This is a genomic window from Tenacibaculum sp. TC6 (assembly GCF_050606265.1).
Classification (GTDB): Bacteria; Bacteroidota; Bacteroidia; order Flavobacteriales; family Flavobacteriaceae; genus Polaribacter.
In genome coordinates this window covers 1-57,671 of sequence record NZ_JBOCUK010000022.1, presented here as the reverse complement: position 1 = coordinate 57,671, position 57,671 = coordinate 1, and the positions used below count along the sequence as shown (strand labels likewise).

General features: G+C 30.8%; 60 protein-coding genes and 2 pseudogenes (1 of these 62 running past the window's edge). 36 read left to right on the top strand and 26 right to left on the bottom strand.

Features of this window, described 5'->3' with window-relative positions; all coding sequences use genetic code 11:
- Positions 1 to 702, bottom strand: the beginning of a protein-coding gene (locus ACQY1Q_RS12230; RefSeq protein WP_431005604.1) for a TonB-dependent receptor. Its footprint begins 1,665 nt before the window's first position; only the first 702 of its 2,367 coding nucleotides appear in the window; it begins with the start codon at positions 700 to 702; its stop codon lies off the left edge, out of view.
- 580 nt (positions 703 to 1,282) lie between these two features.
- On the opposite strand from ACQY1Q_RS12230, the gene ACQY1Q_RS12225 reads away from it, so the two are divergent.
- The 6 genes from ACQY1Q_RS12225 to ACQY1Q_RS12200 all read left to right on the top strand — a co-directional run bounded on the left by ACQY1Q_RS12225 (position 1,283) and on the right by ACQY1Q_RS12200 (position 6,207).
- Positions 1,283 to 1,768: a biotin/lipoyl-containing protein gene (locus ACQY1Q_RS12225; RefSeq protein WP_431005603.1), complete on the top strand. Its 486-nt coding sequence runs from the start codon at positions 1,283 to 1,285 to the stop codon at positions 1,766 to 1,768.
- Between the two features lies 1 nt (position 1,769).
- Complete coding sequence (gene accC / locus ACQY1Q_RS12220; protein ID WP_431005602.1) at positions 1,770 to 3,206, top strand: acetyl-CoA carboxylase biotin carboxylase subunit; 1,437 nt, start codon at positions 1,770 to 1,772, stop codon at positions 3,204 to 3,206.
- 75 nt (positions 3,207 to 3,281) lie between these two features.
- The gene (locus tag ACQY1Q_RS12215) at positions 3,282 to 3,773 is read left to right on the top strand and encodes a DUF7000 family protein (protein ID WP_431005601.1); all 492 of its coding nucleotides are present in this window, start codon (positions 3,282 to 3,284) and stop codon (positions 3,771 to 3,773) included.
- Between the two features lie 115 nt (positions 3,774 to 3,888).
- Entirely contained in the window at positions 3,889 to 5,430 is a 1,542-nt protein-coding gene (locus ACQY1Q_RS12210; protein ID WP_431005600.1) for an acyl-CoA carboxylase subunit beta, read from the top strand.
- Between the two features lie 14 nt (positions 5,431 to 5,444).
- Positions 5,445 to 5,996 (top strand): DUF6934 family protein, encoded by a 552-nt coding sequence (locus tag ACQY1Q_RS12205; RefSeq protein ID WP_330488558.1) that lies wholly within the window; start codon positions 5,445 to 5,447, stop codon positions 5,994 to 5,996.
- A gap of 22 nt (positions 5,997 to 6,018) precedes the next feature.
- Positions 6,019 to 6,207 carry a hypothetical protein gene (locus ACQY1Q_RS12200; RefSeq protein ID WP_330488557.1) on the top strand — a complete coding sequence of 63 codons (189 nt, stop codon included), beginning with the start codon at positions 6,019 to 6,021 and terminating at the stop codon, positions 6,205 to 6,207.
- A 453-nt stretch (positions 6,208 to 6,660) separates the two neighbouring features.
- Here the strand turns inward: ACQY1Q_RS12200 and ACQY1Q_RS12195 are convergent, their stop codons facing one another.
- Both ACQY1Q_RS12195 and ACQY1Q_RS12190 read right to left on the bottom strand, forming a co-directional pair.
- Entirely contained in the window at positions 6,661 to 7,632 is a 972-nt protein-coding gene (locus ACQY1Q_RS12195; protein WP_431005599.1) for a hypothetical protein, read from the bottom strand.
- A gap of 987 nt (positions 7,633 to 8,619) precedes the next feature.
- On the bottom strand, positions 8,620 to 9,828 hold the full coding sequence (locus ACQY1Q_RS12190; protein ID WP_431005607.1) for an IS256 family transposase: 1,209 nt from the start codon (positions 9,826 to 9,828) through the stop codon (positions 8,620 to 8,622).
- A gap of 262 nt (positions 9,829 to 10,090) precedes the next feature.
- On the opposite strand from ACQY1Q_RS12190, the gene ACQY1Q_RS12185 reads away from it, so the two are divergent.
- The 6 genes from ACQY1Q_RS12185 to ACQY1Q_RS12160 all read left to right on the top strand — a co-directional run bounded on the left by ACQY1Q_RS12185 (position 10,091) and on the right by ACQY1Q_RS12160 (position 13,758).
- Positions 10,091 to 10,330 carry a hypothetical protein gene (locus ACQY1Q_RS12185; protein WP_431005598.1) on the top strand — a complete coding sequence of 80 codons (240 nt, stop codon included), beginning with the start codon at positions 10,091 to 10,093 and terminating at the stop codon, positions 10,328 to 10,330.
- A 138-nt stretch (positions 10,331 to 10,468) separates the two neighbouring features.
- Entirely contained in the window at positions 10,469 to 11,350 is an 882-nt protein-coding gene (locus tag ACQY1Q_RS12180; RefSeq protein WP_431005597.1) for a DUF488 family protein, read from the top strand.
- A 3-nt stretch (positions 11,351 to 11,353) separates the two neighbouring features.
- Positions 11,354 to 12,175 carry a hypothetical protein gene (locus ACQY1Q_RS12175; RefSeq protein ID WP_408028424.1) on the top strand — a complete coding sequence of 274 codons (822 nt, stop codon included), beginning with the start codon at positions 11,354 to 11,356 and terminating at the stop codon, positions 12,173 to 12,175.
- Between the two features lie 137 nt (positions 12,176 to 12,312).
- Positions 12,313 to 13,056, top strand: a complete 744-nt coding sequence (locus ACQY1Q_RS12170; RefSeq protein ID WP_431005596.1) for a cyclodeaminase/cyclohydrolase family protein — start codon at positions 12,313 to 12,315, stop codon at positions 13,054 to 13,056.
- A 182-nt stretch (positions 13,057 to 13,238) separates the two neighbouring features.
- Entirely contained in the window at positions 13,239 to 13,478 is a 240-nt protein-coding gene (locus tag ACQY1Q_RS12165; protein WP_431005595.1) for a ribbon-helix-helix domain-containing protein, read from the top strand.
- Positions 13,471 to 13,758, top strand: a complete 288-nt coding sequence (locus ACQY1Q_RS12160; protein WP_431005594.1) for a type II toxin-antitoxin system RelE/ParE family toxin — start codon at positions 13,471 to 13,473, stop codon at positions 13,756 to 13,758. Before ACQY1Q_RS12165 ends, ACQY1Q_RS12160 begins: the two co-directional genes overlap by 8 nt.
- 27 nt (positions 13,759 to 13,785) lie before the next feature.
- Here the strand turns inward: ACQY1Q_RS12160 and arfB are convergent, their stop codons facing one another.
- From arfB to ACQY1Q_RS12130, 6 genes are all read right to left on the bottom strand, one after another.
- Complete coding sequence (gene arfB, locus ACQY1Q_RS12155) at positions 13,786 to 14,187, bottom strand: alternative ribosome rescue aminoacyl-tRNA hydrolase ArfB (RefSeq protein ID WP_431005593.1); 402 nt, start codon at positions 14,185 to 14,187, stop codon at positions 13,786 to 13,788.
- Positions 14,188 to 14,774: 587 nt separating this feature from the next.
- The gene (locus tag ACQY1Q_RS12150) at positions 14,775 to 15,428 is read right to left on the bottom strand and encodes an AAA family ATPase (protein WP_431005592.1); all 654 of its coding nucleotides are present in this window, start codon (positions 15,426 to 15,428) and stop codon (positions 14,775 to 14,777) included.
- A complete protein-coding gene (pnuC, locus tag ACQY1Q_RS12145) occupies positions 15,389 to 16,021 on the bottom strand; it encodes a nicotinamide riboside transporter PnuC (protein WP_431005591.1) in 633 nt (210 codons plus the stop codon). The genes ACQY1Q_RS12150 and pnuC overlap by 40 nt, the downstream gene beginning before the upstream one ends.
- The gene (locus ACQY1Q_RS12140; RefSeq protein ID WP_431005590.1) at positions 16,005 to 16,265 is read right to left on the bottom strand and encodes a hypothetical protein; all 261 of its coding nucleotides are present in this window, start codon (positions 16,263 to 16,265) and stop codon (positions 16,005 to 16,007) included. Before ACQY1Q_RS12140 ends, pnuC begins: the two co-directional genes overlap by 17 nt.
- Positions 16,266 to 16,302: 37 nt before the next feature.
- Positions 16,303 to 16,878, bottom strand: coding sequence for a hypothetical protein (locus ACQY1Q_RS12135; RefSeq protein ID WP_431005589.1), 576 nt, complete (start codon positions 16,876 to 16,878; stop codon positions 16,303 to 16,305).
- Between the two features lie 94 nt (positions 16,879 to 16,972).
- Positions 16,973 to 17,599, bottom strand: coding sequence for a 4'-phosphopantetheinyl transferase family protein (locus ACQY1Q_RS12130; protein WP_431005588.1), 627 nt, complete (start codon positions 17,597 to 17,599; stop codon positions 16,973 to 16,975).
- 63 nt (positions 17,600 to 17,662) lie between these two features.
- Between ACQY1Q_RS12130 and ahcY the strand changes: the two genes are divergently transcribed.
- Entirely contained in the window at positions 17,663 to 18,979 is a 1,317-nt protein-coding gene (gene ahcY, locus ACQY1Q_RS12125) for an adenosylhomocysteinase (RefSeq protein WP_431005587.1), read from the top strand.
- Positions 18,980 to 19,054: 75 nt separating this feature from the next.
- Here ahcY and ACQY1Q_RS12120 read toward each other — a convergent pair whose 3' ends face one another.
- The 5 genes and pseudogenes from ACQY1Q_RS12120 to ACQY1Q_RS12100 all read right to left on the bottom strand — a co-directional run.
- Positions 19,055 to 22,867: a T9SS type B sorting domain-containing protein gene (locus ACQY1Q_RS12120; RefSeq protein WP_431005586.1), complete on the bottom strand. Its 3,813-nt coding sequence runs from the start codon at positions 22,865 to 22,867 to the stop codon at positions 19,055 to 19,057.
- Between the two features lie 158 nt (positions 22,868 to 23,025).
- Positions 23,026 to 23,532, bottom strand: coding sequence for a ferritin (locus ACQY1Q_RS12115; RefSeq protein WP_431005585.1), 507 nt, complete (start codon positions 23,530 to 23,532; stop codon positions 23,026 to 23,028).
- 101 nt (positions 23,533 to 23,633) lie between these two features.
- Positions 23,634 to 23,936 (bottom strand): hypothetical protein, encoded by a 303-nt coding sequence (locus tag ACQY1Q_RS12110; RefSeq protein ID WP_431005584.1) that lies wholly within the window; start codon positions 23,934 to 23,936, stop codon positions 23,634 to 23,636.
- 105 nt (positions 23,937 to 24,041) lie between these two features.
- Positions 24,042 to 25,055: a TlpA family protein disulfide reductase gene (locus tag ACQY1Q_RS12105; protein ID WP_431005583.1), complete on the bottom strand. Its 1,014-nt coding sequence runs from the start codon at positions 25,053 to 25,055 to the stop codon at positions 24,042 to 24,044.
- Positions 25,056 to 25,179: 124 nt separating this feature from the next.
- Positions 25,180 to 25,863: pseudogene (locus ACQY1Q_RS12100) on the bottom strand (YifB family Mg chelatase-like AAA ATPase); the annotation flags it as partial.
- 18 nt (positions 25,864 to 25,881) lie between these two features.
- On the opposite strand from ACQY1Q_RS12100, the gene ACQY1Q_RS12095 reads away from it, so the two are divergent.
- Genes ACQY1Q_RS12095 through ACQY1Q_RS12080 form a run of 4 tightly spaced genes read left to right on the top strand, consistent with a single transcriptional unit; the run spans position 25,882 to position 30,298 of the window.
- A complete protein-coding gene (locus tag ACQY1Q_RS12095; RefSeq protein ID WP_431005582.1) occupies positions 25,882 to 26,631 on the top strand; it encodes a TnsA endonuclease N-terminal domain-containing protein in 750 nt (249 codons plus the stop codon).
- A 3-nt stretch (positions 26,632 to 26,634) separates the two neighbouring features.
- Positions 26,635 to 28,464, top strand: a complete 1,830-nt coding sequence (locus ACQY1Q_RS12090; protein ID WP_431005581.1) for a Mu transposase C-terminal domain-containing protein — start codon at positions 26,635 to 26,637, stop codon at positions 28,462 to 28,464.
- A 6-nt stretch (positions 28,465 to 28,470) separates the two neighbouring features.
- A complete protein-coding gene (locus tag ACQY1Q_RS12085) occupies positions 28,471 to 29,316 on the top strand; it encodes a TniB family NTP-binding protein (protein ID WP_431005580.1) in 846 nt (281 codons plus the stop codon).
- A 4-nt stretch (positions 29,317 to 29,320) separates the two neighbouring features.
- Positions 29,321 to 30,298: a TniQ family protein gene (locus ACQY1Q_RS12080; protein WP_431005579.1), complete on the top strand. Its 978-nt coding sequence runs from the start codon at positions 29,321 to 29,323 to the stop codon at positions 30,296 to 30,298.
- On the opposite strand, the gene ACQY1Q_RS12075 is transcribed toward ACQY1Q_RS12080, so the two are convergent.
- The 7 genes from ACQY1Q_RS12075 to ACQY1Q_RS12045 all read right to left on the bottom strand — a co-directional run bounded on the left by ACQY1Q_RS12075 (position 30,288) and on the right by ACQY1Q_RS12045 (position 35,393).
- Positions 30,288 to 32,000 carry a hypothetical protein gene (locus tag ACQY1Q_RS12075; protein ID WP_431005578.1) on the bottom strand — a complete coding sequence of 571 codons (1,713 nt, stop codon included), beginning with the start codon at positions 31,998 to 32,000 and terminating at the stop codon, positions 30,288 to 30,290. The genes ACQY1Q_RS12080 and ACQY1Q_RS12075 overlap by 11 nt on opposite strands.
- A 291-nt stretch (positions 32,001 to 32,291) precedes the next feature.
- Positions 32,292 to 32,432, bottom strand: coding sequence for a hypothetical protein (locus ACQY1Q_RS12070; protein ID WP_431005577.1), 141 nt, complete (start codon positions 32,430 to 32,432; stop codon positions 32,292 to 32,294).
- 12 nt (positions 32,433 to 32,444) lie between these two features.
- On the bottom strand, positions 32,445 to 32,885 hold the full coding sequence (locus ACQY1Q_RS12065) for a DUF4231 domain-containing protein (RefSeq protein WP_431005576.1): 441 nt from the start codon (positions 32,883 to 32,885) through the stop codon (positions 32,445 to 32,447).
- Positions 32,886 to 32,892: 7 nt separating this feature from the next.
- The gene (locus ACQY1Q_RS12060) at positions 32,893 to 33,402 is read right to left on the bottom strand and encodes a TIR domain-containing protein (RefSeq protein WP_431005575.1); all 510 of its coding nucleotides are present in this window, start codon (positions 33,400 to 33,402) and stop codon (positions 32,893 to 32,895) included.
- Between the two features lie 2 nt (positions 33,403 to 33,404).
- On the bottom strand, positions 33,405 to 34,385 hold the full coding sequence (locus tag ACQY1Q_RS12055) for a caspase family protein (protein WP_431005574.1): 981 nt from the start codon (positions 34,383 to 34,385) through the stop codon (positions 33,405 to 33,407).
- Positions 34,382 to 34,978 carry a toll/interleukin-1 receptor domain-containing protein gene (locus ACQY1Q_RS12050; protein ID WP_431005573.1) on the bottom strand — a complete coding sequence of 199 codons (597 nt, stop codon included), beginning with the start codon at positions 34,976 to 34,978 and terminating at the stop codon, positions 34,382 to 34,384. Before ACQY1Q_RS12050 ends, ACQY1Q_RS12055 begins: the two co-directional genes overlap by 4 nt.
- Positions 34,979 to 34,982: 4 nt before the next feature.
- Positions 34,983 to 35,393 (bottom strand): TIR domain-containing protein, encoded by a 411-nt coding sequence (locus ACQY1Q_RS12045; RefSeq protein WP_431005572.1) that lies wholly within the window; start codon positions 35,391 to 35,393, stop codon positions 34,983 to 34,985.
- A 207-nt stretch (positions 35,394 to 35,600) separates the two neighbouring features.
- Here ACQY1Q_RS12045 and ACQY1Q_RS12040 point away from each other — a divergent pair, with 207 nt between their 5' ends.
- The 3 genes from ACQY1Q_RS12040 (at position 35,601) to ACQY1Q_RS12030 (ending at position 38,247) form a co-directional block, all read left to right on the top strand.
- Positions 35,601 to 36,068 (top strand): hypothetical protein, encoded by a 468-nt coding sequence (locus tag ACQY1Q_RS12040; RefSeq protein WP_431005571.1) that lies wholly within the window; start codon positions 35,601 to 35,603, stop codon positions 36,066 to 36,068.
- Positions 36,069 to 36,760: 692 nt separating this feature from the next.
- A complete protein-coding gene (locus tag ACQY1Q_RS12035) occupies positions 36,761 to 37,546 on the top strand; it encodes a sensor histidine kinase (RefSeq protein ID WP_431005570.1) in 786 nt (261 codons plus the stop codon).
- Positions 37,547 to 37,563: 17 nt separating this feature from the next.
- Complete coding sequence (locus ACQY1Q_RS12030; RefSeq protein ID WP_431005569.1) at positions 37,564 to 38,247, top strand: response regulator; 684 nt, start codon at positions 37,564 to 37,566, stop codon at positions 38,245 to 38,247.
- Positions 38,248 to 38,328: 81 nt separating this feature from the next.
- On the opposite strand, the pseudogene ACQY1Q_RS12025 reads toward ACQY1Q_RS12030, so the two are convergent.
- Positions 38,329 to 39,051 (bottom strand): annotated as a pseudogene (locus tag ACQY1Q_RS12025) (magnesium chelatase domain-containing protein); the annotation flags it as partial.
- Positions 39,052 to 39,325: 274 nt separating this feature from the next.
- On the opposite strand from ACQY1Q_RS12025, the gene ACQY1Q_RS12020 reads away from it, so the two are divergent.
- The 12 genes from ACQY1Q_RS12020 (at position 39,326) to ACQY1Q_RS11965 (ending at position 48,321) form a co-directional block, all read left to right on the top strand.
- On the top strand, positions 39,326 to 40,009 hold the full coding sequence (locus ACQY1Q_RS12020) for a DNA-binding response regulator (protein WP_431005568.1): 684 nt from the start codon (positions 39,326 to 39,328) through the stop codon (positions 40,007 to 40,009).
- Between the two features lie 117 nt (positions 40,010 to 40,126).
- Entirely contained in the window at positions 40,127 to 41,719 is a 1,593-nt protein-coding gene (locus tag ACQY1Q_RS12015) for a vitamin K epoxide reductase family protein (protein ID WP_431005567.1), read from the top strand.
- A gap of 290 nt (positions 41,720 to 42,009) precedes the next feature.
- Positions 42,010 to 42,225, top strand: a complete 216-nt coding sequence (locus ACQY1Q_RS12010; protein WP_431005566.1) for a hypothetical protein — start codon at positions 42,010 to 42,012, stop codon at positions 42,223 to 42,225.
- A gap of 16 nt (positions 42,226 to 42,241) precedes the next feature.
- Positions 42,242 to 42,475, top strand: coding sequence for a hypothetical protein (locus ACQY1Q_RS12005; RefSeq protein WP_431005565.1), 234 nt, complete (start codon positions 42,242 to 42,244; stop codon positions 42,473 to 42,475).
- A 23-nt stretch (positions 42,476 to 42,498) separates the two neighbouring features.
- Positions 42,499 to 42,660, top strand: coding sequence for a hypothetical protein (locus ACQY1Q_RS12000; protein ID WP_431005564.1), 162 nt, complete (start codon positions 42,499 to 42,501; stop codon positions 42,658 to 42,660).
- A gap of 239 nt (positions 42,661 to 42,899) precedes the next feature.
- Entirely contained in the window at positions 42,900 to 45,086 is a 2,187-nt protein-coding gene (locus ACQY1Q_RS11995; RefSeq protein ID WP_431005563.1) for a peptidase domain-containing ABC transporter, read from the top strand.
- Positions 45,087 to 45,189: 103 nt separating this feature from the next.
- On the top strand, positions 45,190 to 45,411 hold the full coding sequence (locus tag ACQY1Q_RS11990; RefSeq protein WP_431005562.1) for a hypothetical protein: 222 nt from the start codon (positions 45,190 to 45,192) through the stop codon (positions 45,409 to 45,411).
- Positions 45,412 to 45,486: 75 nt separating this feature from the next.
- Positions 45,487 to 46,776, top strand: a complete 1,290-nt coding sequence (locus ACQY1Q_RS11985; protein ID WP_431005561.1) for an HlyD family secretion protein — start codon at positions 45,487 to 45,489, stop codon at positions 46,774 to 46,776.
- 83 nt (positions 46,777 to 46,859) lie between these two features.
- Positions 46,860 to 47,033, top strand: coding sequence for a hypothetical protein (locus ACQY1Q_RS11980; protein ID WP_431005560.1), 174 nt, complete (start codon positions 46,860 to 46,862; stop codon positions 47,031 to 47,033).
- Positions 47,034 to 47,668: 635 nt separating this feature from the next.
- Complete coding sequence (locus tag ACQY1Q_RS11975) at positions 47,669 to 47,860, top strand: hypothetical protein (protein WP_431005559.1); 192 nt, start codon at positions 47,669 to 47,671, stop codon at positions 47,858 to 47,860.
- Positions 47,861 to 47,937: 77 nt separating this feature from the next.
- Positions 47,938 to 48,114, top strand: a complete 177-nt coding sequence (locus ACQY1Q_RS11970) for a hypothetical protein (RefSeq protein WP_431005558.1) — start codon at positions 47,938 to 47,940, stop codon at positions 48,112 to 48,114.
- Positions 48,115 to 48,162: 48 nt separating this feature from the next.
- On the top strand, positions 48,163 to 48,321 hold the full coding sequence (locus ACQY1Q_RS11965) for a hypothetical protein (protein ID WP_431005557.1): 159 nt from the start codon (positions 48,163 to 48,165) through the stop codon (positions 48,319 to 48,321).
- Positions 48,322 to 48,374: 53 nt separating this feature from the next.
- On the opposite strand, the gene ACQY1Q_RS11960 is transcribed toward ACQY1Q_RS11965, so the two are convergent.
- The 4 genes from ACQY1Q_RS11960 to ACQY1Q_RS11945 form a co-directional block, all read right to left on the bottom strand.
- Complete coding sequence (locus tag ACQY1Q_RS11960; protein WP_431005556.1) at positions 48,375 to 50,348, bottom strand: cytochrome c biogenesis protein CcdA; 1,974 nt, start codon at positions 50,346 to 50,348, stop codon at positions 48,375 to 48,377.
- 11 nt (positions 50,349 to 50,359) lie between these two features.
- Positions 50,360 to 51,685, bottom strand: coding sequence for a tRNA lysidine(34) synthetase TilS (gene tilS, locus ACQY1Q_RS11955; protein WP_431005555.1), 1,326 nt, complete (start codon positions 51,683 to 51,685; stop codon positions 50,360 to 50,362).
- 12 nt (positions 51,686 to 51,697) lie between these two features.
- Entirely contained in the window at positions 51,698 to 52,519 is an 822-nt protein-coding gene (locus tag ACQY1Q_RS11950) for a lysophospholipase (protein ID WP_431005554.1), read from the bottom strand.
- Positions 52,520 to 52,613: 94 nt separating this feature from the next.
- Positions 52,614 to 53,930, bottom strand: coding sequence for an anthranilate synthase component I family protein (locus ACQY1Q_RS11945; protein ID WP_431005553.1), 1,317 nt, complete (start codon positions 53,928 to 53,930; stop codon positions 52,614 to 52,616).
- Between the two features lie 105 nt (positions 53,931 to 54,035).
- Between ACQY1Q_RS11945 and ACQY1Q_RS11940 the strand changes: the two genes are divergently transcribed.
- Genes ACQY1Q_RS11940 through ACQY1Q_RS11925 form a run of 4 tightly spaced genes read left to right on the top strand, consistent with a single transcriptional unit; the run spans position 54,036 to position 57,555 of the window.
- Complete coding sequence (locus ACQY1Q_RS11940) at positions 54,036 to 55,262, top strand: Nramp family divalent metal transporter (protein ID WP_431005552.1); 1,227 nt, start codon at positions 54,036 to 54,038, stop codon at positions 55,260 to 55,262.
- Between the two features lie 2 nt (positions 55,263 to 55,264).
- Positions 55,265 to 55,996 (top strand): 5-oxoprolinase subunit PxpA, encoded by a 732-nt coding sequence (gene pxpA / locus ACQY1Q_RS11935; protein WP_431005551.1) that lies wholly within the window; start codon positions 55,265 to 55,267, stop codon positions 55,994 to 55,996.
- Positions 55,989 to 56,720, top strand: a complete 732-nt coding sequence (gene pxpB / locus ACQY1Q_RS11930; RefSeq protein ID WP_431005550.1) for a 5-oxoprolinase subunit PxpB — start codon at positions 55,989 to 55,991, stop codon at positions 56,718 to 56,720. Before pxpA ends, pxpB begins: the two co-directional genes overlap by 8 nt.
- Positions 56,713 to 57,555, top strand: a complete 843-nt coding sequence (locus tag ACQY1Q_RS11925) for a biotin-dependent carboxyltransferase family protein (RefSeq protein WP_431005549.1) — start codon at positions 56,713 to 56,715, stop codon at positions 57,553 to 57,555. Before pxpB ends, ACQY1Q_RS11925 begins: the two co-directional genes overlap by 8 nt.
- The last annotated feature ends 116 nt before the right edge of the window (positions 57,556 to 57,671 follow it).

The window sequence follows — 57,671 nt, the reverse complement described above, 5'->3', positions numbered from 1 at the left end:
ATTTAAACTAGCACCAAAAGCACCAGCACCATTAGTAGAAGTACCTACACCACGTTGTAATTGAATACTTTGTGTAGAAGAAGAAAAATCGGGCATATTTACCCAAAAAGTTCCTTGACTTTCACTATCGTTATATGGAATACCGTTGATGGTAACATTTACGCGAGTAGCATCCGAACCACGTACACGAATCCCTGTATACCCTATGCCTGCACCAGCATCGGAAGTAGTAACGACAGAAGGAAGGTAGTTCATCAAGATAGGAATATCCTGTCCTAAATTACGTTTTTCAATTTCCTTTTTGGTAAGATTTGAGTGTGTTACAGGAGCATCAGCTTTTACACGAACAGCAGATACTAACACTTCGTCTAACACGGTTTCATCAGAAATTAATTGAATGTTAACTTGTTGGTTGCTTGTAAGGTTTACTTCTTGTGAAGTAGTTTTAAAACCAACATGTGAAACTTCAATAACATAGGTGTCTTTAGTAAGTTGTAATTGAAATTCACCATTAGCATTGGTGGCAGTCCCTTGGTTTTTAGTAACAGTTACAGTAGCTCCCATTAAAGGTTTTTGGTTGCTGTCAATTACCTTACCCGATAGCGTAAATGTTTGAGCATTTGCAGTTAAGGTTGCGAATAAAACGAGTAAAAAAAATATAGTTTTTACTTGTGTAAATTGTAAGTGTTGTTTGAAAGACATCGGTCTCATTTTATAAAAAACAAAATCGAATAAAAAGAGGTAATTATTCTTTAATTAAACATTGAATAATTATTAGCGTAAAGCATAGCTTTACTTTTTGCACTCGCTAAAAAGGTCTATCAGACCTTTTATATACGCTCGCTTCCCTAAACAGCATTACCTGTTCCAGGTTCAATGGGTATGATCTCAGCCTACTTTTAATCATAAATGATTAATTACAAATTATTTTAATAATTCAAATTCGTAATTCCATAATTCGTAATTCAAAAAAGGCACCCCTTTATGAGAACGGGGCAAAATTAGAATAGATTTTTAAATTGACAATGTTATATGCTGTTTTAATGCGAATTTTACTTTAAAAAGTTGAAAAACAAAAGTGTTTTTGTCTTTTTGGCAATCAAACAAACTAATTCTATGTTTTTTCTTCGTTAGATTTACTGTAATTTTAATATTTTAGTGGAGATAATATAGCTTATGTATCATCATTTCTTACGAAACGATTTTAGGTAATTAAGATTAAGGTGTTTAAACATTTAAAATTCGTAATTGAAAATCCATAATTGTATAATACCAGTTGTTTATGAGTAAAACATTTAAGACCAAGGTAAATGAAACTTATCAATTTGACTTTGGCGTTGAAGAAATTCAAAAATTAGATATTGTTCCTAAAACGTTACAACAATATCATGTACTAGAAAACAATCAATCTTATAAAGCCACCATTTTAAAGTCTGATTTTAATCAAAAGAAATATACCGTTCAGGTAAATGGAAACTCGTATGAAGTTGCTATTGCTGATGCATTGGATATGCTTATTAATGCGTTAGGTTTAGAAGTAGCTGCTGTAAAAAAAGAGAACGATATTAAGGCACCGATGCCCGGATTGATTGTTTCTGTAAATGTTGAGGTAGGACAGGAAGTAAGGGAAGGCGACGGAATATTAGTGCTAGAAGCCATGAAAATGGAAAACACTTTACAAGCGCCAAGAGACGGAGTAGTAAAATCGGTAGCCGTGCAATCAGGAGATAAAGTAGAAAAGAACACCGTATTAATAGAAATGGAATAAGATGCAGAAGATATTAGTAGCAAACAGAGGAGAAATTGCGTTGCGTGTAATGCGTACCGCCAAAAAAATGGGAATTAAAACCGTAGCGGTATTTTCTGAAGCCGATAGAAACTCACCACACGTAACTTTTGCTGATGAAGCCGTGTGTATTGGTCCAGCACCATCTAACCAATCCTATTTATTAGGAGATAAAATTATTGAAGTAGCGAAGGAGTTAGGAGTAGACGGAATTCACCCGGGATACGGATTTTTAAGTGAAAATGCAGCCTTTGGAGAAGCCGTAGCGAAAGCTGGAATTGTGTTTATAGGACCAAAAACCCATGCGATTGAAGTAATGGGAAGCAAATTGGCCGCTAAAGAGGCCGTGAAAGCCTATGATATTCCCATGGTTCCTGGAATTGATGAAGCGGTAACCGATGTAGAATATGCCTCGAAAGTAGCGAAGGAGATAGGGTATCCGATTTTAATCAAAGCCTCAGCAGGTGGTGGTGGAAAAGGAATGCGTGTGGTGGAAAAAGAAGCCGATATTAAAGAACAAATGCAGCGTGCCATTTCAGAGGCGGAATCTGCTTTTGGAGATGGTTCTGTATTTATAGAAAAATATGTAGGCTCACCACGCCATATTGAAATTCAGGTATTGGCAGATGCTCATGGGAATGTAGTACACTTATTCGAACGTGAATGTTCGGTACAACGTCGCCATCAAAAAGTAGTAGAAGAAGCGCCGTCGAGTGTATTGACTCCTGAAATTAGAAAAGCGATGGGAGCCGCAGCGGTAAGAGTAGCGAAAGCTTGTGATTATTTAGGGGCAGGAACGGTGGAGTTTTTACTGGATGAAAACAAGAACTTCTACTTTTTAGAAATGAATACACGCTTGCAAGTAGAGCACCCAGTTACCGAACTCATTACAGGAATAGATTTGGTAGAGCAGCAGATAAAAATAGCCAGAGGAGAGGAGTTGTCGTTTACTCAAGAGGATTTACAAATTAACGGACATGCGCTAGAATTACGGGTATATGCCGAAGATCCGTTAGACAATTTTGCACCCAGTATTGGCGTGTTGGAAGTGTATCAACATCCACAAGGAGCAAATATTCGTGTAGATGATGGTTTTGAAGAAGGCATGGAAATTCCTATTTATTACGATCCGATGATAGCGAAACTCATTACCTATGGAAATACACGTGAAGAAGCCATTGAAGTGATGAAACAAGCCATTAGTGGCTATAAAGTAAAAGGAATAGAAACTACGTTGCCGTTTGGAAAGTTTGTTTGCGAACATGAAGCCTTTACCTCAGGAAATTTTGATACCCATTTTGTAAAAAAATACTATACCCCTGAGTTGTTAGAAGCAGGATATGAAAAGGAAGCAAAGATTGCTGCACAAGTTGCCTTACAGCAGTATTTAAAAGAGCAACGTATATTAAAAACCTGTTAAGTGGTCGTATTATAGGTTTTTGAAAATTGATAATTCGTAATTTAAAAATGTATAATCTGTGTTAGATAGTTAAATATGAAGAGTTTAAATGAGTATGTTGCAGTGTATAAAGAGCAACTTCATAAAGGAGATATATTAATTGCCTATAATGAATTGGTGAAATTTGTTATGAAATTAAGAACAGACTTTATGAAGAGTCTTTCTGATCAATACTCTTTTACCGGAATTCTTCATGGATATATGGACTATACCTACTTTTATTATTCCAACGATTTTTTAAAAAGCAAAAAGCTAAAATTTGGACTGGTATTAAACCACGTAGAAATGAGGTTTGAAGTGTGGCTTTTAGGAAATACCCTTCCTATTCAAAAGGAGTATTGGGAATTGTTAAGGTCTGCCAAATGGAATAAAGACAGAAAGGAAATGCCTAAATATTCTATTATAGAGGCGGTTTTAGTTGCCAATCCTGATTTTAACAATCTGAATATATTAACAGAACAAATAGAAACAGAAATGATTCAGGTTTCTGATGAAATAGTAACATATTTAAAAAACAATTTGCGTTAGGGATTGAAGCGGCATCCTTTTGTTGTCAGTTCGAGTTTGCGGAGCAAGTATCGAGAACCAATAAAAGATATAGCGTAAAGCCCGACCCGAAGGGGAACGCCCAAAAAGAATAAAAATGAAAGCTAAAATAGCAACATTACAAGATAAAATAGCAGAAGCCAAACTAGGAGGCGGACAAAAACGTATTGATAAACACCATCAAAAGGGAAAATTAACCGCCCGTGAACGTATTGATTATTTCTTAGATGAAGGGTCTTTTGAAGAAGTTGGGATTCTGGTAACGCATAGAACGACCGATTTTGGCATGGAGAATCAGAAATTTTACGGAGACGGAGTGGTTACCGGATACGGAACGGTAAACGGACGCTTAGTGTACGTATTTGCACAAGATTTTACTGTGTTTGGAGGTTCGTTATCGGAAACCCATGCCGAAAAAATCTGTAAGATTATGGATTTAGCGGTAAAGGTAGGCGCGCCTTTAATCGGGTTGAATGATTCTGGTGGAGCGCGTATTCAGGAAGGCGTACGTTCCTTAGGAGGCTATGCCGATATTTTTTATCGTAATGTACAAGCATCGGGTGTGATTCCACAAATTTCTGCGATTATGGGACCTTGTGCGGGAGGTGCGGTATATTCACCAGCCATGACCGATTTTACCATCATGGTAGAGAATTCGAGTTATATGTTTGTTACGGGACCTAACGTGGTAAAAACAGTAACCAATGAAGAGGTTACCTCTGAAGAGTTAGGAGGTGCAAGTACCCATGCAACCAAATCGGGAGTAACGCATTTAACGGCGGCAAACGATGTACAATGTTTGGAAGATATCAAAACCTTGTTGAGTTACATGCCACAGAACAATCAAGAAACTACAGCAAAATTACCGTTTGAATTAGGGGATGAATTCCGTGAAGAGTTAGCGAATATTGTTCCTGATAATGCTAACAAGCCCTACGATATGCGAGCGGTGATTGATGGTATTGCCGATGCAGATTCGTTTTTTGAAATCCATAAAGAGTATGCCGATAATATGGTGGTTGGATTTGCACGTTTAGGAGGAAGAAGTGTTGGAATTGTTGCCAACCAACCCATGAGTTTAGCTGGATGTTTGGATGTAAACAGTTCTAAAAAAGCAGCACGATTTACGCGTTTTTGCGATTGCTTTAATATTCCGTTATTGGTATTGGTAGATGTACCGGGCTTTTTACCGGGAACTGACCAAGAATGGAACGCCATTATTACCAACGGAGCAAAATTATTATATGCGTTAAGTGAAGCTACCGTGCCAAGAGTCAGTGTAATTACCCGTAAAGCCTATGGTGGTGCCTATGACGTAATGAACTCAAAACATATTGGCGCCGATATGAACTTTGCATGGCCTAGTGCAGAAATTGCGGTAATGGGAGCGAAAGGAGCGAGTGAGATTATCTTTAAAAAGGAAATTGCGGAAGCAGACGATCATGAAGCAAAACTAGCCGAAAAAGAAGCCGAGTATGCTGATAAGTTTGCAAATCCGTACCGAGCTGCAGCACGTGGCTTTATAGATGAGGTAATTTTACCAGAAGAAACCCGTAGAAAACTCATCAAAGCCTTTGCGATGTTAGAAGGAAAAAAGGTAGAACGACCTAATAGAAAACATGGGAATATTCCTCTATAAATTAAAATAAATCTATGATTAAAATTGATTTAGACGATACATTTGATGCTAATTCAGCTAGTGAAGATTTAAGTAGGTTTACATTTAATTCTGAGTTGAAAAATGAAGCCATAGTGGAACTACACGTTTTAATTAGTAAACATCCTGATCCATTATTACCAGATGTATATAATCTAGCGTTTGGGCCTTTAGGAGATGATAATGAAATTGATGATGAAATTATTTTATCTCATCGAAATGTTAATAAAGTATTTTCAACAGTGCTTTTATTTGCAATTACATTTTTAGAAAATAATAGGGATGAAAATTATTTTATAGGAATAGATGGTTCTAATGAAATTAGAGCGAACTTATATCATAGAATGTTTAGGTATAATTATAATAGTCTTTCTGATACGATTGTTACTGTAGGAGTTGATTGGTATGTTAAACTTTTAAGAAATGGCACAGATATTGAAAGGGATAGTGACGGAATACCCTTATTTAAACCAAGACCTGAACCTTTTGATTTAAATAGAAGCCCAAAAGATTTATATAGGTATTACATGTTTTCTTTAAATAATTAAAATATATTATTATCTTTGTGATATGAGACAAACAGTTCAAAATAAGATTACTAACCTTAAAGCTTTAGCTAAAGGTAGTACTTCTAATTCTATTGCTAAAAGCTCTTCTAGAATGGTTAATGATAATTTATCTAAAGCTATTCGTAGTGAAAGGGATGCAAAAGTATTTAGAAAAGAACTTACTATTGCTTTTAAATTAGCAAAAGAATAAGAACAAAACAAAAAATGTATTAATAAATATAAGTAAAGCCTACTTTTTTAAGTGGGTTTTTTTATTGTTTGATGTTACTAAAAATATTAACTAGTGTTTTTAGTAAAAGCAATAAAATGACTCGATACAATCGAAACTTTTTTCGAAGTGTTGCTTTTTTAGGTTTGGTAACTATACGTGCTTTCGATATTAACAAAACTTGTGCTAAGAAGTTGAAAAAGTGGCCTTTATTTTGGTTCGATTTCTTTGCTTGTCCAAAGAAATCGAAGGTTCATGAACTCCTATTAAAAATACATAAAGTGCGTAAACTAAAATGAATGTACATAATCACACAAAAAAACGTCATTACGAATGAAATGAAGTAATCTTTACGTTTATAGTTCAAAATAAACAGATTACTCCAGTCGTGCCTTCTTTGTAATGACGTTCGTTTCTTTTTATAGAAAATCATTCTTACACATCCGTACTTACCCAATAACTTCCTGTTGAGGTGGTCGACGGATTGTACACCAAAATATTCACTTTGGTACCGTTGGTAACATCCGCTAGTAACCATTCCATAGGCTGATTGTTAATAGCACCACTTTCCAGTTCCACCATATTTCCTTCCAGTGTAACCTCGTCGGTACTAATATCAAACTGTAAAATTGTTTCCCCTCTGTTTTCAAAACCGATAAAATGATCTTTGTTGTAGGAGATAGAGGTAATCACCTTGGTTTCATTAGGCGCTACTTGCCCTACAAAATCGGTAACCGTAGTACTGCTTGTGGTAGGACGATAGGTATACTGTGCTCTTTTTGCAGGCTCGTTGGCAAAAACCAACTGCGCTATATTACAAATTTGCACAAGCGTTGCATAACAATCATTTAAAGCGTTGATACGATCTTGAGTAATTACCAAACGCTGTTTTTTGTACACTTCCTGTTGTGTATTGGCACCTTTTAACGTTTCCTTTATTGTTGCCAGTTCTGCAGCAATAGCCGCAGGCATACCACCTTTGGTTACGTCGGTTAAATCATCCAAATAATTAGTAACTACCTTTTCTAAGGTTTCTAAAAACACCAACATTTTAGGCTGATTCTTACTCGCACCTCTATACCCTGTAGTAAACTCCTTTAACACCGCCGGGTTATTAGGAAAAGCCCACGCGGCATGGCTTTTAATACGGTTATATACACGACTTGCTTCTTGCATGCCTATCAACACTTTTTGCGTTTCCACTCCCTGTTTAGCCAAAGTGCTTACATCGGTTACTACGGTATCTGCCGCATCAATCTGACTTAAAAACGTAGCCGCATACTCCGGTGTAAACCGCGCATTAAATGCAGTAAATTGAGGCAAATCTTGCAAAAATAACTGGTAAATTGTTCGTGCACTTTCCGCTAAAAAAGCATCAGATCCTTTGAATTTTCTTACTGTTTCCATGTTCATTTTATTTTAGTTATACATATTGTTTTAAGGGGGCATAAAAACCACTCCTTAGCTAAGAATCAGAAACAATAAGTGTATGGTAGCAAGATAATTTCTGTACCAAATAAGCTTATAAAAATTGAGATGAATTTAGCAATACAACCATAGCATTTTGTTGTTTTCTTTTTCTTAACAGGTTCTAAACTATGCTATTAGAAGTTAAAAAACAAATACGATGGTTAATTTTTGCTTTTTTTTAACAAGCAGACTCTCAGGAGAATGTTTTTTTCTTGTGTTTTTAGTTCAAGACAATAGACAAAAAAAAGATAAGTAAATGTGATGTGAACAATAGAGTTATGAAAAGACAAATTATTTTGATTGACGAGACTCTAAAAAGCATCCTGTCATAAGCATACAAGCCAAAAATAACACCGCAAGAACCGTTAAAATTAAAATCTGTTTGAGCGGTAGCGAGTTATTTTAATTTAGGTTCGAGGATGATTATTTTTGAGCGCAGGTTGGTTAAGACTAGATTTTTTGTTTCTTTTTCATCAAAGGAAAAAGAAAAATGGCTTGGAAAATATTATATAGTTGCTGCCAAGAGTTGTACCGCTAATATAGGTAACAAGAGTAGTGTATAGCATTTACCCTGAGTTAAGAATACCCCAATAACCATAGCTAGTAACGATTAGAATTTTGTTAGCATACGCACTGCCGTGGTATCAAAGTCCTGTGCCGTGATGTTAACGGAGCATGCCGTGGTCTCAAAGTCCTGCGCCGTGATGTTAACGGAGCGTGCCGTGGTATCAAAGTCCCGTGCCGTGGTGTTAAGGGAGCGTGCCGTGGTATCAAAGTCCTTCGCCGTGATGTTAAAGGAGCATGCCGAGGTATCAAAGTCCCGTGCCGTGGTGTTAAGGGAGCGTGCCGTGATATCAAAGTCCTGTGCCGTACTATTAGCGACCCATATTTGGGGAGTATTCAATAAAGTGTGTCAATTTTTTTTTATTCTTCGATAAACCTATCTCCAAATTTAATAATTAATTCTTGTTTTATTCTATTCCAATAGTTGGTTGGATTTACCCATTTTTTAGTAATATCATTTTGAGTTAGATACACCAATTTCATCAAAGCCATTTGATTGGTAAAAACACCTTTAGTTTTAGTTGTTTTTCTAATTTGTCTATTAAACCCTTCTACAATATTAGTAGTATACATTAACTTTCTTATGTATTTAGAATATTCAAAGAAATGGGTTAGTTCACTCCAATTTTTTCTCCATGATTTTACAGCTAACGGATATTTTTTATTCCATTTTTTATCAAAATCATCTAAAGCTACCTGAGCTTCTGTAAGATTTACAGCTTTATAGATAGCTTTTAAATCCTCATTAAATTTTGTTCTATCTTTTCGGGCTAAAAAGCGCTTAGAATTACGTATTTGATGAATAATACACTTCTGAATGTTTGTCTTGGGAAATACTGTTTCAATAGCCTCTGAAAAGCCTTTAAGGTTATCAGTACAGGTAATTAAAATATCTTCAACTCCTCTGCTTTGTATATCTGAGAGAACTTCTAACCAAAAACCAGCCCCTTCCTGGTCTGAAATATATAAACCTAAAAGTTCTTTTACTCCTTGAGTATTTAAAGCTAAAACTACATAAACAGCTTTACTGCTTACTCGATGATCCTCTCTTACCTTAAAATGAATAGCATCCAACCAAACTATGGGATAAAAAGTATGTAAACGTTTGCTCTCCCATTGTTTTAATTTAGGGATAATAGTATCAGTTATAGCCGTTAGTTTTCCTACTGAAATATCCAAACCATAGAGTTCTAACAAATGTTCTTGAATTTGACTATAACTAGAGCCTTTAGCATATAAAGACAAGATTTTATTCTCTAATGCTTCTCCTAGAACAGTTTCCCTTTTTCCTATTAGCTTTGGTGTAAAACTACCATCTCTATCTCTTGGAGTAATAATCTCCACAGCACCATAGGAGGTCTTCACCCGTTTCTTCCCCTTACCATTGCGGCGATTTTTTGAAGTGTTTTTTGATAAGTGAGAAGTAAGTTCTCCTTCTAAAGCGCTCTCTAAAAAATCCTTTAGGAGAGGCTGTAAAACACCATCTAATCCACTTAACTCTTTACCAGATTGTAAGTCTGCTATAGCTCTTGCTTTAAAACTCTCGTAATCAAATCTTTTGTCTTGCATATCCATAAATCTATTATTTTTTTAGGATTTATGACACACTTCATTGAATAGTCTCCATATTTGTGATATAAGAAATCATTAATGATTGATAAATTAACTTTTGTGGTTAAAATAGAGGAGGTTACGGGATTCCGTAAGAATATATGAGATTGTTTTTTTAGGTTTACGGGGATTATAGAAAATGATTGAACTTTTAGTATAAAATAACTAGATAGAATTGATGGTAGTTTGGAGATGAAGGTTCTAACTAAATTAAATAAATATGGATGCATATACTTTAAAGGAGAAAAAAAACACTAAGGAATTACATATCTTCAAAGGAATAATGACCTCTGAAGGTTGTACCTCGAATAGCACTTCTATTTGTGGAAAAATGCAAAAAACTCAAAGCCAAGGAAACATTTTTACCTGTAATGATGAAGTTGAAGCTAGAATTAAAAGTGCAAAAAAAGGTAGAAAAGTTTGTGGGACTTGTGTCAGTCATTTATATTCAAACTATTAAAAGAAATTTTAAAATAACAAGACTTTTATTATTCAGATAATTAGGTAAAATGAAAATTTATTAAGATTTAACGAGTTGGTAGTGATATAAAAAACTAGATTAATTCAATAGACATTTTTTAAATAGTAACTTTGCAGAATGTTTTATAGAAGAAAAATAATATTATCATTACTACAGCTTTGTAACGGAAGTATTGAAAAAACTAAATTACAAAAGTTACTCTTTTTATATAGTCAAAGGAAACAAAAACCTGAGTACGAATTTGTTCCATATAAATATGGATGTTACTCTTTTTCAGCTGGTGCTGATTTAGTAACTATGATAAAAAAGGAATACTTGTCTGAATCAGAAAAGGGTTACACAAAAGTTGACTTAAAAGATTATTTATCAATGCTCAAGTCTAAAGATAGAGTACTATTAACTGAAACTATTGAAAGATATGGTAATATGGAAAATGAAAATTTAGTAAGGCACACCTACATTAATTTTCCATATTATGCAATTAATAGTACAATAGCTGAAAGAATTTTGAATGATGAATATTATAATAGAGTTTTAAATAGTATTCCAAATGAGAATAAAAAATCAGTTTTTACAATTGGTTATGAAGGAATAAGTTTAGAAAAATATTTTAATAAACTATTGAAAAATAATATCAAACTTTTGGTTGATGTTAGAAAAAATCCATTGAGTATGAAATATGGATTTAGTAAAACTCTCTTAAAAAGATTTTGTGAGAGTTTAGGTATTAAATATATACACATTCCAGAAGTTGGAATAAATTCAAATCAAAGACAAGCTCTTGAAAAGCAAGAAGATTATGATATCCTTTTTGAGAGTTATAAAAATACAACGTTAAAAGAGACATCAACCCAACAACAAGAAATCATAAGTCTATTAAATGAATATAATAGAATAGCACTTACTTGCTTTGAATCAAATATTTGTCAATGCCATAGGTTGCCATTAGCAGAATCATTAAAATCAATAGAGCCTGATTTAGTTGTTGAACATATATAATTTATGGCAAAAACAAAGGTTCTTATAACAGTTAAAACGTATCCAGCAATTTCAGGAAAATATGATGAGTTAGTTTGTACAGCAGGATTTACAGAAGATGGTAAATGGATTCGTATTTATCCAGTTCCATTTCGAAAAAAAGACTATTCACAACAATACCGAAAATATGAGTGGATTGAAATAGATTTGGTCAAAAATACAAGTGATTTTAGACCAGAAAGCTATAGACCATATTCAATGGATAGTGAAATAAAAATTATTGAATATATAGATACTACTGGAAATTGGTATTTGCGAAAAAAAGCTGTTCTTAATAAAGTATATAGAAACCTTACTGAATTAATTGCCGAAGCAAAAAATAAAAAAATTTGCACTTCATTGGCTGTTTTTAAACCTACAAAAATTAAAGATTTTATAGCTAAAGAAGTTGATAGAAATTGGGATAAAAAGAAAATCGAAAAATTGAAAGCTCAAAGAGAACAAGGGAACTTATTTGAGCATCCTGAAGATCCATTTGAAGTAGTAAATAAGTTGCCATATAAGTTTACGTATGTTATAGAAGATGATGAAGGTAAAGAAAGTCGAATGATGATTGAAGATTGGGAAATTGGAGCTTTGTATTGGCGGCAATTAGCAAAGTATGAAGGGAATGAATTGAAAGCAGTTGACGATGTAAGAAAAAAGTACTTTGATGATTTAGCTATGACAAAAGACTTGTATTTATTTTTGGGAACTTCACAGGTACATCACTATGTATCTCATAATCCATTTATGATTATTGGAACTTTTCATCCTAAAATTGAGCATCAAACAAAATTATTCTGATTAAAAATTAGATGTAGACAATATGTGTTATTCATTGTTGCTATATACATAATTAGTAAAAAATTAGTTTCTTAAACCCTGCAACTAAAATCTTACACAAAAATGTTGCTTATTAAAAGAGAATAGTAGAATTTAATATGAAATCACAAACAAAAAAAGAGCTGTTTAATGATGAAGAAGAAAAACTTTTAGCAAGACCCGCTAATCAATTATTAAATGATTTTGGAGCTGGGAAAGCTTCTCCTGGTTCTGGAAGTGCTGCAGCTTTACTTGCATTACTATCTTCTAAAATGATATATACGGTTTGTTCTATAAGTTTAACTAAGCAAGAATGTTCTGTGCATCATGTGCAATTTAAATTTATCTGCAAACAAGTTGAAGAAAATATAGTTCCAAAATTAAAAGAGCTTTTTGAAAAGGATGCCAGAGATTTTGAACAAGTAGTAAGGTTAAGAGTTTCAAGAGACAATGCAAGTGATAAAAAAGAGAAATCAAATTACTCCAGAAAATCGTTAGATCTTTTACAAACTGCGACAGATTATACATTTGAAGTTGCTAATTCTGCATTGACTTTAATGGAATACGGAATTGGAATTTTTAATAATGGCTGGCACGCTATAAGAGGTGATTCAGGCGTCGCTATTAGTGCTGCTATGTCAGCAGTAATGTCTTCAATTTTTATTATTAATTTGAATTTGAAAACACTTAAGAGGCGTAAGTATGCAAGAGAAAATTTAAAAAGAGTTCAGGAATTACAAAAAAAACTTGAAGAGTTACAAACTAGAGCTTTCTCGTGTGTAAGTTCATTAAGTCAAGAGTCTTTAGCCTCAATACAATTAGAATTAAAAAACGAAAACAGAACTAAAGAAAACACAGATTAAATATGTGTTTGGCTTACTACTTCTTAAGTGTAAAAACAGAGATATATCCTAAAACCGAAACTTTTTTCGGTTTTCTTTTTTCGGCCTGTTGTTTTTTGGCATCCAATCGTTTGGCAACCGCTGCTTTCGAATAATTTTGAAGTGATTCGTTTTTGGTGTATATTTACATCAAAATAAAAATTATGGCAAGGCAAAGTATTTCCTTAACGGAACCGAATGACGAATGGCTAAAAGCCCAAGTAGATACCAAAGAGTACGCAAGTAAAAGTGAATTGGTAAATGATTTGATCCGACAAGCTCGAAAGCAACAAATCGAAATAGACTGGATTCGCGCTAAACTTGAAAAAGCCGAAAATAGCGGGTTTACCAGCGACAGTAAAGCAACCATTTTAGCACAATCGAAGTCTTTGTTACATGGCTAATTACCGATTAAGTAATGAGGCTAAAAACGACCTAATTAGAATTCACCATTACGGAGTCAAAAAATTTGGGGTAGCCCAAGCAGATACTTATTTCAATTCGTTTTTTAACTATTTTGATGTTATTGCCAAACAACCCTTTTCTTTCGAGTCGGTTGACTATATAAAAAAAGGCTACAGGCGTTGCGTTTGCGGAGTTGACAGTATTTACTATAAAATGAATGGACACATTGTTGAGATTATGGCAATTGTAGGAAAGCAAGATGTGAATGAAAAACTGTAGTAACATCTTGCAAAATTAAGAGCTATCCTAAAACCGAAACTTTTTTCGGTTTTCTTTTTTTTCGGCCTGTTGTTTTTTGGTGTCCAACCGTTTGGCAACGGCTGCTTTTTTAGGTTTGGTAGCTTTGCGTACTTTAGGAACTACCAAGGCTTCTTCCAAAAGGTTAAAAAAGCGTTCAATAACCAGTTCTTTATTGCGGTGTTGAGAGCGACTTTCTTGAGAGCTTAGGGTTAATAAATTGTCTTTAGAAAGTCGGGAGTTAAGGCTTTTAAGTAACAATTGTTTTTCCTCATCCGTGAGTCCTTCAGAGTTTTCAATGGCAAAGGTCAATTCTACTTTAGAAGAAACCTTGTTTACATGCTGTCCGCCCGCACCCGAGCTTCGTACGGCTTTAAAGTTGAGTTCTTTTAATAGTTGTTCTTTGTTCATGACTTTGAATGAATGTCTCAAATATAGGGAATCTATTACTGTTTGTAAAGGGGGCTTAATAACCGTCATTACGAAGGAGGTTACGACTGAGAAACCGCAAGGTTCAGCGGAGCTAAATCTCAGAGTTAGGTGTTGGATACTCTAAAAAATAGTATCAAGCCTCCCTTGATGAGATTTCTCCCTCCGGTCGAAATGACGTTTGTTTTGTTTTATTATAATAATTAATAACTGTCATTTCGAAGGAGGTTACGACTGAGAAATCTTTTAGTTGAGAACTCATAATTTGAAGATTGCTTCGTTTCACTCGCAATGACGTTAACTATAGTTGTAGTGACGGTATGTTTTTAGGTTCGTCATAACGACGTGGTTATTGAGCGGAGTCGAAATAAACGACGTGGTTATCTTTTGCTCGATAAACAGATTGCTTCTCCCGACATATCGGGATCGCAATGACGTAACTTATCATTTCGAACTGTAGTGAAATGTAAGTGAGAAATCTCAAGGTTTAACGGAGCTAAATCTTAATAATGGTAGTTACTCCTTTTAATGAGATTCCTCACTTTGTTCGGAATGACGTTTAGTTATTCTTACAAATCGTAGTTAGGAGCGTCTGGTGATTGATGCATAAAATGCATGTCAATATCGGTAAGGGTGTCAGAAAAAGAATATAGGTTTTCTTTTTTAGCTAACAATTCGTCAATTACAGCTACTGCTTTTTTTAAGCGGGTTTCTTTGTCTCCTTTTAACAACACATACGGACGGTTGTATTTTTTTAGCGCCTTTTCAAACGCTTGGAACATTTCTAAACGCTGTTCGGGTCTGTCACGTAAATCGTCTTCTTCCCAAGGCGTGTCTATATAGGTTAAAAAATACATGTCGTAGTTGTTTGCAATGGCAGCCTCATCTAACTTCGCATCCACAAAACCACCGTAATACTCTTCAGAATACACTTTGGTTTCTAATAAATCGGTATCGCAAATCAGGAGTTTATCGGCTTTTTTAGCCAACTCATTTTCCAAGCGTATTTGTCCCTCTGCAATCGGAATCAAATCTTCAGACTCACAGGTTTTACGCTCATTGTTCCATTTATCCTGTAAATATTCACGAGCATATTCCGGTGTCCAAACCGTATTGTAATACCGTGCCAGTTGTCTTGAAAGCGTTGTTTTTCCCGTGCTTTCCGGTCCGAATAAAACCACCTTTACGAGGTTGATAGGTCGTTGTGTAAGTGTTTTTTCCATGCTAAATATCCTGCAATGGCTATAAAGGTAAATATTAAATATTGAAAACTGGTAAAGGTAAATCCTTTATAAAAGTATAGGGGAACAGAAATAATATCGCCGATAATCCAATAGACCCAGTTTTCTATCTTTCGTTTTGCCATGAGCCACATCCCTACAAAAAATACGGCGGTGGTAACGGTATCTACATAAGCTGTCCAGCTTGTCCATTTGTCGAAACCAGTGTACACGGCATACACAAAAAACAACGTAGCTATAAAAATAAGGGCGCTTAATTTTTTCTCTTTAGGCGTGGTTCTGGAAATAGGCGTTACATGCGTGGCATCTACCTTACGTGTCCAAATATACCAACCGTACACACTCATGATAAAATAGTAACCGTTAATCATCATGTCGCCCAACAATTCCCACTTTAACAAAAGGTACACAAAAATAGCGGTACTAATCATTCCGGTAGGGAACACCCAAATTTTATTCTGTTTAGAATACCAAACGGATAAAAACCCAAAAATAACGGCAATAATCTCTAACCAAACATCTATGGGATTATAGTCGGCATACTGACCGAAAAGAAAATCAAAAGTTTGGCTCATAGTCGCTACGGTCCGTTTTTATAATCTTCATAAATAACAACCCGTTATCTATCAATTCAAAGGTGTTTTTTAATTCAGTAGTCACCAAATTCATAACGGTATCGTAATCGCCATACACCTGAGTGCTTAGCGGATTTTCTAATACGGTTAATCCGGAAGCACGTAGTTTTTTAATAAAATTGATAATAGGTGCTTCAAATTCGTTTTGAAGCGGACTTAAGGTAAGTTCTACGGAGATTTTCATTGTTCTTTTTTATTGAAAAGAAACAAAGTTACGAAGATTAAGAAATCCAACTGCTTTGAATCTTATCAAATATCCACTTTTCTTTTTCTTTTTTAAATACTAAAATATAACCACCTCCACTTAAATAAACAGTTTTTGGATGTTTGTTACTCACAATCCAAGTATTGTTAATTTTAACAGTAGCTATGTCTTTTTCAATTTTAATAAATTCAAAAGAAAGGTGTAAAAAATCTTCCCAAGTTTTATTAGCTATATTTTGCAATTCTTCTTTTGATTTTAAACAGAAGCTGACATTTTCAATTTTATTTGGAACTTCATTTTCTTGGAGCATTTTAGCATTTTTTTCCCAATCTGATGTTGTTGGGTAATGTTTTTCTTCTGTATGATATTCACTAGATAGATAAATCCGATGTTTTTTCCATAGTAATCGATAATCAGGAATATCTTTCTGTATAACTGCAGCTCGTTTTAAAGATAAATACACTAATTCTTTTAAGTCAGAGTCAATTATAAATTCTATTTCAGAAGAATTAAAGTACTTGTCTTTTATGTACAAAGGTCTTGAACAACTTGAAATTATAATGGCTAAAAATAATAGGCAGAATCTTTTCATAGTAATTGTTTTGATGTTTTTTAATCTAAACTTATACCAAAATTTTCAGGTCTTAGCTCTTTCTTTTTTCTTCTGTCTCTTTTCCTTTTTCTATTTAAAAAGCATACACACAAGTAAATCCTTCCATTTCTAAGAAATGGATATCATAGTCAGAAGTTTCACCTTCGTATAAAATTTTACCAGTAGTTTCATTGGTTTCAAAAGAAAAATCTTCAATATAAATATTTTCCAAGAACAGTAATTTTTTCTTTCCGTATATTTTGTATAAACTTTCTTTAGCTCCCCAAACAATGGTTAATTTACTTACTAAAGCATCGTGATTGGCAATAGATTTATATTCTTCTATAGGGGTAAACTTGTGCGCTATTTTTACAATTTTATCTCGGCGTTTTTCAATGTCAATTCCTACAGGAGCTTCTTCAGAAATAATAATAGCGGTAAAGGTAAAGGAGTGCGTAATAGAAATATGTTTTCCGTCTTGCAAATGAGGTTTACCAAAGGCATCATACACTAAATCATCGTCTGAATAGCCAACTTCTTTTAGCAAATGACGAATGCTTAAAAAACCTCTTTGATGCAAATCAGACTTCATACCATCAACACGAGATTGGCTATTATCGGTTAAGATAATTCCGGAGCATAAGTCTTCATAAGATTCATCAATCTTCCAAATCAGGACTTTAGTGTTATTGTTAACGATTACCGTTTTGTAAAGAGGCATAAGTTAAAAAGTTATTCCGTACCTTTGCGGTTCGAAAAGTTTGATAATAAATATACAAAAAATATGAGCACAAAAACAGCTACATACACTCCACACAAAGTTAAGGATATTTCTTTAGCTGAATGGGGAAGAAAAGAGATTGAATTGGCAGAAGCAGAAATGCCCGGATTAATGAGCTTACGTGAAGAGTATAAAGAAGAGCAGCCATTAAAAGGAGCAAGAATTGCAGGTTGTTTACACATGACCATACAAACGGCAGTTTTAATTGAAACTTTACAAGCGTTAGGGGCTGAGGTAACTTGGAGTTCATGTAATATTTTTTCAACTCAAGATCAGGCTGCTGCTGCTATTGCTGCTGCCGGAACTTCTGTATATGCTTGGAAAGGAATGAACGAGGAAGAGTTTGATTGGTGTATTGAACAAACCTTGTTTTTTGGTGAAGATCGTAAGCCATTAAACATGATTTTAGATGATGGTGGAGATTTAACTAATATGGTATTTGATAAATATCCGCATTTAGTAGACGGAATTAAAGGATTGTCTGAAGAAACAACTACCGGAGTTCACCGTTTATACGAGCGTATGAAAAATGGAACGTTACCTATGCCTGCCATTAACGTAAATGACTCGGTTACTAAATCGAAGTTTGACAACAAATACGGATGTAAAGAATCTGCAGTAGATGCAATTCGTCGTGCTACGGATGTTATGTTAGCTGGTAAAAGAGTAGTAGTTTGTGGTTATGGTGATGTAGGTAAAGGTACAGCGGCTTCTTTCCGTGGAGCAGGTTCTATCGTTACCGTTACCGAGATTGATCCTATTTGTGCCTTACAAGCTGCTATGGACGGTTTTGAAGTAAAGAAATTAGAAACCGTAGTAGGGAATGCTGATATTGTAATTACGACTACCGGGAATAAAGATATTGTTCGTGCTGAGCATTTTGAAGCGATGAAAGATAAAACTATCGTATGTAATATTGGTCACTTTGATAATGAGATTGATATGGCTTGGTTAAACAAAACTTACGGAAATACCAAAGTTGAAATTAAACCTCAGGTTGATAAATACAATGTAAAAGGAAATGATATTATCATTTTAGCAGAAGGACGTTTAGTAAACTTAGGATGTGCTACCGGTCATCCAAGCTTTGTAATGTCTAACTCATTTACCAACCAAACGTTGGCACAAATTGAATTGTGGAACAACGCCGGAGCCTACAACAATGAAGTGTATATGTTACCAAAACACTTAGATGAAAAAGTAGCAAAATTACACTTAGCTAAGATTGGTGTTGAGTTAACTGAGTTACGTGAAGATCAAGCTGAGTATATCGGAGTAACGGTGGAAGGTCCATATAAGCCGGAACACTATAGATACTAGAATTTAGATTTTTAGAATCAAGATATAAAAAAATCCCGCAGTTTTACTGCGGGATTTTTTTGATTTGAAGTATTGTTATTTTCTTAATAGGCTAAAGTTACCCTTTTTTTGTATAATATTACCTTTTGGGTCAATAAGCTTTGCTTTAAACCAATAATCATTAGAAGGTGATTGAGTACCTTGATATAAACCATCCCAACCTACCTCATCTATAGATAGCTTTTTTATTAATTTTCCATATCTATTAAAAATTAGAACTTCTCCATTAGTGTAAAAACTTTTATCAATACCTAAAATGTGCCAAGTGTCGTTAATTCCATCATTATTTGGGGTGAAAAATTTAGGATAACTGATAATAGAAGTTTCAAAAGATTGAATCCCACAACCATTTATATCATTAACTAAAATAGTATATAGACCTCCTTTTAAATTGTCGAAAAAAGGAGTTTCTTGATAATCGTATATAACGTTTAAATCAGAATCTAATAAACTAAATTCATAATTTCCTAATCCAATATTTTGTATGTTAATTCTAATACTATTGTTATCTGAATCGTCTATAATCTCCAAATCATTAATAGTAATATTAGCAATATTCGATTCTCTTATTTGAATACTTTTTACTTCAGATTCGCATCCAAATTCTGTGGTAGCTTTCACAAAATATATGCCTCCTTTAGAAATTTTAAGATTAATAGAGTTACTAATTGATGTTCCCTCAGCGTCTTTCCATTCATAGGAGTAATTACCATTAGGGTTTTTAACCTTAATCTCTAAAGGAGTCGCACTATTTATACAAAAAATAGCTTCACTGTCTAGATGAAAATTAGGTTTTTCTCTTACTATGAAATCAATAGTTGCTTCATCAAAACAACCTGTGTATTGAGGGTTTTCAATTTTTACTTTTATAGTTTGTGTGTTTGTTATAAAAGGATTTGGAAGTGGACTAGGTAAAGGGGTGTTATTATTGTCAAAGTATTTTACAACCATTCCTGTTTGAGTTCCTAAAATTGTATTTTCAATACTAGAAGTATCAAAAGAGGCTATTCCATCAAAATCGTCATCACATTGTTCTTGTATAGTGATAGGGTTTATAACAGGTACTGAGTTTACAATAAAATCAATAGTAGTCTCATCATAGCATTGTCCATTTAAGTCTTTTGAAAGAGTGTTAACTACCCTTACCTTAATTGTTTGTGTGGTTGTTGAAAAAGGGTTGGGTAACGGGCTAGGTAAAGGATTATTATTTTCATCAAAATAACTAACAGTTACATCAGTTTGATTACCAATAATTGTGTTTTGAATTGAAGAGGTGTCAAAATCAAATATTCCATCACTATCATTATCACATTCCGGATTTATAGTTACTGCATTAGCAATAGGCATTTTCTCAACATTTAGTGTTATATAATGTCCAAGACCTAAACAATCATTATTCAATTCACTATCAACTCTGACATAAATATCTTGTTTATTTGGAGAATTAATATTTTGATAATTTGTGATATCTGTTATTTCATTGAATTCGGATGAGGCATCTGTTTCACTTTTATAATATTTAATAATTAGTTGTTGACTAGAAGGGAATAAGTCTTTTATTTCTTGAGAAACTGAGCTAAAATCAAAAGTTGCTACTCCATCTTTAGTGTCTATTCCATCATCACATTTATAAAATATTTTTGAAAAAGTAGCAGGGATTTGGGTTGTTGAAACTATTAAGTTTACTTCACTTAATTTATAACAACCATAGTTGTTTTCAACTCTTGCCCATACTTTATCATTACTAATAGTTTGGTTGGTATATGCAGAAGTATTAGATATAGGAGTCAGATTGTTTTCTGCTAAAGTTTTTTCTTTAAAAAAAGTGATTGTATAATCTTCATGATTTAAAGTTATTTTAGATTTAGCTTCGTTTAAGTTGAAATTAGTAAACCCATTTAAATCAATATTGTCGCATTGTTTTAATAAAACAGAAGGTTCTATGTTTGGCAATTCATTTATTTCAATAATAAATGATGTTTCTCCAGATTTTGATGGGTCAGATAAGTGTTTTACTTTTACATAAATAGTTTCTTTACGAACAGAATTTTTATACTCTTTAGGGTTAGAAATTTCGCTTGTTAAGTCTACATCTTTATAATATGATATTTGATAATCTGATAAAGGTCCATTAATTAAAATTTCATCTTGATTTTGTGTTAAATCAAGTTTAATAATACCGTCGGTATCTGTCCCAAAAGAAGTGTTATCACAAAAAGATAAATCAGGTATGTTTTGATTAATTGAATTACCTATAATTATACCACAGCTTTCATTAAATTTTGTAATTGTACCATCTATTCCATTTGTGCTTTTTTTGTTAATGATATGACCAAAATTTTCATAATTTTCAGAACCATTAATATAAAAGCCTATATTTCTGCTTATATAATAGTTGTCATTAGTGTCTTTAAAAAAACCACTTATCCTATCTTGATAAAAAAAACTTTGATTATTAATTCCGTTACTAATAAGGCGTTTTATGTTTCCTTCAAGATCATAAATGGCTAAAAAATAGTCGTTAATATAAAAAGAAGCTTTAATGTTTTTTCCATTAGTACTTAAAAATTCCACTTCGGTAGATATAGAGCCAAAATTTCTTACTGTACCAACCGTGATAATTTCATTATTAGATTTTATAATTTTATATCCAGTGCCAGAATAAGAATGTGTTGCGCCTTTAATCCATTCACAAATTCCATTAGTATTTACTTTAGCAATAAAAAGTGTACCTACTTTTTCTGAAGTTATTGAGCCATCAGTGTTTTCAAAAACCTGATGAGGAGAATTATCATAATGTGCATCGTTAGAGCCAGATATGTATGAGTTACCTTGGTCATCTACTGCCATAGACCAAGCTCGTACACCATTACTCACGGGATCATTTAAAAGACTTTTTACCTTCCATAAAAATTGTCCATTTTTATCAAACTTTATTAAGAATGTTTTTGTAGGGTAACTACTCCAAGTGATAATGTTTGGGTTGTTAGTCATTCCTGCTGAATATATTTCTGCATTGGAACTACAATAACCAGTTACATAAATATTATTGTTTTTATCACTTCCTAGGTCTATTAAAAATTCACTATTTGGTCCAGAAGTTTTAATACCAGTATACCATAATAATTTTCCTTCAGGGTTTAATTTTAATAGACAGCGATTAACATAATTACGATCATTTCCCATAGCCTCAAAATTTGGTAATTTATCAGTTACAGTTCCGTTAAAATAGAAGTTAAATTTGTTGTTTTCGTAAATATTAGCATCTCCGCTTAATAAAATATTACCCTCATTATCTATATTTATTCTTTTACTAAATATATTTTCAATAAATATATACCATAAAAATTCTCCATTTTTATCTAGTTTAGCGATGAAGTTTGAAGAAGAGTTGGAGCCAAAATTTATTTTAGTTCCTTTAGAATCAAAAAACACACCTCTAGAATCTCCAATAACATATATATTACCTTCTTTGTCTTCTACAGATCCAAACATTACATCTCTATATGAATTAATGTTTTTTTCAGTGTATACAATCCATTTAAGATTTCCGTTATAGTCGTGCTTTGTTAAATAACTTCCATCTTTATCTTTTAAATTGTTGTAAACATTATTATCATTTGAGTCAAAAGTTTGCCTATTGTATTGGCCTGTTGTTAAGAAACCACCACTAATCTCTTCTAAACTAGTTGTTTCGGGGTCATGATAACCAGGGTACTCATTGTTGTTATATTGACCATTATAAATATCAATACCATTGTTAATTAGTGTCCAACAATCATTGTTGTTTTGTGCATTTAGAAGAAAACTGAATAAAAACACGATAATGTAGTATAGCTTCTTTTTCATAGTTGGCGAGATTAAATAAAATTTTTCTATTAAGTTTTTAGAATTAACTTATTTCTAAAATATATAACAAAGAAAGTAAAAAAACACTTATATAAAAGAAGGGATAAATAAAAACCCCATAACTTAGTTACGGGATTTTCTATTTTATGTGTAAAAGTTTATTCAGTTGGAATACGCTCATCAATCATTTTTAGAGGCATATCGTCCATTAAATCAATTAAATCTAAGATATCTCTTACTTTCTCTTCTTCTTCAGCTTGTTCAGTAACAAACCATTGTAAGAATAATTCAGAGGTAAAATCTCCTACCTGACGAGCCTTTTTAAATACGTGATGAATAGACTGCGTAACTTCAATTTCAGCGTCTAAAGAAGCCTCAAAAGTATCACGTAAGCTTTCAAATTCATGTGGAACTTCTGTTATCGTAGGCGATAAAGCACTACCTCCGTTATCATTAATGAATTTGAAAATTTTCATCATATGGGTTCTTTCTTCTTCTGCCTGATTGTAAAAATATGTAGCACTGTTTCTAAGCTCTCGTTGATCACACCAAGAAGCCATGGCTAAATATTTCGAAGAAGCTCTCTGTTCCATCATAATTTGCTGATTTAATAAATCAACAACTTCAACATGTAAAATCATGTCTCTTCGTATTGCAGTTTTCATATTACTAGTGTTTTTTGATGATTGTAGTAGTAAAGATACGGATTTAAAAAGCCTAAAAATAGAAGGAGGTCTAATTTAAAAGTAGTCTTAGTAACCGTTAGTTACGCTACTGTTGTAGATGTAGATTGTTCAAAAACAGAAAGTACTAAGTTTTTTAATTCTAATATTTGAGGAATGTTTAAGAATAACAAGTGTTTGTTATCTGCTACAAAAAGTAAAATAAAATTATCTTCATTTAAAATGGTTTCGATAGCCTCATAAGTTGAGTATTCTATTATTTTTTTTCTAAATGATAATAACTGACAAAAAGTTAAATCAATAACCTTGAAGCCTAAATCAAGTTGATAGGCGTTTCGTTTAGTATAAACTAATTTATAGTGAAAACTTTTTGTACAAAATTCCATGGTGCAAATATATTATTTTTAATTAATCTAAAAAATGATTAATTAAAACAAACAAAAAGGGCTCATTTTTGTGAGCCCTCAGTATTATTTATGATTAAACTTTTATTATAAGTTTAATGAAGTTAATAATTCTGTCAATTTAGGATCAGATGGTCTAGGTGCATCTGGACTAATGATTTTACCCTCAGTATCAATAAGTATAAAACGAGGAATTCCGTTTATTTTGTAATCTTGTACAAACTTTGAAGTCCAGTTATTATCAGCAATTAGTTGAATACCTCCTAACTCTTTTTCAGCAACCATTTGTTTCCAAGTTTCATAATCTTTAGGTTGATCAACTGAAATACTAACAAACTCAATGTTTTTGTCATGAAATTGCTCTTCAACTTTTTTAAGGTGAGGTATTTCATTTTTACATGGTTGACACCAAGTAGCCCAAACATCAATATATACATATTTACCTTTTAAATCATCTAAAGATGTAGTACCTCCTTTATGATTTTCATATCCTTCAAATTTTGGAGAATCTAAACCTTTAGCTAAGTTTTTGGCCATGTAGGCTTTTACTTCGTAGTTTTGATATAAATATTGTTTAAGTCCTTCAATTCCTTCATGTTGATTTTTAGTAAAAACAGAGTCTAATTGTTTTTCTCCAATTCTCGTTTTAAAACCATCTACATATGAATTAATTTTTGCATCAAAATCTTCTTTAGAAAGATCAAAAAGGCCTTCGTCACTAAAGAAGGCTTCTTGTGCTAAAGCAGATTTAGCTAAGAAGTTACTTTCGTCAGAACCTTTACCGGCATACGTAACAGTTTCATCAAACTGCTTTGTATCGATGGTCATGTTAATTTCATCTCCGTTTCTTAAGAAAACAGGTGTTTGCTCTGCTCCGTCATAAATAGTATAAATACCATTTTTAACATTTAAAGTATCTTTAAAATTACCATTTTCGTCAACTTTGATAACTCTTTTAAATCCTAATTGACGATTAGAAACAACTATTGAGTCTGAGTTTTTATTTGTAATTTTTCCTGAAAAAGTAACGTAATTTTTAGGTTCTTGTTTACATGAAACTATAGCTAAACAAGCTAAGCTTAAATAAATTAGTTTTTTCATTTCGGTTTAATTAATGTTTTAGCGGTGGACTAAAGTAATGAATAATAATGAATACAAAATATTTTTAACGTATAATTACTTTTTATATTGTTTTTAACGCTGAAAAATACCTTTATAGGCATATTTAACTTAACCAACCTTCTCTGTCTAAACTTCTATACTGTATGGCTTCAGAAATGTGCTGAGGTTGTATATCTTTACTGGAGTCAAGATCAGCAATAGTTCTGGATACCTTTAAAATTCTATCATAAGCTCTGGCAGAAAGGTTTAGTTTTTCCATAGCTGTTTTTAACAGACTTTTACTTTCCGTTGATAGCTTACAAAACTCTTTAATGTGTTTTACATTCATTTGCGCATTGTAGTGTATGGTATTTAAATCACTAAATCTTAATGATTGTGTTTCGCGAGCTTTAATTACTCTTTTTCTAATATCAACACTACTTTCGCTTTTTCTGTCATCTGAAAGCTTATCAAAAGGCACGGGAGTAACCTCTATGTGAATATCAATTCTGTCTAATAAAGGTCCTGATATTTTGTTTAAATAACGTTGCATTTCTGTTGGTGAAGAAGTAATAGGAGAATCAGGATCATTAAAATAGCCAGACGGGCTTGGATTCATACTGGCAACTAACATAAAACTACACGGATAATTAACGGTAAATTTAGCTCGTGAAATGGTAACTTCTCTATCTTCTAAAGGTTGTCGCATGACTTCTAATACTGTTCTTTTAAATTCCGGAAGTTCATCTAAAAAAAGTACACCATTATGAGCAAGAGATATTTCACCGGGTTGTGGATATTGTCCACCTGTGAAATTTAGAACTATATGATAAAAAACACTATAAAAATTAGTGAATTTTTACAAAAGAAAATGATAAATTCTTATCTTGATGATGAGTTTTATTCATTTTTAACAGAAGAAGCGATAATAAGTTTGAAAAAAGTACGAGAAATAGGGTTGAAAAATTTCAGTTTATCGGGGAATATTTCAAGTTTAAAAACAAATGATTTGGTATCTTTTGAATCATCTTTAGAGAGGGATTATATAAATCTCTTAGAATTTGACTCAGCTGTTTCAACTTATTGTGAGCAACCCATGAAAATATACTTTACAGTAAACTCTAAAAAAAGTTATTATGTTCCAGACTTTTATGTGAAATATATAGATGGGAGAAAAGATGAAATTATAGAAATAAAGTATAGAAATGATTTAGAGAAACATAAAAGGAAATATAGAAACAAATTTAATGCAGCTAAATTATTTTGTGAGGAGAATAATTTAAATTTTAAAATAATAGATGAAACTAAAATTAGAACTCCATTTTTAGATAATTGTAAATTTTTAATACCATATAGAAGGACCAATAATATTATAGATTTTTTAGATATAACTATATTAGAAGAAAGAATAAAAGCAATTAAGTTTGCTACTCCTAAAAGTATTATCAATGATTCTTTTTTTCCGGAAGACAGAAAAGCAGAGCTATTATATACTTTATGGTATATGGTGGCAAATGGTATGGTAAAAATAGATTTAAGGGAAAAATTAACGATGTATTCTCAAATTAAAATTTAGAAGATGGGGAATTTTTTTATTACAAATGGTGAAAAAGTTTTATACGAGAATATTGAAGCTATAATTGTTAGGATTATAGATTTAGATACTGTTACAATTCAAGAAATTAAGACTAATATTTTTAGAACAGTTAAAATATATGAACTTAAACCATCTCAAAACTTTACCCCATCGTCACCAATATATGAAATAAAAACGCTATCAGAAGATAAATGGAACTTAGCACAAAAAAGATATGATATAATTGCTCCTATTTTAAAAATGGATAATAGGAGGAAATTAATAATATTGGCTTCACAAGAAAATGGTATTAGTGTTCCTACTATTTATCGGTGGATAAAACTGTATACTCAAACAGGGCTAGTGTCTTCATTGATAGGGAAAGAAAAATCAGGAGGAAAAGGAAAAAGTAGATTGAGTCCAGATATAGATGATATTATAAATAAAACAATAGATGAAGTTTATTTAAATTCATCTAAAAAGTCTATAAATAAAACTATTAGAATAATTCATCAAAGATGTTTAGATAAAAATCTAAAAAGACCTCATGAGAATACGGTTAGAATGAGAATAAAAAATCTTTCTGAAGAACTTAAGCTTAAAAAAAGATATGGGAGTAAAGAGGCTAAATATAAATTTGAGCCACATAAGGGACATTTTCCTGGTGCAGATTACCCATTGTCAGTAGTTCAGATAGATCACACAGTTGTAGATATTATTTTAGTAGATGAACAAAATAGAAACCCTTATAAAAGACCTCACATTACTGTTGCTATGGATGTATACAGCAGAATGGTTTTAGGTTTTTATTTGTCTTTTGAAACACCAGGAGCTCATGGCACTGGTTTGTGTATCGCTCATTCTATTTTACCTAAAGATTTATGGTTAAAAAAAATAGGCGTTGATGAGCAATGGCCTTGTTGGGGAGTGATGGATACTATACATGTTGATAATGCAAAGGAATTTCGAGGAGATATGTTAAAAAAAGCATGTTTTAATTATGGTATTAATATTGAGTTTAGACCTCCAGGAACTCCACATTGGGGAGGTCATATTGAAAGATTATTAGGTACATTTTCAAAAGAAATTCATAATTTAACAGGAACGACTTTTGCAGATTTGAATAAACGAAAAAATTATAATTCAAAAGAAAAAGCCTCTTTAACTCTTAAAGAGTTTGAAAAATGGATAACTATTTATATTACAAAAATTTATCATAACAAAATACATTCGTCGTTGGGACAGTCTCCTATTCAGAAGTTTAAAGAAGGTATTTTTGGTAGTGAAGAACAAATAGGTAGAGGGTTACCGAAAAAAATAATAAATGAAAGAAGGTTAAGATTAGATTTTATGCCTTTCTATGAAAGGAGCATTCAGGAATATGGAATAGTAATAGATCATATTTATTATTATGATGAAGTTTTGAGAAAATACATTCATAGTACACAAGGTAAAGAAAAAAGAAAGTTTATCTTTAGAAGAGATCCTAGAGATATTAGTATGGTATATTTTTTTGATCCAGAATTGAAAGAATATTTTGAAGTACCTTATAGAAATACGTCATTGCCTCCGATTTCAATATGGGAGTACAAAGATGTGTTAAGAGTTCTGAAAAAAAACAAAATAGAGCTTAATGAAGAAAAGATTTTTGAATCTTACAGAGAATTAGATGAATTAGAACAATTAGCTATAAGAGAGACAAAAAAGTATAAAAAAATTCCTGATAAACAGAAGAAAACAATTTTTGTTAATGAGAATACTGAAGAGTTAAAAGAATCTAAAAAAAATGACGATTTAAAACCATTTGAAGACACGGATGATATTTTTAATTGATAAAGTATGGATAATAAAGATAGGATAAAAATTGTAAGGGAGCCTAAATGGATTAATTATAGTGCAGCTGTACAGATTATTAAAGAGTTGAATGATTTGAAGTTTTATCCGAAATCTTCTAGAATGCCTAATGTTCTCTTAGTAGGAGATTCTAATAATGGAAAAACAGCGTTAATAGAGAAATTCATTAGTTTAAATCCAGCTATGTTTTCTAAGGAAAACAATGAAATGATTTGCCCGGTTATTGGTGTTCAAGCACCTCCTGAACCAGATGAGAGAAGGTTTTATAATTCAATTTTAGAACAATTACTTGCGCCTTATAAAATTTCAGAGAAGCTAGATGCAAGACAAATAAGAGTTAAAAATTTATTGCAAAGGCTAGAGGTTAAGGTTTTAATAATAGATGAGATACATCATGTTTTAGCTGGAGCACCAACGAAGCAACGTAAATTTCTAAATGTTTTAAAGTTTCTATCTAATGAGTTAAAAATTTCTTTAGTATGTGCGGGAACAAAAGATGCTTTTAATGCAATTCAAACAGATCCCCAATTGTCAAATAGATTTGTTCCTAGAGTTTTAAAAAGATGGAAATTTGATAACGAATATAAAAGATTATTATTGAGTTTTGAATCTAAGCTGCCATTAAAAGAGGAATCTCACTTAATAGAAGACGGCTATGCTCAAAAAATACTAGCTTTAAGTGAAGGGTTAATAGGAGAAATATCTAAAATAATTGAACTAAGTACTATCTGGGCATTAGAAAATAACTTAGAAAAAATTACTCCTGATATATTGAATGAAATCAGATACGTTCCGCCTTCTGATAGAAAAAAAATGATATACAAATTATAACCAGTTGGTCTTTATAAAATCATTAAATAAGAATATTTGGCCATTTTATGTAGCTCCTAAAGAAGATGAATTATTCACTAGTTGGTTCTATAGAATGTCATTAGAATGTGGTATTAGACCTATACCTTTTTCGAATTCTTGTTTTGGAAGAGATACTCCATTTTGGAATAGAGATATTGATTTTATTATTCCTAAAAAAATTATTCAAATAGTTTTAAAATATACTCCTTTAAATAAAGAAGAAGTAATAAACATGTCCTTACAAAAATATTCAGGTTTAGCATTTGAAAATTTAAAACTAAATAGTCATAATTTTAATGTAAATCCAATAGGTGTTAAGCATAGGAAAAGAAAACAATACGGTTTGGTCTATTGCCCTTCTTGTATAAACGATAATTATTTTAGAATTTCTTGGAGACTTCAAACAAGTATTTTTTGTGTAAAATGTAAAAAACGTTTAATTGATCGCTGTTTTAAATGTAATGAACCTATTTCATTCTATAGAATAAATTTTGGAAGAAAAAAAAGAATGAATGAATTTTTGTTTTTCTGCTCTAATTGTGGAGCAGATCTGAGAAAAGTAAATATACAAGAGATAACCTTGAGTGAATTGTTGTATCAAAATTTTATTGACACAACAATTCGTTTAGGGTATAATCATGTGTCAAACTATTCATTTTCGTATATAAAAGTCTTACTTATGTTGAGTAGTAAGGTAAAGACTTCTAGTGATTTAAACCAGTTTAAAATTAATTTTCAAGAAAAATATAATATTAAAATAGAAGGTAAAAGAGAAATGTTTTACCTTACTTCTATTGAGGATAAACGAAAGATTCTTGTTAAAGTTAACGAGATGCTTATGGGCTGGCCGGAGACTTTTTTTAAAGTATATAGGCTTAAAAAATTTAATAACTCAAATTTAGTAGATAATATAGATAAAATGCCTTATTGGGTGTATTTTAATTTAAAGTTTAAGAGTTAAAATCTAACCTTTTTAATAATCTAATTTTTAGGTTGTTTTCCTTGTGTTCTATTGGTTGGTATATTATAATTCCATCAGGCTTGAATTTATCATATTTTCGCGCTTTAGACCATCTCAAATTTTCATTAACTATCATTTTTCGTATAAAATTTGTTAACCTCGATGATTCGATATCGCTATGATAGATGTCAGAAAAAAAGCAAGAGTGTGTTCCTGCTCCTTTATCAAAATAATAATAGTTTTTTTGGTTGAAATTTATTTTAAAGAGGATAAATTTAAAAAAGAATTTACTTCCATATGGGGTAGCGGAAAGTACATCTAAATTGATTTTTCTTTTATATTGAGTATAACAAATTTCTTCTTTTACTGAAGAGAGTTTAATAAAATGCCCATTATATCCTTTTTCATCACAAATTTCTATTAATGTTTTAATTATGAAATTATTCCATTGTATTAAGTCATATAGACATAATTCAATATTAGTTTTTGTGACTCCTGGTTCTTTGGTGTCTCCTAATATATTTACACTACCTCCTGTGTATTCTTTACCACCTATAATTTGTTTTAAAATATATTTATTTTTATTAGATTCTTTTGGTACGACTTCATTTTTTGGGGTATGATAAAATGAATAATCTTTAGGTTGTTCTTCTATTATAGGATATATTTCGCTTGTTTGATCTGAGTTTCTATAATCATTATTTTCTTCTATTTTAGTGAATTTATTGATTGTCAGGTTTTTAGATTTGACTGACATGTTGTTGTCATAATTCTTTGCACTTCTAGTATCGTTCAGAACAGAAATTATTAGATTGTCTATATTGAAAAAAGAAAGGTTGTTTGAATCAATACCTACAATTCTATTTGCAAGAAAATTACTGGAATCTATATATTGACCTATCAAATTAAAGTTAATGTCAAAATCAAATGGAATTTTAGAACTGAAATAAACTTTTTTTTCGCCTTTTTTGAATTGAAATAAATGTTCTTTTCTTAACTGATTTATAGCCTCAAGACCGGCATCATTATCTGTAAAAAAATACCTGCCATAATATAGTGTTTCTTTTTTCCCTATTTCTAATCTGTTCTGTGATATTATTCCTGTTTCAATCCCATTTATGTTTTTTCTGCCGATATAATTAACACATTCAATAATTGAGCCTGAAATTATAAGATTATTTAACTTAGTAGAGAATGAAAAGAAAAAGAAATCGTTAATTAGTTGTGAAGGAACAATGATATTAGTTTCTTTTTCTTTTACTATAATCTTTTTTTTATAAAATAATACGTTTTTAAGCTCCTCATGCTTATAATCTATTAAAGGATAATTACTACTGCCTTTTAATAGATTATAAAAGCCTTTATCGTTAAGGTCATTATTATTTAAAAAGGTTTCAATTCTTGATAAACCTTTGGTATTGACTTCTGGACAGTTAACAATATTTCCTTGATAATCGTATATACTGCCTAAAACATACTTACTAGATTTTGCGGAGTGTGCCGTTACATTAATTTTAGTTTTATAATTGAAAGTTACGGGATATTTATTTTCGTTTATATTAATTAACCATAAATTAAAATATAAAGTATCACCATCTATAAAATTTTTACCTTTCCAAAATAAATACCATAAAGTAGTCTTATATGTTTTTAAGTGTTTTGTAGCTATTTTAAATTTTTCTTTAGGGAGATTTGAAGGCATGTTTTTATCTTAATTTATTGTATCCTTAAATTTTTATAAAATTAAGAATTTTAACCTATAACTTAGAGATGATATAGCAAGTATAATAGTTGATACTAATAAGAAATGTTTTTACAATAATCGTTATATCAAAATGAAAAATATTTATAAAGATTATATACAATAGCAAATTTTTAGTGAAAAATAAAAGCCAAAATTAATCTTTTGGCTTTTGTTATTTTTTCATTTATAGGATTAAATAATTTTGAGGTAAATTTATCTCTTATATTAATAATCTCACAGTAGCTTAATTTAATCTCCAGGTTTGTGTTTATGAGGTTTTAATCCTGGATGCTTAGGTTTGTTTGGAGGATTAACTCTTCTTCTCTTATCTGGTGTTCCGTCCTCTTTTTTAGGTTTGGGACCAGGTTTAATTGATTTAATAATATTCATTGTTTATCTTATTTAAGATTCTTTACTTTTTTTGCTCTTGAAATCTTTTGAAATAGACCATTTAGAATTTTCTTTTAAAATAATTTCTTCTATTCTCTGTACTAAAATTCGATATGATTCTTTCTGATTATACGGATCTGATTTTGTTAAATACATAAATTTTTCGGATTTTAAATTCTCTGAAGTCAACCTATATTCTATCCAATTTGCTTGGAATTTTGATAAAGAGAGTATACTTGATATCATAGCGATAGTTAAACTTATGATGCTAATTATTTTAAATACCCATAAGGGTTTGTCATCTGTTATGTTGTTTAAAAAAGGAATTGATAAAGCTAGGAATATTTCTAAAACATGAAATATGTAAAAGAGACTCTTGTTTTTACTACTTTTTTTATCATACCATTTTATCTGATTATCAATTCGCTGTTTAATATATTCTTCTGATTCCATTAGTATTCTAAAATTTACGAATTATTCTTTCCAAATTTTCCCAATTCCAAGAAATGATTTTTGCTGTTTTTAACTCAGGAATTACTGATTTGATGTTGTTTTTGAAAATATGCATTCCAATTACAGGTATACCTTCTTCTCTTGCACATTTTACCTCCCATCGGGCACCAGAAGAATTCCATGTTTTTCCACTCAAAAGAACAATTACACCATCACAACCTTTTATTTTTTTTCTACATTTTTCCTTCCAAATATTTTCAGGCCAAGGTTTCTTTACTGACATATCTACAAAACTAAAAGGAGAACGATTACTTTTAGCTTGTTCTACTAAATAATCTCTGTAGATTTCATCCTTCTTAGCAAAACTTATGAAGACTCGAGCATTTCTTTTATTCTTTATTTGTGATTTAGTTAAATCATTAGATGGGGTAAAAAGATCATATAAAATAGCTCCAACTGTAAGTGCTCCTAAAATTAATGCAGGAGCATTAACTTTAGATTTATCATATGGGTTCATATTTAGATATGATTTTTTTTAACTAAATCCCAATAGCGTGTCCCCATTGCTGTTAATTTACATGATTTTGACTCCATGGCTGCATGCCACATATGTTTAGTGCTTATAGGAATGACTAAATTAACACGATTGTACTTTTGTAACAAAGCAAATTTTTGTGTGTTTTCATATATAGGGTCAGGATATTGTAGTCTTTGTTCCTCTGAACGTTCAGGTTCATAAGTTGGATCAAGTTGAATTTCAGTCCACTTACTATCAAATAATTCAGTTATCATTCTAAGATCACTTCTTGAAATTGGCGGATCAGTTTGTCTTAAACACATAAAGTTTTTTACATTTGTTTTGAAAATCGGTCTTTGCCCCCAAACTCCAATTGCTTGATCAATATGAGCGTACACACTTCCGGGAGTTACTTCTCCTAATAAATTTGCTGCACTTCCATACAGAGCATCAACTAATAAGTTTGTAAATACACCAGATCCATTTTTTTCTTCTGCAGATTGGTTCCTACTACTAGCTGTCAGAATTGTTAATCCATCAGATAAAAATGAAATTTCTTTGTTAATTGAAAGTTCACCGGCAGCGCCAGAATGACAACAATCTAATATTATTATTTTATTTTGAGCATCAGATTCTATTGCAATATCAATTATATCTTTCATTGGAAGACCAGCATCTCCATCTTCACATTCTGAAGTTAGTAGATATCCACCTGTATTTTCAGCATAACCATGGCCAGCAAAATAAAAAAGAGCTGCACTTGTTTTATCTTCAAATAATTTCTTAATATTATCTTTTAACTCTTTTCTTGTTAATTTTGAATCAACCCCATTTGCTGTTAGTAACTTTGTTTGAAAATTTTTAGATCCATCTCCATTCCTTTCCAATGCGGCTTCGACCGAATAGGCATCGTTTACGCACCCATATAATTGAGAAATATTTTCGTAGTAATCAATTCCAACTATTAATGCCTTCTTTATCATAAAATATCAATGTTTTTAAAATTAAATTCAGGTTTTTTATCATATCTAATCCATTTACTGAAATCAATATAATAATTTGAAGAATCTACAGTGTAGATGCTATTAAAAAAGCCATCTAATGATGCCATTTTTACATATGGGTATAGTAATAAATATTCTGAACGTGTAAATGTTTTTTCATCAGATGATTCTTTCGCTATTGGTAATATAGCACAGTTATTAGTCTTTCCGTCAACATAACCTAATTCCCATGGTATCCACTTTGACATAGTAGCTTTAGAAGAGATAGCTAATAATAAAGATTTTGAATGTTTAAGTCTATTTCTAATGAGCTCTGTACTTTCTTTTGTTACATTTGTTCTATCTAAATGACTGTCTACAATCCAATCTACATAAACTTTATAACCTTTGTCAGTTAATTCAGAATACAAACCATTTACTTCATCTTTGTCTAAATAGCTATGTGATAGGAATATATCGAATTTTTCTCTTTCATTTGTAGCCTTAGATAAAAAGATGTTTTTTGATTCATTAATAAATGAACGTTTATTAGAAGCAAGATTTTTTAAATAATTACTTGTGTAAAGTCCCATATATCTACTTATTTTTACCTTCATTCATACATAAATCAATTTTCTCAGAAATTTGGTGCCATTCCCAATTAATTGTTCGATTTCTTTGTAAACCAGATGGGAGCTCTGTAGTTTTAGTTGCTCCATCTATATAAATTCCGAAAACAGGAACATTATTATTATGAGAAAATGTAATTTCTTTTTTAACACCAGTAGCATTGTGTGTATACTTACCTACAAGTACAATTAGCATATTACATTTATTGATTTTTTGGTTAATTAAGTTTTCCCATTCTTTTTGAGGGAGTTTGTGTTTAGATGACCAATCCTCAATTTCAAAAGGTGTTTTACTATTTTTCATTTGTCCAACGAATAGATCTCGGTCAGTTTTATTATAATCAAAATCAAAACTGATAAATGCTCTAGGCTTTGCCATATTAAATATTTTAAAATTATGTTTACAAAGATTTGGTAATTGTTGTTTGGTAAAAACCTGTGGCTAATAGGAAATCTCCTATTTATGTAAAAGGATTATTCATAGATCTTTATTATGAGCTGTTTTAAGTGGTTTTTTTAGGTTTAGTTTGTGTCAAAATTCTGCAAGAAACACTTGCAATTATTAATTTAATTAAAATGATATTGAATGAAAACAACGCTTAAGAAACTGCCTTTTTTTTTCATAGGAAAAAAGGTTACAGAAGAAAGAAAGGAAAACTTTAAAAAGTTAAAACACCCTATTTTATGTAAACAACTAGGAAGAGAAGATACTCAAAGTGTTTGGTATACAAGAGAGCATATTTCAAAATTATTGGAGGAAATAGATCATGCAGGAGGTGATGGAATTAGATTGCATTTTGGCGCATATGAAAAAGGGCATCCTTTAGAAGGACAGTTATGTTTAGTAATGAATGTTACTAGAATAAAGAAGCAGGGTAAATCACAAAAAAGAGTAAATATTTTTCTCGAAGAAGAGCTTGATTATGAAGAGAGATCAAAGTCAGATCGTTTTATTAAAGATTCTGATCCAAATGTAATTAAACGGGATTTTAACTTTGGCTCACCTTGCCCTCCTAGATGTGAGGAAGAAAGTAATATTATTCAAGAAAATTAAAATTTAATTAAAATTTAATTTATTATGTATATTGTCAGAGTGAAAGGTTTGATTAGTTACGAATATATTTATTTAATTCCAATGTTTTTAAGTGCAATAGTAAGTGTTAGAAGCTTTCTATACAGTAGTAAAAAACATTTTAGAATATTTTCAAGCCTTTTACTGCTGACCATTCTTGTTGAGTTATTTGCTATTTGGTGGAAATTATGTTTATATAAAATAGAACTCTGGAATTTTGGTCGTTCTAATTTATGGATTTATAATGCTTTTTTATTTTTTAGGCATGTTTATACACTGCTTTTTATGTATTTCATTATAAGGGACTCTCTTTTTAGAAATATAATTAAATGGTCTCTAATACCGTTTGTATTATTTACTTTACTCAATTATTTTGTTATACAAACTCCTTTTAATGTAAATAGTTATACTATTATTTTATCAAATATAATTTTAGTACTTACATCTTTAATATACTTTAAACAAGTATTAGAGGAAACAACAATAGTCAAATTATCTTCTAATCCAGAGTTTTGGATTTGTTTGGGTATATTTTTATATTATACGGGAACCTTGCCTTTTTTTATTTTATTTAATAAGTTAATACTTTCATCATCAAGTTATTTAAACTCCTTTTTATTTATAAATGACACTTTGAATATAGTAATGTATTCACTGTATTTAATAGGTTTTTTATGTTTACCTCTGAATCAGAAATAATACTAACAATAATAGTATCAACAATTCTGCTTTTACTTTTTAGTGGAGCAATAATATATTTTCTATTTAAATATCAACGAAAACGATATTTTCATCAAAAAGAAATGTTAGAATTAAAAGAATCTTTTAGTAAAATTTTATTGAATTCTAAAATTCAGATTCAAGAGCAAACATTAGATCATATTTCGAAAGAACTGCACTCAAATATTGGTCAGTTAGCATCATTAATTAATATTAATTTATCTGAAATTTTGCATAACCCTAATAAGGAAAGTATTCTTGAAACTAAAGTACTAACTAAGTCACTTATATCTGAATTAAAATCTATAAGTACGGCTTTAAATACTGATTATATAATGAAAATAGGTTTCGAAAAAGCTTTAAAAAATGAATTAAATAGAGTTTCTAAGATAATGAAATACCCTGTTAACTTTAAAGTTCTTGGAAATAGTTTTAGTATAGGGCCAGAAAGAGAAATAATTTTATTTCGACTTTGTCAAGAGGTTATTAATAATATTATACAGTATGCGCAAGCAAGTAAAATAGATATAGTTTTAGAGTATAATAATGATTCAATTAAATTAGTTATAGAAGATAATGGTGTTGGTTTTGATACTGATTTGGCTAGAGAAAATAGAGATAAAAACAGTAGTACTGGATTATTAAATATTAGTAAACGAGCTAAAGTTATAAATGCAAAGGTAAATATTGTAAGTAAGTTAAATTTTGGGACTAAAGTTTTCTTGTTAATTTCCAGATAGAATTAAAATTAAAATAAATGATTCAAGAAAATAATAATAATAAGATAGAAATTTCTATTGTAGATGATCATAATCTTTTCAGGAAAGGATTAGTTAAGCTAATTAACTTAAGAAATAAAGATGACAAATATCAAATATTATTTGAAGCAGAAAATGGTGTTGATTTACAGAAAAAATTAAGACTTTTAGGTATTCCTAATATAATTTTTTTAGATATTGATATGCCTGAGATGGACGGTTACGATACTGTATCTTGGATAAAGGAAAATTATAAGGAAATAAAAATAATAGTCATTACAATGTTTGAAAATGAAGAAGCAGTTATCAAGATGATAAAAAGAGGTGTTAATGGGTATTTATCTAAAGACCTTGAAGTAGAAGATATTCATAATGCTCTAGAAACTGTGGTTTCAGGGAATAATTTTTTTCCAAATTTTGCAGCTGAAATTATGGCTAATAACATTGGTAACATAGACAATACAGGACATATTAAAGTTGGTTTATTAGCTGGAATATCTGAGCGTGAAAGAGAGTTCTTAAATTATGTTCCAACAGATCTTACCTACAGTCAGATTGCAGAAAAAATGTTTTTAAGTGAAAAAACAATTGATGGTTATAGAGGAGCTATGTTTAAAAAGTTTAATGTAAAGAGTAGACAGGGTTTAACAACGTTTTTGTTAAGAAATAAAATAATAAAGTAATAAGAGTTTTTTACAGTTTTTCTCATTTACTTATGTAAGTTTATCATCTACTAATATAATTTATCATTTTCTTTTAGAATTGACAGGAGGTAAAATAGACGGTAGCCTCTTTGCTAACATTGTTTTTCCTGCTCCGGGAGGACCAATGAGAATGATATTATGTCCACCGGCAGCAGCAATTTCCATACAACGTTTAATAGACTCTTGTCCTTTAACATCAGCAAAATCAAACTCAGGAAAGTCAATGTGTTTGTAAAACTCAGCACGGGTATCAACAGTGGTCGGTTCAATAGAGTTAATACCATCAAAATGATTAATAACTTCCATAATGTTGCTCACCCCAAGAACGTTTAAATTATTAACAATAGCGGCTTCTTTAGCGTTTTCTTTAGGAAGAATAAAATGTTTAAAACCTTCTTCACGAGCTTTGATGGCGATGGGTAAAGCACCTTTTATAGGTTGTAAACTTCCGTCTAAAGACAATTCTCCCATAATTATATATTCTTGAATACTTTCCGATTTAATTTGGTTTGAAGCGGCTAAAATTCCAATAGCAAGAGGTAAATCGTAAGATGCCCCTTCTTTACGTATATCAGCAGGAGCCATATTGATAATAATCTTTTTTCCGGGGAGTTTATATCCGTTATTATTTAAAGCCGCTGAAATTCGATAAGAACTTTCACGAACAGCATTGTCGGGAAGTCCCACTAAATGGTATCCGATACCTTTATCAATATTAACTTCAATAGTAATCGTAGTTGCTTCAATTCCGAAAACGGCAGATCCATAGGTTTTTATTAGCATGACTTTTTCTTTTTTATAAAGATATATATTTTAATAAACTAACTATTTTTTTGGGTTAAAAATTTTGTAATAATGGTATTAGTTTTTTGAAATGATTACGATTATGTATAACTTTACGAAACTTGCAATTTTTGCAAACAGGCTATATCTTATTGTTTTGTTTCAAAATAAAACATCTACTCTACTTGTCTTTTTCTAAGATGAGATGAGGTTTTCTACACTGTTTATATAACAGATATAAGCTACTACATTAACCATAAATCTTTTTTGTTTTATGAAAAAAGAAAAATTCACAGTGCTAATAGTTAATGATTTTCCATTGGTATGTGAAGCGTATAAAAAAGCATTTAACATCGTTGTTTCGGGGGCCGATGAATGTTTGTTAGATTTTATTATTGCTCATGATTATGATGAGGCAATTCAAAATATGAAAATGTATCTTAAAAATGGAAATAAAATTGATTTGGCATTTTTAGATTTAAAATTATTACCCTCTGATAGTGGAAAAATACTATCTGGTGAAGACATAGGAATCCGTATTATAGAATCTTTTCCTAATACAAAAATAATAGTTTCAACTTCTAATGATAATAAATATAGAATTCATAGCGTATTTAAAAGTATTAATCCGGATGGTTTTTTAATGAAGAAGGATATTTCTTTTACCGAATTAGTAAATGCTATAAAAGAAGTGATTAAAGATCCTCCATACTATAGTAAAACAATATTAAAATTATTAAGAAAAAAAGTATCGGTAGATTTTTTATTAGATGATGTTGACAGAAAAATATTATATGAATTATCTATAGGAGCAAAAGTTAAAGATATGTTAGGGAGTATTCCTTTATCAATAGCAGCTATTGAAAAGAGAAAAAGACATTTGAAAAAAGTTTTTGATGTGAAAGAAAAAGGACATAGAGAATTGATATTGAAGGCCAAAGAAAATGGTTTTATATAGAAAAAGATGAATAAGTAATGTTTATCCTTACTTTTTTTATCATAAAAAAAGTAATTGTTTATTTTTTAAAGTATATATTTGAGAACATCGTAAAAAAAAGCTAAAAACTATACTAACTTGAAAAATTCATTAAATCTCTTAGTAGAACAATTACTAAGAAAAAATCAGATACCTTTTGATAAAGAAGAGTTAAGATTTCAAATTGAAAGTCACCCTTCCTACCCTAGTTTACATGCCATAACAGGAGTGTTAGATCATTTTAATATTGAAAATGTTGCTGCAGATGTTCCTGTTAATAAAGAAACGATTGAACAATTGCCTGAATGCTATTTGGTTCAAATTAAAGGAGATAAAGGTCAGAGTTTAGTGGTAGTTCAAAAAAAAGATACTGATTACATTATATATAATAGTGAAGGGAAAAAGAAAAAAATAACCGAGAGTGAGTTTTTAAGTCTGTTTACAGGAATTATTGTTGCAGTTGAAAAAACAGATAGTGTTTCGAGTCCAACGAAGTCTAAAGCAACTAAAACAGCTCGATATGTCGGAGCAATAATTCTTACGGGGTTAGTTACTTTTCTTACGCTGAAAAATAGTAATTCAGTAAGTAATGTATTACATCTTGCATTATCTTTTCTAGGACTTTTAATAAGTGCCGCTATTGTTAAACAAGAATTAGGATTGCATACCTCTATAGGTGATGCTTTTTGTTCCGGAGTAGATGATAAAAAAGATTGTGATGCTGTGTTAACATCTAAAGGAGCAGAACTTATTAGAGGATATAAATTAAGTGATTTTAGTATTCTTTATTTTTCAATACTGGCTACACTAACTTTTGTTCAAATCAGTTCTCCGTTATTATCATATGCTATAAGTTTAGTAGCAATTCCCATAACCATATATTCAATTTACTATCAGTATGCCGTTGTTAAAAAATGGTGTATGCTTTGTTTGAGTATTGTTGGAGTTTTATGGTTACAGGCTGCAATTCCGTTAGTAACCGGGATTGTTGTTCCTGAATTGACTCTTAATAACTTAATGATTTTTGGATTAATCAGTATTACTTCATGGTTAGGGTGGAGTTATATAAAACCACTTATGAAAGAAGTGACTGATTTACGAAAAGATAAAGTTGAAGCTACAAAGTTTAAGCGAAACTTTGCTTTGTTTGAAGGAATGCTAAATAAAGCTCCGTTTGTTGATACTACAATTACAAGTAAAGAAGAAATTGTTTTGGGTAATAAACAAGCAAATTTAGAACTTGTTATTGTAACTAACCCTTTTTGCGGGCATTGTAAACCGGTTCATAAACAGGTTGAAGAAATTTTGAATAAATACAATGATAAGGTAAAAATAAAAATTCGATTTAATATAAATCCGGACGATAGAGAAAGTAATACGGTAAAAATTACCAGTAAACTGCTAGAAATTTATAAAGAAAGAGGCGAGGCAACCTGCTTGGTAGCAATGAATGAAATTTATGAAGAAGGTAATTCAGCGATATGGTTGAAAAATTGGGGAGAATGTAAGGACGTAGATACGTTTGTAGATGAGTTGAAAATAGAAAAAGAATGGTGTAAAAACAATGGAATTAATTTTACTCCTGAAATATTAATTAACGGTAAATCTTTCCCTAAAGAATATAACAGAACCGATTTGGTATTCTTTATTGAAGAATTAGAAGAAAGTAGTCATGTAACTACAGTATTATAAAAAATAAAACCAAAGCCGAAAGGCTTTGGTTGTGAACAAAATTCTCTCGCGAAGAATAGACACACTCGGTGAGTGTCTTAAAATGTTCGCCGCAAAAGTAACCTTAAAATTTAAATATGAAAAAACAAATTTTAAATTTAGGTACTTTTTTAAGTACATCGGAACAAAAAGCAGTTCAAGGAGGCATACCTCTAAGAAGATGCGTAACAGATGATGACTGCCCATATTGTCATGTGTGTGAGCGATTAAATTATGTAAAAGTTTGTTTAGCATATTGTTAAAAGTAAAGTATGAAAAAAACAATTTTAAACTTAGGTAAAACATTAAATAGAAAAGAACAAAAAACTATTAACGGTAGTGGACCTATTGATAACCCAAATTGTAAGTGTTTTTGCTATAACAATGGTGTTAAAGTATCTAATTCATGTCGTTTGTATTGTCCTGACGGAACAATACCGGGAGTTGAATCAGGTGATCCTTCATGTTGGAAAGGAGCTGAATATTAATTTAAAACTTAAAAAAATGAACAAGCACATATTAAATTTAGGAAAAGCTTTAGATAAAGCAACATTAAAAAAAATAAATGCAGGAGAAGATCCAAGTGGTTTCTGTGACTCTTCAGGAAATTGCCCGGAAGGATATTATTGTGATGGAGATTTCTGTTACAAAAATCCTTTATCAGGTGGTGGTGGAGGTTGTCCGGGGCCATGGATAATTTGTATTAATGGAGAATTAGGTTGTATTGTTTGTATTTAAAAACTAAACCCAATATAATAATAATGAAAAAACAACTTTTAGATTTAGGAAAAGCTTTAAATAAAGCTGAACAACAACAAATTAACGGAGGAAGAAAGCAATGCGATGTAAACAGAGATCGTATATGTGAAGAGTATGGATGGCAATGTGCCGAGTCTTATTGTAGATTAATTATTGAACCATAGTTTTTAATAAAAAAAATGTAACTAAGATTAAATGTAATTAATTATGTAGGATTTTTATTATAGAATGTAATTAATTACATTTAATCTTATAATTTTAAGTTTTTATGAAGTTCTAAGCCGTTTGATAAATTACATATGTAAAAAATAGGTTTCTGATCTTTAGAGTTAAATGGTACAGGGACTGTTTATGAGTATTAAAAACATTATTAAAATAATAAAATAAGTAAGATAAAAATTCTTTGAAAAAATTTCCGAACTATAAACAAACTGAGGCAAAAGATTGTGGACCAACTTGTATAAAAATTATAGCAAAGCATTATGGTAAAACAATTAATACGCAACAGTTACGTAATTTAAGTGAAACCACTAGAGAAGGTAGTAGTTTATTAGGTCTTAGTGAGGCTGTTGAATCTATTGGGTTCAAATCACTTGGTATTAAGTTGGCTTTTTCAAAACTAAAAGAAGCTCCTTTACCTTGTATACTGCATTGGAATAAAAACCATTATGTAGTTCTCTACAAAATAAAAAGAGATACTGTTTATATTTCTGATCCGGCACACGGGCTTATTAACTATACAAAAGATGAGTTTATTCAACATTGGATAGGTAATAATGCTGATGAGAATACTGAAGAAGGAATTGCTTTATTGGTAGAGCCTACACCAAAGTTTTATAGCGAAGAATTTGAAGAAGGTGAAAAGTTTGGTTTCTCTTTTATTTTCAGATACTTATTTAAGTATAAGAAATTTATAGTTCAGCTTATTATAGGGCTCTTAGCAGGAAGTTTATTGCAGCTAATTCTTCCCTTTTTAACACAAAGTGTGGTAGATGTTGGTATAAAAAATCAAGATATCAATTTTGTGTATCTAATTTTATTTGCGCAACTCTTTCTATTTATAGGGAAAGCTTCGCTGGAAATTATAAGAAGTTGGATTTTATTGCATTTAAGTACTCGTATCAATATTTCATTAATTTCTGATTTTTTTATCAAGCTAATGAAACTACCTATTTCTTATTTTGATGTAAGAATGACAGGAGATTTGTTACAGCGTATAAACGATCATAAACGTATTGAACGAATTTTAACAACATCATCTTTAACCGTATTGTTTTCCTTTTTTAATTTGATTATTTTCAGTTTGGTACTTGCTTATTATAGTTTGCAAATATTTGGTGTTTTTGTACTGGGGAGCTTACTGTATTTTAGTTGGGTATTGTTCTTTTTTAAAAAACGTAAAGAGTTAGATTATAAACGATTTTCACAAGTTAGTCAAGAGCAAAGTAAGGTTATTGAGCTAATCAACGGTATGCAAGAAATAAAGTTGCATAATGCAGAAAGACGTATGCGTTGGAACTGGGAATATGTACAAGCTCGATTATTTAAAGTAGCTACTAAAAGTTTAGCACTGGAACAAACCCAGAGTGTAGGTTCAAATTTTATTAATGAACTTAAAAATATGTTCATTACCATTTTGTCTGCCAAATTGGTAATTGACGGACAAATAACACTGGGTATGATGATGGCCATCAGTTACATTGTAGGTCAATTAAACGGACCAATAGTTCAGCTCATTAATTTTATGAGAGATGTGCAGGATGCCCAAATATCTTTAGACAGGTTAGGAGAAATTCACAATATGGAAGAGGAAGAGAAACCTTCTGATGAAAAAGTAGTAACGATTCCTGAAAAAGTTTCTATAAAATTAAATAACATAACTTTTAGATACACCGGGGGTTTAGAACCGGTAATTAAAGATTTGTCACTTGAAATTCCGGCAAATAAAACAACAGCCATTGTTGGAGTAAGTGGTAGTGGGAAAACCACGTTAATGAAATTACTTCTAGGATTTTACCAAGTAGATCAAGGAGAAATCATGGTTGGGAATTTTAATTTAAAAAATATTTCACAAAAAGAATGGAGAAGAAATTGTGGGGTGGTCATGCAAGAGGGGTATGTTTTTAATGACACCATTGCTAAAAATATTGCTGTTGGAGAAGATTATGTAGATAAAGACAAATTAAATCATGCTATAGAGGTTGCCAATATTAAAGATTATATAGAAGGGTTGCCTTTAGGATACAATACAAAAATTGGAAGTGAAGGAAGTGGTTTAAGTACCGGGCAAAAACAACGGTTATTTATTGCCAGATCTGTATATAAAAATCCTAAATTTTTATTTTTTGATGAAGCCACTAGTGCATTAGATGCTAATAATGAAAAGGTGATTATGGAGAACCTGAATACATTTTTTTCCAATAAAACAGCTGTGGTTATAGCACATAGGTTAAGTACAGTTAAAAATGCTCATCAGATAGTGGTTTTAGATAAAGGAAAAGTAATAGAACAAGGAAATCATAACGAACTTATAGCTTTAAAGGGCAGTTACTATCATTTGGTAAAAAACCAATTAGAACTGGGAAATTAATAATAGTTATAAATAAAAATATTCTCTCGCGAAGAATCAGACACACACCTTGAGTGTCTTTAAAATGTTCAAGGATTTAATTAATTTTTTAAATCATTAAGTTATGAAAAAACAACTTTTAAAGTTAGGGAATGAACTTAATAAAAAAGAACAACAAATTATCAATGGAGGAGATCAATGCCCTCCCTTTAATTGTTACTATGGAAATAGTAGCACACCATTGAATAATGGGGCAACCTATTGTGGAACGTGTGAAGATTATAATGCGTTACCTTCTGAGTGTAAATTTAGAGTAATGGTAGGGGATTATTGTTTTGGAATGTAGTAACAAAGCTATAAAAACTAAATAAGGTAAAGGGAGGTTCGTCTTCTCTTTTTATAAATAGATGTAGATTAAAAAATGCCACAAAATAGTAGAGAAATAGAAATTAGAAGTGAAGAAGTACAAGAAATACTAAGTTATGTTCCTATTTGGATGATTCGATGGGGAAATACATTGATTTTAGTATTAATAATGATGTTGCTTTTTATTTCTTGGTTTGTAAAATATCCTGATGTTATTTCAACACAGGTTATGGTTACAACATCATTTCCTCCGGAAAAAATTTATGCTAAATCAAGTGGTCAATTTGAGGTTTTTTTAACACAGGAAGGAGCAAAAGTATCAGAGAATGAAATATTAGCTGTTATAGAAAATAGCGCTTTATACAAAGATGTATTACTGTTAAAAAGTATTGTTGATACCATTAAAACAGATCAAGACCATTTTACATTTCCTATTAATGAATTACCACCTTTAATTTTAGGAGATATTACAACCAGTTTTTCCCAGTTTGAAAATGATTACTCTGAGTTTGTACTTAATGAAAAACTAACACCATTTAAATCTGAAACTTTTGCTAACAAAATGTCAGTATTTGAAGCAAAAGCTAGATTACAAAACTTATTGTCACAAAAAGAGCTGAATAAAAAAGAATTAGAAATTAAAGAAACAGATGTAGAACGAAGTAGAAAAATGTTTGCACAAGGGGTTATTTCAGAAAAAGAAAAAGAACAGAAAGAAATAGAGTTTTTACAAGCGAAACGCTCTTACAAAAGTTTAGAAACTTCGATTTCTCAAATTAGAGAACTAATAAGTAATTCTGCTAAAAATTTAGAAGGAACTTCTATTAAGAAGACCCAAAATGATACAAGACTAAAAAAGAAAGCAATTCAATCATTCTTATATTTAAAAAAGGCTATTAGAGATTGGGAAAAATTATATGCACTAACCTCTTCCATAAGCGGTGAGGTTTCCTTTTTATCATTTTGGAATGAGAATCAAACGGTAAAAAGTGGAGATTTGATTTTTACAATTATTCCTGATAAAAGCGAATCATTTATAGGGAAAATAAAAGCTCCTGCAGCAAACTCAGGAAAAATAAAAAAAGGGCAAAGGGTGCAAATTAGGCTGTTGAATTACCCTTCTGATGAATTTGGAGAATTAAACGGAACAGTAAAATCAATTTCTTCAGTTCCTGATGCAGATGGGAATTACTTAATTGATGTACTACTTCCTCAGGAATTGGTGACAACGTATGGAAAGCCAATAGCTTTTAGACAAGAAATGCAGGGGACTGCCAATATAATAACAGAAGATTTACGACTGATAGAACGCTTTTTCTATCAACTTAAAAATATTATTAAATAAACAAAATTCTTTCGCGAAGAATAGACACACACCTTGAGTGTCTTTAAATGTTCAAGGATTATTAAATATTTAATTTTTTAATCATGAAAAAATCAATTTTAAATTTAGGAAAAGCTTTAAGTAAAGTAGAACAAAAACAAGTTAAAGGAGGATCATATCCAGATAAGGAATCTTGTAAATTTGCTTGTAGAGAGTTATACGGAATGTATGGAGTATGTATACCTGATGGAAACGTTTGGGTGTGTACACATGAATAAACCATATTATAGAATACTTTAATAAAAGGAGAAAGTTTTATTTCTTTATTTTTTAGAGAAATAAGGTAATATCTATATTAGATATATTAGAATTTGTTTTTTGAAAAATAGTTACTTCAAATAAAACTTTCTCTCTTATATATTTTTGGTGTTTTTAGATTATCATTTATTGAACTGATAATAAAATAGACCTAAAAAAATAACAGTTATAATAGGAGAAAATTATGCTTAGCGGCATCTATTGTTTAATTTATTACTTCAAAATAGATTTTGAAATCATAAAATTATGTTTGATAGAGTGTTTCTTCTATCAGCTCAAAAGATATTATTAAATAAACAAAAAATCTTTAGAGACAGACATAAATCTTGAGAGTCTTTAAATGTTCAAGGGTTTAATCAATTATAAATTGTATAAACATGAAAAAACAAATTTTAGACTTAGGTAAAGTTCTAAGTAGAACTGAACAAAAATACATTAAAGGATCTAATAACCCTTATGAAATTTGCCAGAATATATATAATGAGAGTGAATGTAATGGGTATTCAGGATGTATTTGGGAATGTGGTAAATGTATTGATAATGTACCACGTTTTCCGGCTTGTTAGGAGTTGTAAAACTTATAAATACTATTAGTATGAAAAAACAAATTTTAGATTTAGGAAAAACCTTAAATCGAGAAGAGCAAAAGCAAATAAACGGAGGTTTTAGTTGTCCAACATATGATGCAAGTCATTGTATATTATGTGGTGGGCATCCGTTATCAAATGGTTGTTGCTTGGGTACCAAGGAGACTCATATGTGTTTGAGTGGTGGTATTTTTGAATAATATTTCGCGAAAAGTAGACACAAGCCTTGAGTGTCTTTAAATGTTCAAGGATTTAATCAATTTTAAATCAAATAAGTATGAAAAAACAAATTTTAGACTTAGGTAAAGCTTTGAAAAAAGAGGATCAAAAAGAAATAAACGGAGGCGTTGCCAGGTATTGTTATCAGAGTGGTTCTCAATGTTGTGAGAGCAGACCTTGGGGCGTGTTTTGTGACGCTGGAAGATGTGTTACAGGAGGATGTCTTTGGTACTAATTTAATCTTCAAATAAATTAAGAGTATTAACTTTAAACTTTAATAAAAATGAAAAAACAAATCTTAAACTTAGGAAAAGTATTAAAAAAATCAGAGCAAGTTCAAATCAATGGAGGAAGAAAACAATGTAAACCATTTGGAAGCAGTGAATGTATAGATTACGGACCACACTGTGCAGAGTTAGAATGTGCATTTCCTTTTGATTAAACCATAAAAAAATAGCCTCTAAAAGAGGCTATTTTCTTTTTTATATAAAAGCTTTATTTACTTTCTTTAAAACGATCTAAACTTGTGCTTAACCATCTGTGATAAGCATCTTTATCTGTGTACTGCTCAGGAGAGTTTAAAACTTCTAAGTCCGGACTTAAAGATACGTAAAAAGGCTGTGAAGCAGTTTTAAAATTAGCAATCTGTAATGTTGCCCATTTATCACCATAAGTTCTAATTCTTTTAACCTTACCGTTTGGTTTTAAGTAATCAAATTGCTCACTTTCTGGTAAAACTCTTTGGTGATCATCAACATATAATGAGATTAATACGAAATCGTCATTTAGTATTTTGTAAATATCCGGATGACTCCAAATATTCTCTTCCATTTTTCTACAGTTAACACAAGCCCAACCAGTAAAATCTAAGATTACAGGTTTATTAACTGATTTCGCATACGCTAATCCTTCATCAAAATCTTTGAAACAGTTTAGGTTTAACGGACATTGATTGTCTTGTTTGTAGATACTATGGAATTTAGGAGGAGCAAAACCACTTAATAATTTGCTTTGATCCCAAGCAGGTTTTTGCATAACTCCAGGAGCTAAATATACTGCAACACCTAATACTAATAATCCTAATAAGACTCTGAATAATGAGATTTTACCATATTTTTTTCCTATAAAACCAAATAAATATAGGGCCATTAATAAAGCTAATAACGTCCATATACCAATAAACACTTCTCTTTTTAATAAGTTCCAGTGCCCAACTAAATCAGCGTTAGATAAGAATTTAAAAGCAAAAGCTAATTCTAAGAAACCTAAGATCACTTTTACGGTATTTAACCAGCTACCAGATTTTGGTAACTTACTTAACCATTTAGGGAAGGTAGCAAAAACAGCAAAAGGTAATGCTAAAGCAGCTCCAAATCCAACCATACCGGCTGTTAACTGCATAGCTCCACCGTTAGATGTTAAAGAACCTGCTAATAATGATCCTAAAATTGGTCCTGTACAAGAGAAAGAAACTATAGCTAAAGTTAAAGCCATAAAGAATATTCCTAATATTCCTCCAATTCCTGAAGCACTATCTGCTTTATTACTCCATGAACTTGGTAAAGCTAATTCATATAAACCAAAGAATGATCCGGCAAAGAATATCAATACCACAAAGAAGAAAATATTTAACCAAATGTTGGTTGATATATTATTTAAAATTTCAGGATCTAAAGTGTCTAGGAAGTGGAATGGTAAACTTAATAAACCATAGATAAGTACTATAAAAAATCCATATAAAATAGCACTTCCTGTCCCTGAACCCTTAGCGCTTTGCTCATTTCTTTTTGTGAAAAAAGAAACAGTTAAAGGAATCATAGGGAATACACATGGTGTTAAGAAAGCTAATAATCCACCTACAAATCCTAGTAAAAATATGTTAAATAAACTACTATCTGTTTTTTCAGTTTCTTCACTAGTAGTACTCTTTAACATTATTTCGTTCTTTAAGTCTAATTTTAAAGACTCTGATAATGTTTTACTTTTATCATCTATTTCAGCAACTGTTTGCGCTACTTTTTCTCCGGTTAATGAAAACGTAAAATCTTCATCAAAAGGTAAACAGTATTCTTTACATACTTGAGCATCAAGATTAAGAGTTACTTGAGTTAATGAAGGATCTGTAACAGTAATTCGTTGAATTAATGTAGCTTCATCAACAAAGAAAATCTCATCTTTTCCCCAAATTTCACTGAATTCAGTTTCGGTTTCACTTTCTTTTGCTTTACCTACAAGAGTATATCCTGATTGACCTTCAGCTGGTGAAATAGTCATAGGTAACGAAGCATCTTCGGGATTGTATTGCGAATATAAATGCCAATCTCCAGCAATTGAAATGTTGAAGATTAAATCATATTCTGTGTCTGATACTTTTTCAACTGTAGGGGTTACCTCTAAAGGGTTATCATCAGTTTGGGAGAAAGTAACAAAACCTATAAAAAATAAAATTAGAGTAAAGATTTTTTTCATTCTACAATAGTTTACAGGGGTTGATATATACTTATTTGTAATATATTAGTTGATTCATCAGATGGCAAAAAACGACTGTCTTGTCTTTTTCCTATAATCCACACTACTTCATTTTTATCTGAACAGAGCAACCATATATTTTGTTTTTCAATTAATGATAATTTTTCGTCTTTTAAATATTTACTTACCTTTTTTTTACCCTTCATTCCTTTAGGGAAAAAAATATCTGCTTCATTCCACCTACGTAAAGTTAGGGGGTAATTTAGTAAATTTTTATTAACATAAATAGAATTTTTATCTAAAGATGTTGTTTTTTGAACGTTTTTAAACGATAAACTTATTGGCTTATTGATAGTTGAAGTGTCTTCATCTATAGTAAACTTCTGATTATCAGTGTTTATAAAATTACAAGACGGTAAAAGTAATAAAAAATCTCTGTCTTTTAGTAATGTATGTGATTTTGTTGTTATTAATTTACCTGTTTCAGTATAAATTAGGTTATGCACATCGTTCCATTCTGTAAAACCGTAATCTTTTAAAAATTGATATAGATAAGCTTTAGGGTTAGATAATTTTTTGATTTTTTGAATGTTAAACTTTAATATATCGTCTTCTTTAGTGATGATTTCTAAAGAGGTTTCTTGAATTTTATCATCAATAATCTGTTGACTCTCTTTTAGAAAATGAATAGTTTTATTAAAAGATGTAATTAAGCCCGGATTAATTTCTTTCAAGATAGGAATTACTGAATGACGAATTTTGTTTCTTAAGTATTTGGTTTCAGAATTACTGGCATCTTCTCTCCATAAAATATTGTTTTGACTGGCATATGTTAAGATTTCTTCACGTGAAAAAGCTAAAAGAGGCCTAACAATATTTTTATTAATAGGCGGAATTCCTGTTAGTCCTTCCAAACCAGTGCCTCGGGTTAGATTAATCAGAAACGTTTCTATATTATCATCTGCATGATGAGCCGTTATCAGATAGTCAAAATTATGTACATTCACTAATGAATCAAACCAATTATAACGTAATTCTCTTGCCGCTAGCTGTGTTGATAATTTATTCTTTTTGGCATATTCGGATGTGTCAAATTTTGTGGTAAATGTTTTTAGGTGTAAGCTTTTTCCTAATTCAATAACAAATGTTTCATCCAAATCACTTTCATGTCCTCTTAATTGAAAATTGCAATGGGCTAATGAAATTGAGTAATTTAATTTTTTTAATAAATGAGTTATCACTACACTATCAACTCCTCCTGAAATAGCAATTAGGTTATTTTTACCATTTAAGAATTGAAAAGAAGCGATAAGGTGCTCCAAGAATTTTTGTTCCATTTTTAAAAAGAATTATAACTGACTGTTGAGCCAATCGATAATGTCTTGTAACATTTCTTCTTTACATAAATCATTATGAAGTTCATGATAACCTTCAGGATATAACATTAATGTAACTTTGTTTGAGTTGCTGGCAAAAGCTTCTGAAGCTTTATAATCATTTATTTTATCACCTGTACCATGTAACAAAAGCATAGGAACTTTTAATAAAGAAGCATTAGCAATGGCCCATTGCCCTGTATCTAAAAAACTTAATGAAAAGTTTGGGCTTACTTTATCATGGACCAATGGATCTTCAATATATTTTTGAACTTCAACCGGATCTCTTGAAATATCATTTGCATCTAACTCATTCCCTAAGGTAATTGAAGGTGCTATTTTTTGTGCTATTTTCCCTAATGAAAGTTTCCATTTAGGAGGTTGAAAAGCTAGTTGAAGAAGTGGGCTTGTAGAGATAACACCTTGTAAATCGTTGTTTTTTTGTAAAACAAAATTAATTACAGCATTTCCACCCATTGAGTGCCCGTATAAAAACAAAGGCTTATCTCCAAAAATCTCTTTAGCTTTAGCTATAAGTTTTGAAATGCTTTCTAAAACGTAATCATATCCGGGATTATGGCCTCTTTTTCCGGTTGTTTTTCCATGTCCGAAATGATCGTAAGCAATAACACCAAAATTGTTTTCAGTAAGTTTTTCTGCCACATGTTGGTATCTACCAGAATGTTCTCCTAAACCATGAACAATTATTATAACAGCTTTTATCTGTTCAGGTTGCCAATATTGTCCAAAAAATGAAGTTTTATGAAATTGAAAAGTAAAATCTTGATGTACCATAAATGTATCTTATTTAGGAGTTGAAAATAGAAATTTAGAAACACTAAACTCTAAAAAAATAAAATTGAGATATTTCAAATATAATTAAAAACTATTAGGAATTAAGTAAAACGTACTTCATGGCTTTTGCTTTTAGTAAACATTCCTCATATTCTTTTTCCGGAGTAGATTTTGCTGTGATGGCACCACCAACAGAAAAAGAAATATAATTGTTATGAGCATTGTATAATATACTTCTGATAACTACATTAAAATCAAAATCTCCGTTTGGAGTAAAATATCCAACCGTTCCTGAATATAAACCTCTTTTAGTTTCTTCTAAGGTTTCAATAATTTCCATAGCAGAAATTTTCGGCGCTCCGGTCATACTTCCCATTGGAAATGTTTCTTTAATCACATCAACCGGATGTGTATTATTATCAATTTCAGAAGTAATTGTTGATATCATTTGGTGGACTTGCTTAAAGGAATATACTTTACATAATTCTTCTACTTTTACACTTCCTTTTATAGCGGTTTTTGATAAATCATTTCTTACCAAATCAACAATCATAATATTTTCAGAGCGTTCTTTTTCATCTCTTGCTAAATCAAAAGCAATTTTTTCATCATCAATTGTATTAATAAGTCTTTTAGCAGTTCCTTTAATAGGTTGAGATATAATTTTAGCCCCCTCTTTTCGTATATATCTTTCAGGGGTTGCTGAAAGTAAATACAACTCTTCATGTCTGAAAAATGTAGCAAAAGGAGGTTCGGATATTGCGTTTAAGTGAGTGTATACCTCATAAGGGTTAATTGCTGAATTTTCAGCATAAAATTCCTGACAAAAATTAGCTTCGTAAATATCTCCTCGATGAATATGTTCCAGCACTTTTTCTACTTTTTGATGGTACTCATCTTTGTGAATGCGAAGTTTTATTTTAATATTATTTTCAGAAGAAGCTTTATAGTTTTCGGTTACAATAACATTTGGATTAGTCTCAATAATATCTTCAAAATCTTCTTCCAATTCATCATCAATCATTTGTAAATACTGAAATTGAACAGTGTCTTCTTTGATGAAAATCAATTTTTGAGGTTGAAAAAAATACAAATCAGGAAAATGCAATCCGTCAAAATTTGTTGAACTTAATTTTTCTATATCATTCTTAACATCGTAAGAAATGTATCCGAAAATATAATCTTTTGTATAAGATTGGTATTCTTTTAATTTTTCAAAAGCATTGTGGTAGTCTGTTTTAATAGAGGTAAATTCATCTACTGCCAAAGCACAATTAAAAGAACTGTACTTTTGCTCATAACTATTAGAGTCTAACCAAATAGCCGTTTCAAATTGTTTTGCCCAAACAAAAAGTTTACGTTTAAACTCTTCCGGATCTTCTATTGAAAAATTACGAATTGCTCTTTGCATCACGCAAAAATAATAAACCCAACAGAAATTGAAATAGAAAGGAGAAGTTATTGTTAATAAGGCTAATTTCTTTTTGTTACATTTATAGCTAGTAAATATAGATTTATGATAAAAAACTGGTTTAAAAATATAGGACCCGGAACTTTGGTAGCAGCAGCTTTTATAGGTCCGGGAACTGTTACATTATGCACGTTGGCGGGTGTTAATTTTGGAATAAATCTATTATGGGCTATGGTATTATCTATTATAGCCACCATAACATTACAAGAAATGGCAGCAAGACTTGGAATTATATCTCAAAAAGGATTGTCTGAAGTAATTAGGGATGAAATTAAACAACCTGTTGTCAAACAGTTTGTTACATTACTTATTTTATCGGCAATTGTTATTGGAAATGCTGCTTATGAAGCAGGAAATATAAGTGGAGGAATTTTAGGATTAGAAACAATAACAGGTAAAATATTATTAAACACAGGAAGTTTTTCAATCAATATATTGAGTATTCTTATAGGGTTAATAGCATTTGTATTACTTTATTTAGGAGATTATAAGTTAATAGAAAAATCATTAGTTTCTCTTGTTTTGTTAATGAGTATATCTTTTGTGGTAACAGCACTATTAACTAAACCTGATATAGTAACGGTTATAAAAGGAATGTTGATTCCTAAATTTCCTGATAATAGTTTGTTAACGGTTATTGGGCTTATAGGAACAACAGTGGTTCCGTACAATCTGTTTTTACACGCTTCTTTAGTTAAGGAAAAATGGAAAACCCCGGAAAATCTAACTTTGGCAAAAAAAGATACTGTATTATCTATCATTTTTGGAGGCTTAATTTCTATAGCTATTATTATAGCTGCAGCAGCGGTACCAGCACAAAACATTACCAATATAGCAGATTTAGCCGCTAGCTTAGAACCTTTGTATGGTGAGTTCTCTAAATACTTTTTAGCTTTAGGATTATTTGCGGCAGGAATTACTTCGGCTATTACAGCGCCTTTAGCAGCTGCCTATGTAGCTAAAGGTTGTTTAGGGTGGAATGAAGGCATGAAATCATCAAAATTCAGATGGGTATGGGGAGGTGTTTTATTTTTAGGTGTCTTTTTTTCTTCATTAGGAATTAAACCTATAGAGATTATTAAGTTTGCCCAAATAGCTAATGGAATGTTACTGCCTATAATTGCAGGAATATTATTATGGATAATGAATAAAAAATCGGTTTTGGGTGTATATAGTAATACGAAATTCCAAAACTTTTTAGGGTTGTGTATTTTAACAATAAGTATTTTTTTAGGGATGAAAAGTATCTTAAAAGTGTTTAATCTGTTTTAAGAATGGTAATTGATATAAATTGTGATGTAGGCGAAGGAATTGGTAATGAGCGTTTGATACTACCATATATTTCTTCCTGCAATATTGCTTGTGGTGCGCATGCCGGAGATATTGCTACGATTGACGAAGTTATTTCTTTAGCGATAGAAAATAAGGTTAAAATAGGTGCGCATCCATCATTTCCTGATCGAGAAAACTTTGGTAGAAAAGTACTAAATATAACCCATAAGGAATTACAAATAAGTCTTGAAGAGCAAATTACATTAATGCAAGAACGTGTTCAACTTCAACATACAAAATTATACCACATTAAACCACATGGAGCATTGTATAATTTAGCAGCTGTTGATAGAGAAGTTGCTAGAGTGATTGTTAAAGTTGTTTTACATGTAGATAAATCACTTTTTTTATACGTTCCTTTTAATTCTATAATAGCGGAAGAGGCATTGTATGCAGGATTATCAGTAAAATATGAAGTGTTTGCAGATAGGAATTATAATGCAGATTTAACGCTCGTGTCTAGAAAATTACCCAATGCATTAATAGAAAGCCCTGAAGATGTTTTTAAGCATGTAATTACAATGTTAGAAGAGCAAAAAGTAAAAACCATGACCAATGAAATGATTTCTATAAAAGCAGATACTTTTTGTATTCATGGTGATACTGATAATGCAGCGTATGTAGTTCAGTATTTGTATAAAGGATTAACAGAAAAAGGAATCAAAATTGTATAAGAAAGTAACATACAAACCTTTTGGAGAGAAAGCTGTTTTAATTGAATGGGAACCTAAAATAGCATCTACAATTTTAGAGGACATTATACAGTTTAAAGCTAAAATTCAATCAACAGATTCTTTTGTTATTGAAGATACAGTAGTAGGATATCATTCATTAACAGTCTTATTTAAACAGACTATTGAAAATTATAAACAATTAGTTTTAGATTTAAAAAAACTCTACATTTCTGATAGTATTATAAGAAAAGAGAAAAAAACACTATGGAAAATTCCTGTTTGTTATGATGTAACATTTGGGATTGATTTAGAAGAAATTTCTGAACATACAAAATTACCAATCACAGAGATTATTAAATTACATACAAAGTGTACTTACCAAGTTTATTTTATTGGTTTTTTACCAGGGTTTTTATATTTAGGAGGGTTAGATAGTAGCATTCATATAGATAGAAAAGCAACGCCAAGATTAAACATCGCTAAAGGGTCAGTTGCTATAGGAGGAAGTCAAACAGGAGTTTATCCGATGGATAGTCCTGGTGGATGGAATGTTATCGGAAGAACACCGATTTCATTTTTTAACACACAATATGAAGAACCTTGTTTTGCAAAGTCAGGAGATAAAATTCAATTTTACTCAATTCATAAACAAGAGTTTATAGATATTGAAAAACAATTAAAAGGAGGAAGTTTTAAATTGTTGAAAACAGACTTTTATGATTAATGTTATAGCAGCCGGGTTTTACACGACAATTCAAGATTTAGGGAGGATCGGTTATAGAGAATTTGGAATTCCCGTTTCCGGAGTTATGGACTCCTATTCGGCAAAACTGGCTAATTTTTTATTAGGAAATCATGAAAATGATGCCGTTTTTGAACTTACTTTTGGTGGAGTAAGATTGCAATTTGAACAAAATTGTATGATTTGTATTACAGGAGCTGATTTTTCTGCAACAATTGATGGAAAGAAAGTAGATTTAAATACTCCTGTTTTTGTTGAAAAAGAAAGTATATTGTCTTTTGGACAACGTGTGTTTGGGGTACGAACCTATATAGCGGTTAAAGGAGGATTACAAACGGAAATAGTGTATGGAAGTAGAAGTTTGTATAAAGGAATTACTCAAAATCTTAAAATAGAAAAAGGAATGGTTTTTAAAATAACCGCTTCAAGGAAACACACAAAATCATTTGCCGGAGTTAAGATTAATTCAACACATTTTTCTTCTACCCATTTAAATTGTTATAAAGGACCTGAATTTGAATGGTTATCAGAGAAAGAACAGCAGCAGTTGACTCAAATGATGTTTACAATAACATCAGAAAACAGTAGAATGGGATATCGGTTAGGAGGAAAGATTAAAAATGAATTGCCATCTATGTTAACTTCAGCAGTTTTACCCGGAACCGTACAGTTAACCCCATCTGGTACTTTAGTTGTTTTGATGCGAGATTGCCAAGTTACCGGAGGATACCCAAGAGTGCTTCAATTGACTGAAAGTGCAATTAATAGATTAGGGCAAAAGACTACAAATGATATAATACAATTTTCTATATATTAAAAAAACCTGCATTAAAATGCAGGTTTTTTTAATATATAGATGTCCCGTCCTGAAATAGCGTTACACTAAAAATTAAGTGTCATGAAAAACAAACATGTAAAACGTACTCAAAAAGA

Coding starts and splice junctions, on each gene's coding strand:
- ACQY1Q_RS12225 (WP_431005603.1), top strand. CDS start 1,283: ATGAGTAAAACATTTAAGACCAAGGTAAATGAAACTTATCAATTTGAC.
- accC (WP_431005602.1), top strand. CDS start 1,770: ATGCAGAAGATATTAGTAGCAAACAGAGGAGAAATTGCGTTGCGTGTA.
- ACQY1Q_RS12215 (WP_431005601.1), top strand. CDS start 3,282: ATGAAGAGTTTAAATGAGTATGTTGCAGTGTATAAAGAGCAACTTCAT.
- ACQY1Q_RS12210 (WP_431005600.1), top strand. CDS start 3,889: ATGAAAGCTAAAATAGCAACATTACAAGATAAAATAGCAGAAGCCAAA.
- ACQY1Q_RS12205 (WP_330488558.1), top strand. CDS start 5,445: ATGATTAAAATTGATTTAGACGATACATTTGATGCTAATTCAGCTAGT.
- ACQY1Q_RS12200 (WP_330488557.1), top strand. CDS start 6,019: ATGAGACAAACAGTTCAAAATAAGATTACTAACCTTAAAGCTTTAGCT.
- ACQY1Q_RS12195 (WP_431005599.1), bottom strand. CDS start 7,632: ATGGAAACAGTAAGAAAATTCAAAGGATCTGATGCTTTTTTAGCGGAA.
- ACQY1Q_RS12190 (WP_431005607.1), bottom strand. CDS start 9,828: ATGCAAGACAAAAGATTTGATTACGAGAGTTTTAAAGCAAGAGCTATA.
- ACQY1Q_RS12185 (WP_431005598.1), top strand. CDS start 10,091: ATGGATGCATATACTTTAAAGGAGAAAAAAAACACTAAGGAATTACAT.
- ACQY1Q_RS12180 (WP_431005597.1), top strand. CDS start 10,469: ATGTTTTATAGAAGAAAAATAATATTATCATTACTACAGCTTTGTAAC.
- ACQY1Q_RS12175 (WP_408028424.1), top strand. CDS start 11,354: ATGGCAAAAACAAAGGTTCTTATAACAGTTAAAACGTATCCAGCAATT.
- ACQY1Q_RS12170 (WP_431005596.1), top strand. CDS start 12,313: ATGAAATCACAAACAAAAAAAGAGCTGTTTAATGATGAAGAAGAAAAA.
- ACQY1Q_RS12165 (WP_431005595.1), top strand. CDS start 13,239: ATGGCAAGGCAAAGTATTTCCTTAACGGAACCGAATGACGAATGGCTA.
- ACQY1Q_RS12160 (WP_431005594.1), top strand. CDS start 13,471: ATGGCTAATTACCGATTAAGTAATGAGGCTAAAAACGACCTAATTAGA.
- arfB (WP_431005593.1), bottom strand. CDS start 14,187: ATGAACAAAGAACAACTATTAAAAGAACTCAACTTTAAAGCCGTACGA.
- ACQY1Q_RS12150 (WP_431005592.1), bottom strand. CDS start 15,428: ATGGAAAAAACACTTACACAACGACCTATCAACCTCGTAAAGGTGGTT.
- pnuC (WP_431005591.1), bottom strand. CDS start 16,021: ATGAGCCAAACTTTTGATTTTCTTTTCGGTCAGTATGCCGACTATAAT.
- ACQY1Q_RS12140 (WP_431005590.1), bottom strand. CDS start 16,265: ATGAAAATCTCCGTAGAACTTACCTTAAGTCCGCTTCAAAACGAATTT.
- ACQY1Q_RS12135 (WP_431005589.1), bottom strand. CDS start 16,878: ATGAAAAGATTCTGCCTATTATTTTTAGCCATTATAATTTCAAGTTGT.
- ACQY1Q_RS12130 (WP_431005588.1), bottom strand. CDS start 17,599: ATGCCTCTTTACAAAACGGTAATCGTTAACAATAACACTAAAGTCCTG.
- ahcY (WP_431005587.1), top strand. CDS start 17,663: ATGAGCACAAAAACAGCTACATACACTCCACACAAAGTTAAGGATATT.
- ACQY1Q_RS12120 (WP_431005586.1), bottom strand. CDS start 22,867: ATGAAAAAGAAGCTATACTACATTATCGTGTTTTTATTCAGTTTTCTT.
- ACQY1Q_RS12115 (WP_431005585.1), bottom strand. CDS start 23,532: ATGAAAACTGCAATACGAAGAGACATGATTTTACATGTTGAAGTTGTT.
- ACQY1Q_RS12110 (WP_431005584.1), bottom strand. CDS start 23,936: ATGGAATTTTGTACAAAAAGTTTTCACTATAAATTAGTTTATACTAAA.
- ACQY1Q_RS12105 (WP_431005583.1), bottom strand. CDS start 25,055: ATGAAAAAACTAATTTATTTAAGCTTAGCTTGTTTAGCTATAGTTTCA.
- ACQY1Q_RS12095 (WP_431005582.1), top strand. CDS start 25,882: ATGATAAAAAACACTATAAAAATTAGTGAATTTTTACAAAAGAAAATG.
- ACQY1Q_RS12090 (WP_431005581.1), top strand. CDS start 26,635: ATGGGGAATTTTTTTATTACAAATGGTGAAAAAGTTTTATACGAGAAT.
- ACQY1Q_RS12085 (WP_431005580.1), top strand. CDS start 28,471: ATGGATAATAAAGATAGGATAAAAATTGTAAGGGAGCCTAAATGGATT.
- ACQY1Q_RS12075 (WP_431005578.1), bottom strand. CDS start 32,000: ATGCCTTCAAATCTCCCTAAAGAAAAATTTAAAATAGCTACAAAACAC.
- ACQY1Q_RS12070 (WP_431005577.1), bottom strand. CDS start 32,432: ATGAATATTATTAAATCAATTAAACCTGGTCCCAAACCTAAAAAAGAG.
- ACQY1Q_RS12065 (WP_431005576.1), bottom strand. CDS start 32,885: ATGGAATCAGAAGAATATATTAAACAGCGAATTGATAATCAGATAAAA.
- ACQY1Q_RS12060 (WP_431005575.1), bottom strand. CDS start 33,402: ATGAACCCATATGATAAATCTAAAGTTAATGCTCCTGCATTAATTTTA.
- ACQY1Q_RS12055 (WP_431005574.1), bottom strand. CDS start 34,385: ATGATAAAGAAGGCATTAATAGTTGGAATTGATTACTACGAAAATATT.
- ACQY1Q_RS12050 (WP_431005573.1), bottom strand. CDS start 34,978: ATGGGACTTTACACAAGTAATTATTTAAAAAATCTTGCTTCTAATAAA.
- ACQY1Q_RS12045 (WP_431005572.1), bottom strand. CDS start 35,393: ATGGCAAAGCCTAGAGCATTTATCAGTTTTGATTTTGATTATAATAAA.
- ACQY1Q_RS12040 (WP_431005571.1), top strand. CDS start 35,601: ATGAAAACAACGCTTAAGAAACTGCCTTTTTTTTTCATAGGAAAAAAG.
- ACQY1Q_RS12035 (WP_431005570.1), top strand. CDS start 36,761: ATGTTTACCTCTGAATCAGAAATAATACTAACAATAATAGTATCAACA.
- ACQY1Q_RS12030 (WP_431005569.1), top strand. CDS start 37,564: ATGATTCAAGAAAATAATAATAATAAGATAGAAATTTCTATTGTAGAT.
- ACQY1Q_RS12020 (WP_431005568.1), top strand. CDS start 39,326: ATGAAAAAAGAAAAATTCACAGTGCTAATAGTTAATGATTTTCCATTG.
- ACQY1Q_RS12010 (WP_431005566.1), top strand. CDS start 42,010: ATGAAAAAAACAATTTTAAACTTAGGTAAAACATTAAATAGAAAAGAA.
- ACQY1Q_RS12005 (WP_431005565.1), top strand. CDS start 42,242: ATGAACAAGCACATATTAAATTTAGGAAAAGCTTTAGATAAAGCAACA.
- ACQY1Q_RS12000 (WP_431005564.1), top strand. CDS start 42,499: ATGAAAAAACAACTTTTAGATTTAGGAAAAGCTTTAAATAAAGCTGAA.
- ACQY1Q_RS11990 (WP_431005562.1), top strand. CDS start 45,190: ATGAAAAAACAACTTTTAAAGTTAGGGAATGAACTTAATAAAAAAGAA.
- ACQY1Q_RS11985 (WP_431005561.1), top strand. CDS start 45,487: ATGCCACAAAATAGTAGAGAAATAGAAATTAGAAGTGAAGAAGTACAA.
- ACQY1Q_RS11980 (WP_431005560.1), top strand. CDS start 46,860: ATGAAAAAATCAATTTTAAATTTAGGAAAAGCTTTAAGTAAAGTAGAA.
- ACQY1Q_RS11975 (WP_431005559.1), top strand. CDS start 47,669: ATGAAAAAACAAATTTTAGATTTAGGAAAAACCTTAAATCGAGAAGAG.
- ACQY1Q_RS11970 (WP_431005558.1), top strand. CDS start 47,938: ATGAAAAAACAAATTTTAGACTTAGGTAAAGCTTTGAAAAAAGAGGAT.
- ACQY1Q_RS11965 (WP_431005557.1), top strand. CDS start 48,163: ATGAAAAAACAAATCTTAAACTTAGGAAAAGTATTAAAAAAATCAGAG.
- ACQY1Q_RS11960 (WP_431005556.1), bottom strand. CDS start 50,348: ATGAAAAAAATCTTTACTCTAATTTTATTTTTTATAGGTTTTGTTACT.
- tilS (WP_431005555.1), bottom strand. CDS start 51,685: ATGGAACAAAAATTCTTGGAGCACCTTATCGCTTCTTTTCAATTCTTA.
- ACQY1Q_RS11950 (WP_431005554.1), bottom strand. CDS start 52,519: ATGGTACATCAAGATTTTACTTTTCAATTTCATAAAACTTCATTTTTT.
- ACQY1Q_RS11945 (WP_431005553.1), bottom strand. CDS start 53,930: ATGCAAAGAGCAATTCGTAATTTTTCAATAGAAGATCCGGAAGAGTTT.
- ACQY1Q_RS11940 (WP_431005552.1), top strand. CDS start 54,036: ATGATAAAAAACTGGTTTAAAAATATAGGACCCGGAACTTTGGTAGCA.
- pxpA (WP_431005551.1), top strand. CDS start 55,265: ATGGTAATTGATATAAATTGTGATGTAGGCGAAGGAATTGGTAATGAG.
- ACQY1Q_RS11925 (WP_431005549.1), top strand. CDS start 56,713: ATGATTAATGTTATAGCAGCCGGGTTTTACACGACAATTCAAGATTTA.